The sequence below is a fragment of the Dorea sp. AGR2135 genome, assembly GCF_000420885.1.
GTDB lineage: Bacteria > Bacillota > Clostridia > Lachnospirales > Lachnospiraceae > Dorea > Dorea formicigenerans.
Genome location: NZ_ATVU01000010.1, coordinates 57,672 through 110,499 on the forward strand (window position 1 = coordinate 57,672; position 52,828 = coordinate 110,499).

Sequence of the window (52,828 nt, forward strand, 5' to 3'; positions counted from 1 at the left end):
CATTTAAAAGACTTAAGACAATCGTATTCTCACCCACAAGTGCGCAGATATCATCCATAATCTCAGGAAGTGCAGTCTGCTTCGTCGCAACCAATACCAGATCTACTTTTCCCGCTTCCTGCGCTGTTTTCAGATTCAGTGGACATCTCGCACCGTTAATATAGATTCCTTCTTTTTCCAGACGTTCTTTCCGCTTTCCAGAAGCAATTACACAAAAGCGGTCTCCTAACTTAGCTGGAAGCCCATACGCAAAATATGAGCCTACCGCACCAACACCAATCAAAGCCGCTGACTTAATCTCCATATCATTCCTCACTCCTTCACAATTTATAAATTTTCCTGCAAAATCTATAAAACTCTGTCATTTTAGTTTTTTACCAGACCATGAGTCCTGTTCTGCAGTGTTTGCGAGCATAGTCTGGCTTTCATGGCACTGTCTGAACCTGTTTTTTAGGTGAGTTTGCCATGAAAGTCAGAAATAAGCGGCGCAGCAAACACCAGAAACAGGATTCGGTCTGTAGAAACTATAATGGCAGAGTTCTTAAAGATTATACAGCAATGCATTGCAGATACATGCTGCAATATTACTTCCACCTTTTCTTCCCCGCGCTACGATATAAGGTGTATCCGACAATTCCAAAATTAATTCTTTTGACTGAATGACATTAACAAATCCAACCGGCACTCCGATTACCAGCTCTGGCCGGATTTTTCCGGCACGTATCAGCTCATACAGATGAATGAGTGCTGTCGGTGCATTTCCGATTGCAAAAATTAATTTTTCATCTAATTCACAAGCTTTTTCCATGCTTGCTACCGCACGAGTTGTACCGTCGCGCTTTGCTTTTTCTGCCACATCTTCATCAGACATAAAGCAGTGCACCTGTCCCCCGTACTGAGCCAGTCTTTTTTTATTAATTCCGGAACGTCCCATCTGGGTATCTGTTACAATGGATGCTCCATTACGGATTGCTTCTTTTGCACGTGGAATTGCATTTTCCGAAAATACAAGGTTCTGCGCATAATCAAAATCTGCACTAGTATGGATACAGCGCTTGATAACCGGTGCTTTTTCCGGATCCAATACAATCCCACTCTGTGTAAGTTCTTCGGTTATAATCTCAAAACTCCTCTTCTCAATCTCAGAAGGAAGTACATTTTCCAATTCGATCGCCATTACTTTTCCTCCACATTTTCCTTCATAATCTCATAAATCCGCTCCATGTCCAGATGTGAACGAATACCATCAGCAAGTTTATCATATTGTTCTTCCTTAAATGACTTCAGATCCATACCAGATGCTTTTTCCAGTGTAATCCCTTTTTTCTTTGCCAGTGCTTTAACAATTACGTCGGTAACACCTTCCATATCAAAAATGCCATGGATATAAGTACCATATACATTTCCATCTGAGATACCATCCTCACTGATCTTACCGCTGACTGTATCCTGAATCCGGCTCATATGCTCCTTGGAAATAACTTCTTCCACGTATGTTGTCTCACCCATATGAATTTCATATCCTTCAAATGCTACATTAGAAAGCTCCGAAAAGATTCCTTCTACATGTGCAAATGTTCCATTTACTCTTGTCCGAGTTTTCTGTCCGGTAAATACAGTCTCCGAAGGCAGCAGTCCCATGCCCTGCATCGTTCCGCCGTCCTCAACCTGATCCGGGTCACATAAAACTTCTCCCAGCATCTGGTATCCACCACAGATTCCCCAAACCGGAGTTCCGCTCGCTGATGCTTTTAAAATACATGCTTCCAAGCCACTTTCACGGATCCATTTTAAATCGCCCATTGTATTTTTAGTTCCCGGAAGAATAATCATATCCGGGGTTCCGAATTCAGACACATTTTTCACATAGCGAAGGGATACTTCCGGAATATTTTCCAATGCCATAAAATCCGTAAAATTAGAAATTCTTGGCGTACGTATGACTGCGATATCCAATAATCCGCCACTTTTCTTTGAAGTGAAACGCTCTGTCAGACTGTCCTCATCTTCAATCTCCACATAAAGATACGGCGTTACTCCTATAACCGGAACATTCCCTTTTTCCTCCAGCATCTCGATTCCGGGATCCAGAATCGTCTTATCCCCGCGAAATTTATTGATGATCAGCCCTTTTACACGTTCTTTTTCATCCTCCTCTAATAGAAGCAATGTGCCAAGAAGCTGTGCAAATACTCCTCCCCGGTCAATATCTCCGACAAGGAGAACCGGAGCATCTACCATCTTTGCAAGCCCCATATTGACAATATCATTTTCTTTCAAATTAATCTCCGCCGGACTTCCCGCACCTTCAATTACAATGATGTCATAATTTTCTTCCAGTTTATGAAAAGCCTTCATCACATCTGGAATCAATTCTTTTTTGTATTTAAAATAATCACGGGCACTCATATTTCCCAAAACTTCACCATTTACAATTACCTGAGATCCAACATCGTTGGTCGGCTTAAGTAAGATTGGATTCATGGATACTTCCGGCTCGATTCCTGCCGCTTCTGCCTGTACAACCTGGGCGCGTCCCATTTCCAGACCTTTGTCTGTGATAAATGAATTCAATGCCATATTCTGCGATTTAAACGGTGCAACTTTGTAGCCATCCTGCTTAAATATCCTACATAGTCCCGCACAGAGAAGACTCTTTCCTGCATTAGACATTGTTCCCTGTATCATAATCTTCCAAGCCATGTGATCAACCTCTCATTTTCTTCTTTTGTCCGCACTGCGATCCGGTAAAAACCTTCTGACAACCCTTCATAATTCTGACAATCGCGGATCAGAAATCCTGCTTCCAGTGCCTCTTTTTCAAGTCCTGGTCTTCCTTTGAAAAACAGATAATTGGCTTTTGATGCAAATACCACATATCCCATCATCTTCATGATATTTCTCATATACTCCCGCTGACCAGATACATATTCTCTTGTCTGTCTGATATATTCTTTTGGCTTTTCAAGTGCTGCCACTCCCGCCATCTGTGCCGGAACGGACACATTCCACTGTTGAAGCTTCCAGGACATTTCTTCCAGAATATCCTGATTACTGCTGATTGCATAACCAAGACGCAGTCCCGGCATACTGAATATTTTTGTAAATGCTTTGATGATTAGTAAGTTTGGATATTCTCCCCTTAGATCTGACATCTCATATCTGTTTGGTTCATCCAGGAATTCTAAGAAACACTCATCCAATATGACAACTATATTCTGCTTTTTACAACGATCCAGAATCTTAATCAACATATCCCGGTCAATGGTCTGTCCGGTTGGATTATTCGGATTACACAAAAATATCATATCTATTTCTTCCGAAAGCTTATCCACATAATCTTCCCGAATCTGAAAGTTATCTTCCTCACACAGATAATAATATTCTACTTCTGCGCCAACACTTCTTAGAGCTTCTTCATATTCTGAAAATGAAGGTGCTATCACCAGCGCTTTTTGTGGCCAAACTGCCTGCACTGCCGCGAAAAAAAGCTCTGCCGCACCATTTCCACAGAGGATTTCTTCCATATTCACTTGTTCAAATCTGCTGATTGCTTCTCTGAGGGCTTCGCATCTTACGTCCGGATAATGCTCAATCTTTGCTACGCTCTCCTGTACCGCACGTTTCACCGATTCCGGTGTTCCTAACGGATTCGTATTTACCGAAAAATCAATCACGTCCGGGTGACGGTAAATATCTCCGCCATGGAGTTTCCTTGGTTTCTTTTGCACTTGATTCTCTCCTTGATTCTCAATTCATTCTTGCCTTATTATACGGCTACAATTACATTGACAATTCCATGCATTGTGCCTGTTCTTTTATACTTGTACAGTAAAATACCACAAACATACCAGCACTTTCACAACTTCAAATACCACTAACGCAAGTACTGCTGTCATATACAGTAATGTGTGAGATCTGCGGATATCCTCAGGTTCAATCTCCCGGATTGCATCTCCGATCGTAGGCTTCTTGCAAAGCTTTCCAAAATACCAGGCGTCTCCGGCAAGCTGCACATCTAATGCTCCTGCCATAACGGATTCTGTCTGTGCAGAGTTGGGACTTTTATGATTATATCGATCCCTCAGGAATACTTTCTTTGCATTTTTCCAGTCCATGTGCGTAATTGCAGATGCCAGGATCATAAGCCAGGCAGATAATCTTGCCGGGATATAATTCACTACGTCATCAAATTTTGCTGCTGCCGAGCCAAAATACTGATATTTTTCATTCTTATATCCTACCATGGAATCCATGGTATTAACTGCTTTATAACCAAATCCAAGCAAAGCTCCGCCGATTACCATATAAAAAAGAGGTGCAATAACACCATCTGACGTATTTTCTGCAACAGTTTCCACCGCAGCCTTTGTCACTCCTTCGATCGTCAGATTCTGTGTATCCCGTCCCACGATCATGGAAACTGCTTTTCTTGCCCTCGCAATATCTCCTGTCTGAATTTCCTGATAGACACGGTCACTCTCCACCTTCAGTGACTTTGTTGCAAGGATCTGATAACACATAAAGCTTTCCACTGCCAGTCCAAGATAAAAGGAAATGTGATATGCAAGATACAGAATTCCTCCTGGAACTGCCATACTGACTGCCACCACGATTACGACTAATAATCCTCCTCCGATCCGCTCCCCCGTTTTTCCACTAGGAAATAAGCTTCTTATAATTTTTTCCACTCCTGAGATCAAATGACCGATCATTCTCACCGGATGATACAGCCACACCGGATCTCCAAATATCAGATCCAGCACAAATCCTGCCATCACCGGAAGAAACATCTGCAATAATAAGTTCATATCCTTCTCCGTTCTTCACTTGATAATCATAATAACTGCCGTCCGGCTGACCATTCTCATCTCTGGCATATCGATCCATGATACTCATGATCGTTCCACCATGCGCCACAACTGCGACGCTCTTGATCTGATCATGTCTGCACTCCTTTATGACCTTTTCAAAACCGCGCACACATCTTTTTCTGAATTCTTCCGGATCCTCTCCTCCCGGAAATGTCATGGTCCCCCCACTGTCAATCCATGCCTGATATTCTGGGCAATCCGACAATTCTTTATAATTCTTATTTTCAAATATACCAAAATCACATTCCCTGAGTTCTTCTACTTCATAAAAGTTTTCTTTGAAAATCAATTTTGCTGTTTCCATGCAGCGCTTCATGGGACTTACATATACCCTCTGGACTTCCGGATATATATTTTTCTGAATATAACTTTCCAGTAATACAATTCCCTCCGGACAAAGTGATTCATCCGTCCGTCCAATATATCGTTTTTTCAAATTGCCTGCCGTCATAGAATGACGAATTAAATATAGTTGTATCATTCCATTTATTTCCTCATATAAATCTGCTTCCATTTATCATAATTTGGGCTTTTGCTCCTAACATCATCATACTTCTAGTACCAAAGATAAACTATTTGACCTGCGCCTTAATTACCGTCGGAATTCCACAGACAACTCTTATCACACTCTTTGCATCTTTCGCCAGCTCTGTACAGATGCGCCCTGTAGTTTCCCGTACTTCTCTGAGAAATGGGTCCATCGGCACGATTCCATATCCAATCTCGTCCGTCACTAAAATCAAATCTGGATTTTTCTCCTTCAACTGCTTCGCCAGTTCGGAAATATCTTCTCCTTCCGAGAGCAATCGTTCTATATATTTATGAAAATGAAAAATTCCCCTGTACTGAAAGATTGCTTCTTTTTCGCACTGCTCTCCGTCTGTCCAGCGCACATCCGGAAACGTCTCCTTTGCATAGGCAAGTTTTCCCTGATATGCTCCTCCTATAATCATGATCATCTCTTTTCACATGCCTCGTCTTTCTCTGCGTATATCCTATTGACCTCGCAGCTACTTTAATAACAATAAAATCTGTTCCATCACTACAACTGCCAACGCCATCAGAATTTCACACATTTGTAGGAAATACCCTGCCAGATCTCCAGTGACCCCGCCGAATTTGCTGATACACATGTGATGATAATACCAGAATACAAGAAGTGCCATAATCACCGCTGCTGCTCCGGACCATTTTCCCACCACAATCATGAGTGAGCTAAGTACGATCAAATATATCATGAGCGTTCTTCGATTCACTCTTTTTTCCGCACTTTCTGAAAATGTTGCCACAAGCCCCTGTCCTTTTTTTCTCGCCTGTGGAAAACAGATAACCGAAAGTCCACTCAATGTACGCGACAGCATAAAGCTAATGGCGATTACTTTCGCTGCATGAGCTGTAAGCATAGAATAAATCCCCGTGTACGCGAAAAAATATACGCTGCAGGAAATAATTGCAAATGCTCCGGCATGAGAATCTTTTAAAATCTCCAGTCTGCGTTCCATCGGCTGATAGGAACTTAAAGCATCCTGTGTATCCAAAAAACCATCCAGATGAATTCCGCCAGTAATAAAGATGGGAATCAGCACTAATAACATCGTCAAAAAAAGATTACTACTGCCTGGTATTCCAGAAGATAAAGTTTCCTGCCTGTCAGCCAGCCAGCCTCCTGCCTGATAGACAACCCATGACGCCAGACCGATAACAGCACCCACCCACGGAAAAAAACACATCGCAAGCGACATATTTTCATCTGTCCATTCACTTTGTGGCATGGGAATCTTGCTGTACATAGAAAATGCAATTTTAAAACTATTCCACATTTTTTTCATACTACTTTGTAACCTTCCTATTTCTATATCCCATCATAGTTGGGGCTTTTGACTCCAACATCATTTTACTATTTGCTCATTTTATCTTAATCGGGATTCCATAGACAACTTCTGTTACCTGATCTGCCATTTTTCCAAGCTCCTGATTGATCTTTCCGAGAAGTCCGATATATTTTTTTGTTTCTTCTGAATAATCCTGCAGATCACTATGCACTTCGTTTGTCACAATCGCCAAGTGCTCCGTCTGTGTGTTCAAATAACGGATTCCTTCTACAATCGTCTCCAGAACCGCTTCATCCTCTGCAAGACTTCCATCTTCCTGATATAGCACATCCGCCAGTAAATTGGAAACGCACTCTAACAGAATTCCTCCTGTTTTAGCATTCTCCTGATTTTTTTCGTTCCTACAAGTTTTATTGATATCTAAGATACTTTTACTTCTCTTCCACCTTTGGATAGAATCATCAAGCGTCCTCAAATCTCCATAACACTCCAGCGTCTGAAATCCTTTTCCGGCGCGCATCTGCCTGTGGCGTTCAATCTTCTTTTGTGTCTCTGCACCAAATGGACGCATGGTCGCAATATACAGATATGGGCATATCGCTTTTTTTTCTTCGCTTTTCTCCGGTTTTCCGGTCAGCCACATTTCCGCATAGGCAGATTTTCCACTTCCACTGCCCCCGGTTATTACATGCATCATCATTTTATCCCCAGACTTTCTTTGAATATTCTATTTATCTCCTAATTCTTCATAATCATCAATGTGAATATCGGAAAATGTACTCATTTTCTCATATACAGCCAACGCCATATCCAGTACCGGGAGAAATGCAACAGCTCCTGTCCCTTCTCCAAGACACATATCACAAGTCATAGATGCTTCCCTCCCAAGTGCCTTAAGAAGAATATGCATTCCCGGCTCTTTGGACACATGAGACACAATGATATATTCTCTGACTTTATTGCACATTTGCACTGCTGCAAGTGCCGCTGCCGCTGAGATGAAACCATCCATAATTACCGGAACGTGGTAATACGCTCCGCCCAGATAAATTCCAACAAGTCCGGCAAGATCAAATCCTCCTACCTTTGAAAGTACATCTACCGGATCATCTGCATTTGGCTCATTTTTTGCAATGGCTGTTTTGATAGCATGTATCTTTCTTCTAAGACCAGCGCTGTCAAGTCCGGCTCCTCTCCCGGTCATTGTCTCCACTGATTCATCTAAAAGGACACTCGCCACTGCACTGCTGGTCGTTGTATTACCGATTCCCATCTCTCCGGTCGCAAGTATCTGATATCCTGCTTCTTTTTTCTCTTTCACAAGATGCACTCCTGTCAGGATTGCCTGAAGCGCCTCTTCTCTTGTCATTGCAGGCTCTTTCACCATATCCTTTGTTCCATAAGCGACTTTATAATTCGGTACTCTTGTATCACGAACCATACCAATGTCTATCGGAAACAGATCTACCTCTGCACTCTGACACATAATCGCGGCGCTGGTAGCTCCTTCCAGAAAATTCTCTGCTACAATTGCAGTTACTTCCTGTCCGGTCTGTGTCACACCTTCTTCCACGACACCATTATCTGCACACATAGCTATCAGTGCACGATTCTTAAGTTCTACCTCGGCATTTCCAGTAATTCCGGCAATCCGGATAATATGCTCTTCCAGCTTTCCAAGGCTATGTAATGGCTTTGCGATAGAATTCCATTTCTCCCGGGCAGTTTCCATAGCCACATTGTCCAGATTTTCGATTCCATCTATAATAATTCCAAGTTCCTCTTCCCTTGTCATCTATTAATAACCTCCTGCTTCTTAGCTTCTTATCCCTCTTGTCTATCCTGACATCATGCCTGTTAATCTTTTTCTTTATATCTTCTGCACGCACCCGCAAATGCTTCTGCAACTTGTGGATTTCCCATATAATGAATATGTGGATATCCTGCCAATATTGTATCTGTACTAATCATACATTCCCATCCCCTCGTGGACATCGGTTTTTTCGCTGTAAATGCATGACCACATTCTTCTGATTCATAATAATGAAATTCATGTGCTGTAATGTTTCCAACATTATGACCAAAAACTGTCCCTTTGGATAATATAATATATCCAAACCTTCTCAGTTTTTCTGTCTTATAGCTTTTTCCAAAAAGTGCTCCGGCCATATCATATATATTCCCGTCAGAACCTTCCAGCCGTTCCTGTAGATACATAAATCCTCCACATTCAGCAATACATGGTACTCCCAACGTTACTGCATGGCAGATACTTTCACGCATAGAATCATTTTCACTTAATTCTTTCGCATACAGCTCCGGATACCCTCCATAAAGAACCATTCCCTGTATATTCTCAGGCAGGCTTCTGTCGTGTATTGGTGAAAATGTGACAATTTCTGCTCCCAATTTTTTTAAAATCTCCAGATTATCCGGATAGATAAAACAAAATGCTTCATCATGTGCAACTGCAATTCGAATCCCTTTTTGCAAAGTGTCTGATAAGTTCAAAAGATGCTCTTTGACTTGTGTATCTTCCTGCATTGCTGATACATTCCGGGCAAGTTCTAATATTCCGTCCAAATCTACGGTATCTTCCATCACTCTTGCCAGATGTTCCAGCTTTTCATCGATTTTCTCCACTTCTTCCGGAATCTGCAAACCCAGATATCTGCTTTCCAAAACACATTCTGATACAACCGGAACATATCCATATACGCGGACTTTTAACTGTTCTTCTATCATCTGCTTCATCCTTGCATACATCATCGGGGAGATACGGTTTAAAATCACGCCCTTGATATGATGTTCTGTTTCATATTCCAAAAATCCTTTTACAACTGCAACTGCAGAGACAGAGACTCCTTTGCAATCTAAAATCAATATAGCTGGTGTATCTGTTGTATCTGCCACATCCCATGCGCTGGCTTCTTTTGAAATTCCGGCAATTCCATCATAATATCCCATCACACCTTCCAGAACACAGATATCTCTGTTCTTTCCATGAGAAAGAAGTGATTGTCTCACTCCTGTTCTTTTGCACATAAAGGTATCCAGATTGTAACTGTCGATTCCAATCACTTTCCGGTGGAACATCGGGTCGATATAATCTGGCCCACATTTAAATGCAGCACAATTAAGACCACGATTTTTCAGAGCCTTTAATATTCCACATGTAATCATCGTTTTTCCGCTTCCACTAGATGCGGCTGTCAATAATAATCTTGGAATTGCATTACTATTTCTGTTATTGTCTTTATCATCTATGGGCTGCATATTTTTTCTGTTTAACTCCTTGTTCAAAGTCCGGCCGTATCATTAATCTAATTCAAAACTTACAACATAAATCGGATTCTGTCCTGTCATCATATGATAACTTCCAACTACTTTAGATTTTGCAATATTGACCTGCACGATTTCATCATTTTTAATCGGATATTTTCTGCAATATTCCAGAGTCTGCGCCAATGTCTCCAGTGAAATAGCATTTAATACCACTCTTGCCTGTGGATTCTTTTTCCTGATAAGCTCCAGAATCTCTTCCAGTCGTCCTTTACTTCCTCCGATAAATACACAGTCTGGTGCCGGAAGATCTTTTAATATTTCCGGCGCACTGCCTTCAATAACTTTTATGTTGCTCACTGCAAATTTTCTGGCATTTTCCTCAATAAGACCAGCTGCCTCCGGATTGATTTCCACTGCATAAACCTGTCCGTCTTCTGCCTGAATTGCAGATTCCACAGATACAGATCCGGTTCCCGCCCCGATATCATATATAATATCCGACTTTCTGATCTTCATTTTTGAAAGACTGATGGATCGCACTTCCTCTTTTGTCATTGGAACATCTCCGCGGATAAATTCTTCATCATTCATTCCATGAGTCACCGCATTTTCTCCACCATATGGATTGGCAATGAGCACCGCTGCAAGATTGTCTCCATCATAATCCAGGAATTCTGACACATTTCCTTTTAAAATCTGCTCTCCCTCATAAGTAAGCTCTGCCCCGACTGCCATGTTACAATCTCCAAGTCTGGCATCGATCAAAGTTTTTGCAAGCTTACGGACATCTGCTGCAGAACCTGTCAGTGTAAATGTATACTTATTATTTTTCACAGCTGCAAGAAGATTTTCCTCTCGTCCATGGAGGCTGACAAGTTTTATGTCTTCCCATGGAATCTGAAGTTTTGCACACAAACTGGAAACTGTAGAAATTCCCGGTAAAATCTCTGTCTTTACACGATCAGGCTCACCACTTTTTTTCATCCTGTCACGGATCGTTAAAATCAATTTCTTTGCACCACTGTAAAAGCCAGGATCTCCTGACAGTACAACTACTATATTTTCATCTTGTGGATGACTGAAAATATAATCCGTAATTTCCTCCGGTTTGTAAGCTGCAAATGTCTGCTGTCCTTCTTTTACAACAGATTTTAACATACGTGATGCACCAATCAGTACATCGGCTTCCTCACATGCCTTTTTAACTTCCACAGTCATTGAACCTTCTGTTCCCATTCCGATTCCTGCAAGCGTCACTTTTTGCATTGTTTTGAAATGATACTCTTCTTTTAACAGATCAATGATTTCTTCGTAAGTATATCCGGACTCTTCTTTCTGACGGCCCAGAACGATGATTTTCACACCAGCCTTTTTCGCTGCATTATATTTTTGCAGGAACCCGCCAATATTTCCCGAATCCTTTGTCACCATATAAGAAATGTCATAGCTCTTCATAATTGCATAATTCATTTCCACCGAAAATGGTCCCTGCATGCAGAGCAGATTCTTTCCGGTAAAACCAAGCTGCTCACACTTATGTGCCACTTTCGCTGTTGAAAGCACTCTCGCATAAACACGTTTTTTGTAATCTGTGAGATTCTGAAAAGCTGCCAGTTCTTTACTTCCTGTCGTTGCCAGAATATTTCCTGTCGTCTGCTCCAGATATTCAATTGCCTCTTCCATGCTATCCACATAGATGCAATCTGACTTTTCAGCTCCTGTATCCCTTAAAATCCTCAAATATGGAACTCCGGCTTTTTCACATGCATTTTGCAGGTTTTCTGTCACTTCTATCGCATAAGGGTGCGTCGCATCCACTACATATGAAGGATGATATTCATTGATAAATTCTATCATCTGCTTTTCATCCATCCGTTCATGTGTTGTTGTAATATTACTTCCCTCTGGCAGCAGACTCTCTCCATATTCTGTTGCCACGCAGACATGAACACTGACTTCCCTTTTTACTAAAAATTCTGCCAGCCGTCTTCCTTCTGTTGTTCCTGCATATATTAAAATTTTATTTTCTGCCATATCGATATCCCCTTGGTGTAACCATTTTATGTTTAATTATTTTTGTCATTTTATTCCCTATATAAACGGTAGAAAACATATCTACCTCGGTATTTCGAAGCTCTTTCAGTGTCAGTATGTTCATACTTTCTTCTTCTCTTGCAATATTTCTCACAATACCGCATATAATACTTTCTTCTTTGTACTCAAGCAAAATATCACAAGCCCTTGCAAGATAATCTTTTCTCTTTTTGCTGGAAGGATTATATAAAGCAATCAGAAAATCCGCCTGTGTTGCCGCCCGAAGTCTCTTTTCAATCAGTTCCCACGGCGTCAGAAGATCGCTTAAACTGATCAGACAGCAATCGTGTCCAAGCGGTGCACCAAGCACTGCTGCTCCCCCCATTGCTGCTGTCACACCCGGAAGAACCTCGATCTCGACTTCCGGATATTCTTCTCCGATTTCATACATGAGTCCTGCCATTCCGTAAATCCCGGAATCACCACTGCACACCATAGCTGTCACACGCCCTTTTTTTGCCTCTTCAAATGCCAGCCGGCATCGCTCCGGCTCCTTTCTCATAGGCGTTGTCATAAATTCCTTTTCCGGAAAATATTTTTTCATAAGATCTACATATACTGTATACCCGACAATCACATCACAGCCCTTTAGCGCTTCCACCGCTGCAACCGTCATCTGCTCATAAGCACCAGGTCCCATTCCAATCACATATACTTTATTCAAAATCCACACTCCATTTCTCCACTGCCACAGCAACTGTCACTCCTTCGTGCGCTGTCTTGTGTACCAGAATTTTCTTCCCTCCGGCACACATAGCACTTCTTTCACACACATTATCAACACCTGTGGTCTGTTTTACAAATTCAGATCCTGTAAATGTCCCTTCTGCCTGTTCCAGCTCTTCTTTCGAAAATGTCTGAAACGGTATGTCATATTTTTCACAGTATGTACATAGTCCAGGTTCTTCCTTCTTTAAATCAATGCTTGCTGCAAGTTTCACTGATTCCGGAAAAATTCCATACTCTTCAAGCACCTGTGTTACATGCTTTTCAATCTTTTCAGCAGCAGTTCCCTTCTTACAGCCAATCCCTAAAACCACAGCTTTAGGAATCAAATACAACACCTGTGTTCCGCTTCCTGCAGGTACATCGTTTTTACAGATTCCTATGTGGATCTTTAAAGCCCTTGAATCACATCTGTCTGACTCATGTATGAATTTTAATTCTTTTGGAATCTGTCCTCTGACAGAGCATTCTGGTTCTGTCTCTGCTAAAACTTGTTTGCCAGCCAAAATATCTGCAGATACGAGTTTTGCCAGTTTCATATCTTCTATATATAATCTATTTTTCTTTGCAAATATATCAACCGCCCACTTCTGATTCAAATCTGTTGCTGTTGTGATCACGGCCTCCATGGAAAGCATTTGACTGAGTTTTTCTGCAAGTTCATTGGCACCTCCAATGTGTCCGGACAAGATTGGAATACAGTATTTTCCAAGCTCGTCTATAACCAGTACAGCCGGGTCTTCTTTTTTGGACACTACAAATGATGCAACTGCCCGAACTGCAATTCCTGCTGCACCTACATAGATCAAAACATCAGATACTTTCCAATGTTCTCCGGTCCATTCTTTCAGGCTTCCCTCATAAGAATCTGCCTCTTCTTTACATTTGACATTCTCTGCTACAAGCCAGTCTTCTGCCGACAAAGCTTTCCTGACTTTTCCAGCCGTCTTTCTTCCGTTTGCAGTAAAGCTCAGAATTGCAGCTTTCATCTAAGAATCCCTTCCTTTCCGGAATTCAGTTGTGAATCCCGGATCATACAACTTTGACCGTTCATAATGGCTGTGAGTCACTACATTTCCCACAAGGATCAATGCAGTCTTTGTAATCTGATGTTTCCTTGCTGTCTCCACAAGTGTATCTATCGTACATACATATGCCTCTTCCTCCGGCCATGTTGCTTTGTACACAATTGCTGCCGGCGTATCTGATGCATATCCTCCGGCAAGCAGTTCTTTTACCAGCTTTTCCAAAAGTCCTGTACTTAAGAAAAGAACCATCGTTGCACCATGTGCAGCAAAACTCATGATCTTTTCCCGCTCAGGAACCGGAGTTCTTCCTTCCGTTCGTGTAATAATAACACTCTGTGACACCTCCGGAAGAGTATATTCCAGATTCAGTGCTGCCGCCGCTCCACAAAATGAGCTGACTCCAGGGCAGGAATCATAATCAATTCCTTTTTCATCAAGAATGTCCATCTGCTCACGGATTGCACCGTAAAGACAAGGATCACCCGTATGAAGTCGTACGGTCATCTTATCTTCTTTTTCTGACTTTATCATAACCTCTATGACTTCTTCCAGTGTCATATAGGCACTATTATAAACTTCGCAGCCTTCCTTTGCATATTCCAGCAGTCCTTTATTGACCAGTGATCCAGCATAAATGATTACATCTGCTTCTTTAAGATATCGTTGTCCTCTTACCGTAATCAGATCAACCGCTCCCGGTCCTGCTCCTACAAAATGTATCATTAATTTTCTTCCTCCCACAAATGCATCAAAGTATCTACCTTACTTGTTTTTCCCAAAATTCCATACACATTTGAATATAAAATTGCCCCAACAGGCATCTGATCTGCCATGCGGTATTCCATATATTTTTCAATGGATCTCATAATTTGCCTGATTGTAGCTTCTCGCTCTTCTTCGCTTAAAAGTGCAAGCGCATCATCGGTCGTCACGCAATCCAGAACCGCTCTGGCGCGATCTGCGGAAAATCCAGCCCGTAGCATTGCCGTTGCAAAAAGATCCATACGGCAGTCTGCCCATCTGGAATGCGTATTCATCACTCCACCTGATACTTTGATCAGCTTTCCGATATGTCCGGCAAGTACAAGCCCTTGAAACTTACAATCTGCTGCCATATCCATGCTCTGCCCTATATAATTACTGCATTTTACTACATCTTTATCCTGAATTCCATATGCTTCCCGCAGAAAATCCAGACCATAATTCCCTGGCGCCATAATGAGATAGTTCTTTCCCCCTGCACGCCTGACCTTCATCTCTAATTCAATCGTATCAAGCAGAGCCTGTTCACTCATCGGCTCCACGATTCCACTTGTTCCCAAAACAGAAATACCGCCTTCAATTCCAAGTCTCGGATTAAATGTTTTCTTTGCCAGTTCTACTCCCTGCGGAATGGATATCTCTATTTTAATTCCGCCGTCGTACCCATACATTTCACACGCCTCTTCGACTTCTCTTAAAATCATCTGTCTCGGCACTCGATTAATTGCGGCATTTCCTACAGGCTGATCCAATCCGGGCTTCGTCACCCTGCCGACTCCAATGCCTCCGTCCAGGACTATGCCAGATTTTATTCTGCTTACTTTACTGTATACTAAAATTCCATTTGTAATATCCGGATCATCTCCACTGTCTTTTCGTACTGCGCAGGAAACAGATTCTATCTCCGGATTACTTTTATTATATTTATTAAATTCTTTTTGAGCCTCAGCGATCTTCAGTGTCAACACTTCTTTTCCTGGTAAAGACACTGTGACCTGATCTACGCTGACATTTCCAAGAAGCATTGTGACCGCGGCCTTTGTTGCTGCCTGTGCACACGTTCCTGTGGTATATCCTCTTCGGAGTTTTTTCGTCATAGTTTTTACCTTTCCAGTCTGAAATTTTCGAATTCAACATTGTTCGCTCTCTTCATTCTACCTATCTGTGTGAAGGTTGTCAAATCATTTGCCACTTCCATCTATTGTCTTTTTCTTTCAAGATTTTATTGATGCCAGACTTTTCAATATCTGCGTGCCGAAATCTACATTCTGTGATACAATAAAGCAAGCAAAGAAAGGAGCCATTTTTTATGTCAGAACAAAAACAGCGCGTCTATGACGCCTTAAACAAGCTCGGAATTAAATATGAAGTCGTAGAACACGAACCCGTACACACCATGGAAGACATGGACCGCCTCGGTCTTCCTGAGAAAGGAACTCTGTGCAAGAACCTGTTTCTCAGAGATGCAAAAGGAAAACGTCATTTTCTCATTACCTGTGATGAAAATGCTAAAGTAGACTTAAAGTCTCTTGGCAGACAGCTCGGTGCCGGAAACTTAAGCTTTGCCTCAGAAGAACGTCTCGAAAAATATCTCGGGCTCAAACAGGGAAGCGTATCTCCATTCGGTCTCATGAATGATACCGACCATGCAGTCGAATTTTTTATTGATAAAAACTTAAGCAAATGCAAAAGTCTGGGAATTCATCCGCTTGAGAACACAGCAACTGTATTCCTCTCCTTTAAAGATCTGGATAAGTTCCTGTGGAATCTTGATGTGGATGTGATGAAAATACGGTTATAACAGGCAAAGAGAAGCAATGTATCCATGTGGACACGGAGCAAAAACCCCGGAGCGGCAACTCCGGGGTTTTCTATTCCTACTTTTGGCATGGGAAGGCTTAACCCCATAGGCTGATTATATAATCAGCATTGCATCTCCAAAGGAAAAGAAACGATATCTTTCCTGTACTGCTTCTTCATATGCCGCCAATACGTGTTCTCTTCCTGCCAGTGCTGATACTAACATAATCAATGTTGACTCCGGCAGATGGAAGTTCGTGATCAATCCATCTAAAATCTTAAATTTATATCCCGGATAGATAAATATCTCAGTCCAGCCACTTGTCGGTTTCAAATGTCCTGTTTCATCTGCTGCTGACTCGATAGTTCTGCAGCTTGTTGTTCCAACACAGATAACTCTGTGACCGGAATCTTTTGCGCGGTTGATCTTCTTGGCTGCTTCTTCGTCAACCTGATAGAACTCAGAATGCATATGATGATCTGTAATCTCATCTACCTTTACAGGACGGAATGTTCCAAGTCCTACATGAAGTGTCACTCTCGCAATGTCAATGCCTTTTTCTTCTATCTCTTTTAATAATTCCGGTGTAAAATGAAGTCCCGCTGTCGGTGCCGCTGCGGATCCGGTATGCTTTGCATAAACAGTCTGATAACGATTCTTATCTTCCAACTGATGTGTAATATACGGAGGCAGCGGCATCTGTCCGAGCTGGTCTAAAATCTCTTCAAAAATTCCTTCATATTCAAACTTCACCAGACGATTTCCTTCTTCTACGATTCCAACGACCTCTCCAACAAGAAGACCTTCTCCAAATACGATTCTTGTTCCAACTTTTGCCTTCTTACCAGGTTTTACTAATGTCTCCCAGATATTATTCTCTTTCCTTTTTAATAATAAAACTTCAATCTTTGCTCCGGTTCCTTCCTTCGCTCCAATCAGTCTTGCCGGAATAACCTTGGTATCATTGATGACCAGGCAATCTCCTTCTTTCAGATATCCTGTAATTTCTTTAAATATATGATGTGAAGTAGCTCCCGTCTCCTTGTCAAGGACAAGAAGTCTGGAACTGGAACGATCCTCAAGCGGATCCTGCGCGATTAATTCCTCTGGCAGGTCATAATAAAAGTCCTGACGTTTCATGATTATAAATCTCCTTCCTGTATGTTTTCTTCTATACTATCTTCTACTTCTTCTCTGTTTTCTTTTATTTTTGTTACATTTTCACCTGTTGACCCGGTTGCTTTTTCAGATTCAGCTTGTGTAAACTCCTTTTTCACTTGCCCGGCATCACTCACGAAACTATATCCTCCATCTGGCACAGCCCTATACGGTTGTCCTGGCTGTGACTGACTCTGCATTTGCACATTTTTCTGTACATAATTCTGTGTCTGCACTGGTTCTCGCGGCTGTCCAGACATCTGCGGTCCTGCCGCACTCAGATACTCTGGATACATTTTCACTTTTTTCTCATAGACAACTCTTGTGTCGCAGAGCATATCGTGAAAGCCCCGTTTTTCCTTATCAATTCCCACAATAATATATCCAATCCAGATAGATATTCCACATAAGAATCTTCCGACAGTCTCCCGGTATAACACATCCACAAATGAAAGCTTTTCATTTCTGTCAGCAGGTACTACTCTAAGATTCATCAGTCGTTTTCCAATCGTCGTTCCAGTACACCATGTCAATAAAGCAAAATACATGATTTTGAAAATATACAACACAATATCTTTTAATGAATAATGAAACAATACATTTTCATCCAATATTGTACCACTGATCAGCGCTCCGATTCCGATCCATGCAAGACGCACAACGAGAAGTCCAATTGCCACAATGACGCTGTCTATCACATATGCTGCTAAACGCACCCAGAACCCGGCATAATTCTCATTACTGTAACTGTTCTGCATAATACATCAGCACCCCGCTTTCCTTCTCTTCGGCAGTTTCCTTTAATATCTGTGCCTCAGATTTTGGAACAAGCTTTTCTGCTTTACTAAATATTGCTGCCAATATGCTTTCCTCACTGCTCGGTGTATAGAACTCGTCTACTCCAAGCTCCGAAGCCATCTGATTCATTACATCCTGGTAAGTTGCGATCTCATCAATAAGCCCATTCGCTTTTGCCTGTTTTGCGGTGTAAGTGCGTCCATCTGCCAGTGCTTTTACCTGGTCTGCCGACATATCTCTTCCGTCCGCAACAATATTTACAAACTCCTGATAACACTCATCGACCTGTGATTGGTAAATTGCGACCTGCTCGTCTGTCAGCTTGGAACTGTCCTTGTTCACACCACTCGTAATACTGACATAACGAATTCCAAGTTTCTCATAAAGTCCGCTCATATCATACCCTGACATAATGACGCCGATAGATCCTGTAACCGTATTCTTATTCGCATAAATCTTATCTCCGGTTACAGACGTCATGTACCCGCCAGAAGCTGCATAATGCGCCATATAAGTCCAGATTGGACGGCCTGTCGTCTCTTTATATTCTATCAGCTTGTCATGAAGTTCTTCCGACTCATAGACCGCTCCGCCTGGAGAATCCACATACAGCAGAATCCCTTTATTATCTGAATCGTCCATAAGATTGTCAATATAATCCATCGTTGTATTGTGCTGATATCCAGACGATGTATCCAGTACACTGCTCTGCGTCTGCTCCTGAATCGTCCCCACTACATTCACAACTCCAATATAATCATCTGCCGGCGGATCAAATTCCAGTTCTCCAGTCAGCATCGTTGTCACATCTTCTGCCATTGTATTTGCAGATAAAGTATTCGTCAATACGCTTGTAACACCTGTCACAATAAATACAGCCCCAGCCACAATCAGACCGATTATCTGTTTGTTCTTCATCTTTTTTCTCCTTTAAGTTCTAAATCTCCATAGCTTTTTTATTGTAACATATGAAGGATTGTTTTTCAAAAAATAATACATTTAACGCGTAGTAAACCTCGAATTTACTACGCGTCCTGCTATTTTGCTAACTTTATTAATTCTTCGACTCTTTTATTACATTCTCCCACCGGCACATCTGTTACAATGACTCTCTTACACTTTTTCATCACTTCAACTGCTCTTGCAAATGTCTCATCACTGATCTGCCGGAATGGTTCTTCTGTAATCACTTCCACTGCCAGAAGTCTTGCAAGCTGATAGTCAATATCATTCTTGTAGAGGATTCCTGCTGCAAATGGAATGTGTTCTTTCTGTAACTGTCGATAAATCGGGATTCCGCTTCCTCCGGACGAAATTACAAATACCTCTGGTTCTCCTTCTATCTTCGGAAGCTCTATGCTTCCAAATGCCGGATCAAAAGAACCATTGTCAATTTCATAAAGACTGCGGATTGTATCTTCCTTAAATACCTCTTCTGGCTTTCCATAATGTGCAATGGTATCTCCCTTCACACAGATAATCTTATCCGACACTTTCTGTGCAAGATCAATCTCGTGCAGCGACATAATGACTGTAATATGCTTTTTTCTTGCCATACGTTCCAATATTGCAAGTAATTCTAATTTATATCGTACATCTAAAAAAGATGTCGGCTCATCCAGCACAATAATCTCCGGCTCCTGACAGATTGCTCTTGCAAGAAGAACTCTCTGTTTTTGTCCATCACTAATAGCGTTAAAATCGCGGTTTCCCAGATCTTCTGCATGAACTGCCTTCATTGCCTCATCTACAATTTGTTCATCTTCCGGCGTCAGTATTCCAAGCCGCCCTGTATATGGGTAACGTCCTGTTGCCACAATTTCATGACAGGTCATAAGCTCCGTTTTGATACGTTCTGTCAAAACAACAGCCATATTGGAAGAAAGTTCTTTGTAAGACATTTCCTGAAGCGACGTGTCATCGAAGAACACCTTTCCTCCAATTAATTTCAATTGTTTTGTAATGCTCTTTAAAATTGTAGATTTACCGGATCCATTTGGTCCAATGAGCGTTACAATTTCACCTTTATCAATACCAATATTAATGTCATGGATCAGTGTCTTTCCCTGGTATCCAACAGCCATATCATCCATTTTAAAATAATAATCTGCCATGTTACATTCTTCCTTTCTCGCGCTTCACCATCATATAGATGACAATCGGTGCACCAAGTATCGATGTGACTGTACTGATATTCAGCTCCACCGGTGCCAGTGCCATACGAGCGATCAGATCACAGATCATACAGAATACAGCCCCTATAAAAAATGTACCTGGTATCACCACAATCGGTTTTGATGTTCCGAACGCTTTTCTCGTAAGAAATGGAACTGCAATTCCCACAAAAGAAATTGGTCCGGCAAATGCAGTCACACACGCGGAAAGAATACTTGACAGTAATATAATAACAACTCGGAATACTTTAATATTCACTCCCATACTCTGTGCATATGCTTCTCCAAGCTGATATGCACTGATTGGTTTTGACAGTAAAAATGTACACACTGCCGCAATTCCAACTACAACTACAGCTACTTTTATATTTCCCCAGCTCATACCGGAAAAACTTCCCTGTGACCAGCCATGAAGATTTACAATATCAGAATCATCTGCAAATGTCACCACAAAATCTGTAATTGCGGAACAGATATATCCAATCATGATTCCTCCTACCAAAAGGGATGCCATATGATGAATCTTCTTTGACATCAAAAGAATGAATCCCGTCGATATCAACGAACCAATGAATGCTGCCACTACTAATGTGTAAGATGAAAAATGTCCTACATATTTTAAAAATACAATCATAGTCAGTGCGACAGCCATCTTCGCTCCGGAAGAAATTCCAAGTACAAACGGTCCTGCGATCGGATTTGAGAAAAATGTCTGTAATAAGAAACCGGACAGAGACAATGCTCCGCCCAGTAATGCTGCCATGAGGATACGCGGCAGACGTATCTTCCATATGATACTGTACTCTACCGCCTCTCCATCATGTAAAAATAATATTCTCAAAATCTTCGGCACAGAAATATGTACATTTCCCGTATTAATATTTAGCACTGTAATGACAAAAAATGCTGCGATCATACACACAAATACAAATGTATATCTGAATCTTTTTCTGAAATTTTCAGTATGAAAACTTAACTGTTCCTGCTTTGTTTCCTTATTTTGCATATTTCTCCACCAGTTTCTTTTATTTTTTGACTTTTATTTCATCTTTTCAAGAAATGTCATCTGACTGGCATCACCATCTGTCAGCATCAGATGAATATCTGAAATCAGTTCTCCGACTGTGTCTGTCGCCTGATATAAGTTTTTACCAGTATACCATACATTTCCATCTTTGACAGCTTTAAACTCTGCAAACAGATTGCTCTTGGCTTCCAGATCACCAAGACTACTCACCTGTCCGTCAATGGTTCCGTTGTAAATAAGATAATCTGCATCTACTGCCGTTGCATAAAATTCTTCCATCGTCAGTTTTACAGATGGCGCATTCCCCTCAGAATTCTTCAGATCCTTGAACACATATCTTCCACCGGCAATCTTAATCATAGTCGGAATGTAGTCATCGGATTTGCGGACAACCACAGAACCGTCTGTATTGATGTAAAAATATGCCACTGTCTTCTCTGTATTCTTAAAATCCTTCAGATCTTCGATTACCTTTGCCTGGTCATCAAAAAATGCTTCTGCCTCTTTTTCTTTATTCAACATTGCTCCATAGACTTTAATCCACTCTGTTCTTCCAAGTGGATGTGACTCATAACTGGAATAATCTACAAATACTGGGATATCAAGGTCTTCAATCATCTCCTGCACCTTCGGTGAATGAAGGATCATCGTAGATTCTACTGCCAGTTTGCAATCTCCATCTACAATCTTCTCATAATCCGGTTCACTGTATTTTCCTGCAAATGTCATGGCTCCGGATTCCATTGCTTTCTTCGCACTTTCTATATACCAGCCGGAAGCCTCTAAACCAGAAAATTTCACAGTATCAATTGCATCTAATGCATCAAATAATGACATGATTGCTGTAGCAGCCATATAAATATTCTGAACCGGCTGATGGATGACAACAATATCACTGTCCAGTCCCTCCGGAGCCTCTTTGCCTTCCGGAACGATCAGATACTGCCGTCCCTCATGAACATCAATCAGCTTATATCCATCTTTGTAATAAAATACATCGAATTCCTGCGCATACGTCAGATCCATGGTGGATTCATACGTCAGCCCGTCAATTTGAGGGGCTTCTGCGGTCTTGAAGGTATCATCACTCTTCTCAGAGGTTGTCTGCGTTGTCGCGCTCGCACTGTCCTGGCTGCTCTTTGCAGAACCACAGCCCCCTAAAAAGAGAGCCATAGTCAACAATATTGCAGTTATCTTATATATTCTTTTCTTCATTTTACATTTCCTCATATAATACTTTTAGATACTTTGATATATATCTATTTTTCTGTCTGAACTTTTGCCTGAGACACTGCATCATCTCCTGCATCTTTCACTGCCTGGTCAAATAAGTTGTTCATCTGATCTTCACATCCAAAAAGTACTCCGTATACCTTAATCCACTCATATTTAGCCAGATCTGTCTGCTCATCTTCAGAACGGTCAACAATTACTGGTATTCCAAGTAATGCAAACTTTTCTGTCATTTGCTGATAGCGCTCTGTCTGTTCTTCCACTGTCAATTTTTCTTGATCTTCTGATTTCTTCTCAGCCTTTTCATCTGATTTCTTAGCAGATTTTTTCTTGGACTTATCGTCTGATTTTTTAGTAGATTTTTTCTCGGTCTTCTCTTCTTTATCTGTGTCTTCAGATACATCCTGTTTTTCCTGAATATCTGTGATATCCGCTTCTTTTGGAAGAATATTGGATGAAAGTACTGCAAGGTTTGTTTCCTGTTTTACAAGCGTCTTATAATCTGGTTCTTCTTCAGCGCCACCATATACAACCTGTGTGTGGTCTTCTCCATCCTTTTTCTCCATCTTTTCTGCAATAGAATCAATCTTGCAGTCTTTTTTCTTATCTCCAATTGCAACAATATTATCTGTAAGTCCAAGTTCATCCATTTTTTCCAGAATAGCCTCTGTAGATGTGTAGGCTTTGTCTGCTGGTAATTGTACTACAATCATGTCCTGATCTAAGCCAACCGGAACTTCTACTCCTTCCGGCACAAGGAGATATTTGACAATATTTCCTTTATAAAGCTCTGCTGCAAGTTCCGCTTCACTGACACCGTTCAGATTTTCTTCTCCATCTTCAGCAGTCGTAACTGCAGATGTCTCTTCCTCATCTACGCTTGATTTTGCATTTTTAGACTCTGTAGCCTGCTGTTTGTCTTGATCAGTCTGTGCTTCACCAGAAGTATCTGCTGTTTCAGCATCTATATTTTCTGCATTAATCGCTTCTGCAGCAAGCTTTTCCGGATCATTCGCAGTTCCTTTTGTCATGTCAATTTCAAGAAGGGTAATTCCCTGATCATAATGATAAATCTTAAAGTATTCCGCATAATCCAGTTGTGTCTCAGACTGATATTGTAATCCCATAATTTCAGGAGCTTTCTCATCTAGCTTCTTATTCGCATTTGCTCCTCCTAGTGTAGTTCCGTTTCCTGCTGCTGCCAGATAAACAAATATTGTATATTCTATCTCATGAGCGACTGACATCTTATCTGTCATACCAAGAATTTTATTATTCTGATTTAATGCAACTGGGATTGTAACTGTCGCTGTTCCGCCGCTTTTTGACGTATAATAAGTATTTCCATTTGCTTTTACATACTGATAATGGTCACTGTCAAACACCAGTGTTGCATATGCCTGACCATTTTTTATCGTAATCTTGTTACAATATATCTTAACCTTACCAGTTCCTCCGGACCATGTAAATCTGTCTGGTGTATACACTCCATCAGCTAAAGTCGTAGAACTGTTGACACGACCTGTAGCGCCTGATGTATCTGCCTCATATTTTGATTCATTTTCAGCTTTACCATCGTTTGGTTTTAAAACAGAACCCGAACCGCCAGTTCCTCCTGAAGGATTGGTGTTGCCGCCAGTAGTTCCACTATTGCCACCAGTTCCACCATTACCAGAATCTATGTCACTAATTTTTTTCACTGTCTCAGATTTGAATGTAAGTATTCTGTCATACCAGATTTTATTTTTTGTAGAGTATGCTGCTACATTAATTTCTTTATCTAATGCTTCTACCGGAACGGTATATGTATATTTTCCATTATTATCTGTTACAAACGGAATCCAGGATGATGAATCAGCTTTTGCTGCCTCTTCCTTTGTTCCCATATACAGATAGCCATATCCTGTACCGCTTAATGTCAACACTGCACTCATCTTACCATTTTTAGAAGTCAGTTTACAATCTACCACATTAAACATGGAAGAACTTGATGTTACATTATTTACTTTATATATTCCATTTTCCGGAACTACCACACCTGGATTCGGATCTGGTGTCGGGTCTGGATCCGGTGTCGGAAGTTCTCCTGTTTTCTCCAAAATACCATTGATATATGCTCTGGCATCACTAGTTGTCCATGTACCATCTTTTATATCTCGCACAGAATAGCTAAATTCTTTTCCAAGTTCTGTTACTGGAAGGGTAAATGTAAAACTTTTATATCCACTGGCAATATCAGAACGATCTTTTGCTTCAATAGCATTTGCCTCTTTTACTTCATTCGAATCCTGTGGATTTCCTATATAAAGTTTATCATATCTTGCTGCCTGTGTAACCCACGTAATCGTTGCCTGATCTCCATTAATTGAGACACTACTTTCTCTTTCAAAATTCAAGCCAATCATGTTTGTAGTCGGATAGGCAGAACCATATAAATTATATACTCCATTTTCTGTCGTATTTGCTTTATTTTCCAGATTTGGAATATTAATAAACAAGTCTCTTGCATAAGAGAACCATGTGTCATTTCCTGGTGTAACCGCAATATTCATTCCTTGTTTCTCTGCTGATACATCAAATGAAAATGTTGTCACATTTTTTTCTGAATTGTACGTTCCTTTATAAACAGGAGTTTTGTTAGTGTCAGCCTGTACACCAAGATAAAGCCTTGTCCACTTGCTTCCTTTCACATCTAAGGTCATATTAACCTTATCTCCTCGCAGTACAGCTTTGGATGATACAATTTCAAAATCACTATATGCAACACCAGTTCCTCCAACAATTGTTTTTACCTCATCTGAAACTGTTGGAAGACTCTCTATTCCTTCATTTGGAATATAAATCCAAAGATCCTGTCCATTATACCAAGTGCCATCTGATTTTCCTAATGAAATTGGAAGAACTTTTCCTTTGTCTGATGCCGGTACTTGAAATGTAAATGTATATCCACCATTCTCTAATACTGTTCCATCAGTCACAGGAGTCTTAATTACATCTTCTTTTTCACCCAAATAAATCTTATCGAATGATACATTCTGAGTTGAAATTGTAACTTTTAAATTTTCTCCATCCTCCTGAACTTTTGACTCTTTTACCGTAAACATTTTGAATGTGCTGCCATCACTTTTTACAACCTGTACCTGACTACTGGTCACTGCCGGTGCCGATGGATTTTCCACCTTTGCAATATTAGATGTTGCAGTTGTTCCATTAGAATCAGTAATTACACAACGATACTGTCCAACCTTGTCTGATGCCATCTCGAATGTATAAGTGGCATTCTTGGCACTGATGCCCTCGCAATCTATCCAACTTGTTCCATCCGCACTGTACTGCCACTGATAACTCAACTTTGCACTTTCTTCTCCATTGGCAATAACAGAAAGAGAAACCTGTGTATCATTCTTCGCAGCTACATCTTTCGGTTGTGACTGGATTACAATTTCTGTCTGCTTTTTAAAAGCATCTAAAGAAGGAATTGTTAATGCTAGTGCACTACTTGTACTAAATTTCTGCGTTCTTCCATTTCTTGGTACATAATGCACTTCTTTTCCTGCCATTGAGAGTGGTACTTCAAATGAAAATTTTTCTAAATTCTTTTCTGTATCTACTTCGCCCAATACCAATGGTTCCTTTGGCTCATCATTTTTATCACCAATATAGATAGCATCATATGAAAAGTTTCCACTGCTTGCAGGTTCTACCCAGATAGATATCTGAATCTTTTCTCCTACTACTTTTGCTTCGGATGCCCCAATGCTAAACATCGTATACGGCTGTCCTGGTTTCTTCGTATCATCACTGGCGTAGATAGCAGTAATCCCATTACTTGCGACATATCCTTCTTTTTCACTTACCTTTTGGAAAGTTATCTCTGATATGTCTGAAATTATTTCGGTACCAGTATTATCCTTTACGATGCAACGATATTTTCCGGCAAGTTTTTCTTCCATTGTAAATGTATAGTTATCTGTACCAGCACTTAATTCTTTACAATTTGTCCAACTTTCTCCATCATCACTATACTGCCATTGGTATGACAACGTAGTCCCTTCTTCACCAAGTGCATCTATAAATAAAGAAATCTTGTCTCCTGCCTTTGCAACCATCTTTGCTATTGGCTGTGACTGAATTGTTATAACCGTCTGTTTCTTAAAATCAGACAATGCTGGAAGTTTTAACGCAAGAGAACTAGTTGTGCTAAATTTCTGCGTTCTTCCATTTCTCGGTACATAATGCACTTCTTTTCCTGCCATTGAAAGTGGTACCTCGAAAGTAAATCTTTCTAACTTTTTCCCCTCAATCTTTTTTGTATCTTCTTCCCCGATAATTAGTGGTTCTTTTTCCTTATCATTTCCATTACCAATATAAATTGCATCATATGAAAAGTTTCCACTGCTTGCTGGTTCTACCCAAATGGATACCTGTATTTTATCTCCTACAACTTTTGCCTCAGATGCTCCAATTTTAAACATCGTATATGGCTGTCCTGGTTTCTTCGTATCATCACTGGCATAGATAGAAGTAATCCCATCACTTGCTACATAACCTTCCTGTGCAGTTGTGCCGCTTCCAGTATTATCTCCAGAATTGTCACTGTCTGTTTTTCCATCGTCCTTCTTATCATCATCTACAAATGTAATTGTTGCAGTATTAGAGGTTTCCTTTATATATGACTTATTGACAATGCAACGATACTTTCCTTCTGAGCTTTTTTTCATTGTAAAGCTATAATTAGCTGTTGTTGCATTTTCACCATCACAGTCTGTCCAGTTTGTTCCATCTGCGCTATACTGCCATTGATATGAAACATCTTCTTCAGAAGCACTTACAGATAATTTAACATTTTCTCCTTCTTTTGCTTTCACATCGTTCGGCTGTCCCGTAATAACTTCTACGTTTGGAACACTCATCCACAGATAATTTTCTGACCATGTTCCTTTATCAGAACGTCCTGCGGCTACCGGAATCCAACTATTCTGTTTTGACAACGGAACAGTAATAGAAAACTTGCATGTACCATTTGCTTTTTCACCTTTTGTATAACCTGTTTTTTCACTATCTGTTACAGGTCCCAAATATAACCAATCAAATACAGATTTTTCACCTGTATTAAAATCAATCGTTACCTGATTATCTTTCACTTCCATCTTTTCAACAACGATTGGAAACATCCCGTACTCGTTTCCATCGTTTTTTAACACCTTGACACCAGAAATCGCCTCTGTAGGCTGCACAGGCACTATAGAGTCCTGTGGCGCTGCTTCCTGCGTTACAGACTCATTTTTTTGCTCTGTCTGCACCGGTTCATTTTCCACATTTGATTTATCTACAGATTCTGCATTCTTATTTTCTTGTTGTGCCGGTATTGCACTTTCTGATTTTTCTGTATTTTCTTTTTCACTAACATTTTCTGACACATTATCTGTATTATCAGAAACTACGTCAGATTCTGACTCTGTTTGTGCCGCATCGGCTTCTACTACATCTTGTTCTTGTGCATATACATTCGTATACGACAAAGGTGTAGCCACCATCGATGCAACAAGCACACCTGCTAAAAAGCTTGCACTTTTTCTTTTCATCCTTTTCTTCTCCTTTATTATGTTTTACCTTGTTGTCTGGGAATTATCATGAAAATAGTCGTACGAAAAAAAAGAAAAAACTTTTACTGACATAAGTAAAAATATTTTCGTTTTATAAAACTTTCGGTACAATCAATTACTCGTGACCTGGAATTCTCATTCCATGTACCAACGACCGGCAGGTTTCCTGACTTATAGAGTTCACATAAAATCTCCTTCCCAGTTTTCCAGTGGATGAGCTGCCTTGTCAGATTATCCGCAGCCTATGATTCTACATATCTATTTACAGTGACGAGTTCGTACAGGCTTCTCACCTGTTTCCCTTTTACCTGTTCTCACAATGAAACAGCACCGAACGTTCTTCATAATTTTCCATAACAAATATAACATTTAGACTTAAGAAAGTCAATGAAACTGGGGCTTTATTACAATTCATTATACTTCAGTGATATGCTTAAAAAGCTTCCACAGGATTTCTCCCATAGAAGCTTCTTTTTTCAATTTATACGCCAAATTCCTCATACAATTTCTTACGATATTCCAAATCCTCCAACGCCTTAATACTATCTTCCTGACGATTCTGCTTTGAAAGCTTCATTAATAAATTGGCAAGCCGTTCTTCCCCTATACGTTCTCCTTCTTTTCTTCCTTCCTCTCTTCCTCGTATTCTCCCTTCTCTTAAACCTCGCTCTATTGCCTCTTCTTTTACCAGTCTTTCTCTTTCTTCCATCTTCATATACTCGACCTCCACACTTGTACTTGTTTTTATCTCCTGTATACTCTCATGCAGACGGCGAAGTCTTTCATCACATTCCTCTGGAAGTCCATGTTCATTACTCTCAGTAATATAATGAAGAAAATCCACTAATTCTTTCGATACTTCATCTTCATTTTCCCCTTTTGTACTGAGAAATAATTTTGTAACCTCATCTCCAAGTAATAAATCCGGCTGTTCCTTGCAGCGACTTTCAAACGTATAGCAATACTTCTTCATTCCATATGGATCATAGTCACAGATTACAATAATAAACAGCGGTTTTAGCTTATCAAAACCTTTTTCACCGCTTTTCAACATTGGTGCGTCCATCAATGCCTGATAGAATCTGGTTCGTTTTGGAATATTTCCTTCCTTCCGATTCTGCATCTCTACATCAAAAACGCGACCATCTTCAGATTCTGCGACAAAATCCATTCGGATTCCACGTTTTCCCGGAATATTGTGAATAACCTTCTGACCTTCTTTCCACTTGAGGCTTTTTAATCGCAAACCAGTAGATAATTCGATAATTGTCTTGCAATTTTCCAGTTCCGCGGTTGCCACATCAAATAGAAAATCGTCCGTGAGATTCATCTCCTTTAATGGCTTCCATCTGTCTTCCTGCATGATTAAGTTTTCGGTTCTCTCCATACACTTTTCTCCTGATATTATACCATTTATAGTTATTTTTTCAAACATGGAATATCGGGCGAATCTGTCCGTATGATCAGAGCAGAACTGCTCTTAAATTAACTTGATCTTTTTCGAATGTTTGAAGTGAGTATATCATAACATATTCAACATCTTCTATACAATCAATTATTACTTAAACTTTTCTTAAATCTGTAGAACTTTTGATAAATGTAATTTTTACATGCTATCTCGTTTCATTAGTTCAAGAATGCCTCGGCATTCTTGCTGCGAGGTGCGCGTCATGCAATTGCATGACATACTTCTACTGCGCACCTCTGCAAGTCTACACTCCGTTTCGGTCGGCGCAAAACCATTGTCCACCGGACAATGTGCGCCCTGCCGGAGGCTATATCAGCTGAGGGATTGACTCCCACCACTGATACCAGCTTGTTTCTCACCACCTATAAGACGCCATTGAAAAACTGTTTTTACATACAATATATAGTAGTGCAAAACATATAAATATACTTTATATTGTGCTACTTTGCGCAAAATAAGGACTTTTTCAGTGGCATCCCTATAAAGGTGGGGGTCATCTCCCAGCTGATATACAGACGTAAGTAGCTTTATAAATTCGTCTAATTTACCAAGAAAGGACAGCCATGTGTTTTTTCACATCGGCTGTCCTTTTGACATTTCATAAATATGCTGTTAAACAAAATCCACTAACTACAATAACTTTACTTCTTTAAAAATCCCCTGATTCAGCTGATAGCCAACATTCTTAATACACATCTGTCCGGCAAAATGTGCTTTTCCGATCATATGAATGCAGGCCTGTGCATATCCGATTGGCTCTTCTAACTGATAATCCACAAACTTCGCTTTTTCTGTTCCAATAAGAGCGAGTGTCGTTTTCGGGCAGAGCAAAATCATAGTCTTATCATCGGCAAGCTGCTCTACTTTCTTCAAGAATGGGTACGTAAAATTCACCGTAACAGCTTCCATCATCTTCGGTCCCAGAATATTCACTCCGCCAGAAGAATCTGCATAGCTGATCAAATCTCCCCCGTACTCTTTCACCAGTTCCATATATTTCAAAATCTGACCTCCCAGTTTCCAGAAGACCTTTTCCATCACTTCCGGTTTTTTTCGCATTCCCTTGAACACATATCTTGCATCGATCAGTACATTGAGAATTGTAAATGGTCCTGCCACTTCGAATACAACATGTTCTCCTTCTTCACGAAGTTTTTTACATGCAAGAAGAGTCTCTTGAATCCGATTTTTCGTGAAATCCATGTCCGGCAGATTTAATATTTCTTCTACATCTGTACAGACATATCCTCCAGCTCTCGGACCGGCAATCTCATTTCCAAGATTTATAATTCCTCCCATAGCCTCTGCCTCTAATGTATGGCAAAATGGAAGTTCACATATAACTGCTTTATCTTTCTCTTTCAACACTTTTGAAAGAGTCACCATTGTATCACAGTGTGTGTATGCATCCGGAAATGTTAGTCCCAGTCCTTCTGTCACTTCTGAACGAATTCCTGCTGAATTATCATATGTACAATTAAAATCTTTTATATCTCCCATATTTTTAACATTACCTCTTCGCATAACCAAGATTGGATTTTCTCGCTTTATTCGGGTACTTCCTATCTCATTCGTTTCTTCAATTTTTAGTGAACTTCCGGAAACATAAGGCAATCGGCAAATAATCTCTCATAGCCTTCTGTTGCACCAAGTTCCATATAATCCATATGATGAGCCAGTTCTTCCATCTCTCGCTTCACCTGACCGGATAAGAGCGCCATATAAGCTCCGGTCTTGGAAGAGTTACCGACATAGACAAGTTTATCTTTCACTTCTGCCGGAAGAATTCCTGTTCCAATGAGGCTGTCTGCCGGAAGATGTGCTCCAAATTGTCCTGCGATCATAACCTTGTCAAGCTCACTCATCTCTTTTCCTGCCTTCTTAAGAAGTGCATAGAAGCCAGACAGAATGGCTCCTTTTGCAAGCTGTACCTGTCGGACATCTCCCTGAGTGATCTTAAGGTCTTCCGTCATCTTAAACTGACGTTTCATACCATCCATCTCAATCATTGGGTAACGATAATCTGTCTCTTCCAGATTCTTCAACTTGATAAATGCGCCGTCTTTTCTTACAAGTCCGGTTCTTACCAATTCTTTTACCACTGCCAGAATACCGCTTCCACAGACACCGATTGGATCGGCATTGCCGATAATTTTCAGCTTTACGCCATCTTCCTTAATTTCAACATCTTCAATAGCTCCCTCTGCCGCACGCATACCTGAGCTGATGTTCATACCTTCCAGTGCCGGACCTGCGGCACAGGAACAGGAAAGTAATCTTCCATGAGCTGAAAATACAATCTCTCCATTCGTTCCGATATCAATAAACAGAACATTTTCATCTGCCTTATGAAGCTCACAGACATAAACTCCTGCCACAATATCTGCTCCGATATAAGATGATACTGACGGCAGACAATAAAGTCTTGCCCCTCTGGATGCATGAATACCAATCTCCTCTGCTTCAATATCCTTTGCCTTTACAAACATTGGTGCATACGGTGATTTTCCAATGGACAGTGCATCTACACCAAGAAGCATATGCATCATCGTACAGTTCGCTCCTACAGAGACCTCGTAAATCTGTTCTTTCTTCACTCCGGTCTGTCCACAGACATCTGCGATCATCTCATTGATGGAAGCAACGATTGCTTCCTTAAGTGCCTGTACCCCCTCCTTGGGATGCTCCATCTCATAAGTAATACGAGTCAGGACATCCAGCCCAAAATGCTTCTGTGCATTGATCATAGAGGAATCCGCCAGTTCTTTTCCGGTCAGCATATCAATCAGTGCTGTAACAACGGTTGTTGTTCCGATATCTATTGCGATTCCATACATAGAATCTGTAGTATCCCCCTCTTCCAGATTCATCAGCACTTTTTTGCCGTCTTTTTCACGATGGATAACTGCCGTGTAACTTCCTTCTTTGAAACAGAATCCACGCAATACAGAAAATGGAAATTCCACATCCGAAAGTTGTTCTTTAATCTGATCTTCAAATGGTGTCTGGTCTGTCAAAAGCGGCTTATGTATATTCACAATCTGTTTGACAATATCCAGGTCTTTTTCGAATTTTGGCACATATCCTTTTGATAGAACTTCATGCTTGCGCTCTTTCTGCATCAGCTCTACTTCCAGATCACACTGTGGATGAACCATACAGGAAAGACGCACACCACTTTTTACTTCTTCTGGTTTTAAAAAACGTAATTCTGTAGAAGATACTTCCCCTGCTTCTCCTGATACGATGCGTACTTTACACTTTCCACATACTCCTTTTCCATTACACGGATTATCAATAAATATGTTCTGCGCCAGCAAGATTTCCAGAAGGCTTGCTCCCGGTTCATAATCGTATTCCTTGCCAGACTGAACGATACGTAATTTATACATTAGCTGCTTCCTCCATAATTCCATGACGGATTGCCTGAATATTGGTCAGTGGTGACTTCGTTCCAAGTCCGCATGCCGGAGAAATGATATTAGAACCGTCTCTCCAACATTTTACTGCAAGCTGCTCTACCTTCTCAGGCTGTCCAAACTCCAGCGTCCATGTACTGACATTTCCCATCAGAGCGTGCTTTTTTAAATGTTCGCGTGCCTCACGCATAGATACGCAGGAATCGAAACTAAGTACGTCAGAATGTATCAGTTCTGCCTGCGGATATACATTTTTCATCTGTCCGCAAATATGCATGATTTTTCCCATGGTTTCTTTCTGAAGAGCATCCCAGATCATATTATTATATTTGACCGTATACTCCTCAAAAAGCTTCGGTCCCAAAATTTCTCCTGTTCCACTTGGATCGGAAATGGCAATGATATCTGCGCCGGCATCAATCTGTGCTCTTGCAAACTTTATGATCTCATCAGTCACAAACTGCATGTAACGGTGTGCTTCTTCTTTTTTCTTGCGAAGCTCTTTATAAAAAATAACCGGCTCCATAACGGAACTTGCTGTGCTGACCGGTCCCGTAATATTTCCGATAATCGGTACATCTAAGTTTCTGGATTTCAGAATACGGATTGCATCCAGCACAACCTTTGCTCTTCCTTCCTCCATACTCATCGGTGTAATAGTCTCCCACTCTGTGACCGAATTGATCGCATATCCCGTTACATGCGGCTCATAAATCTTACTGCCCATAGTCACCTGAGCCCCCATAGCTTCTGCCTCAATCGTCATGCAGAATGGAACACCTACATTTTCAAAGCAGCCTTTTTCATAATTAGCTTCTGCCAGATCTGCCATCATTCTGGCATTCAGATGTGCCTCCGGCCAACTTACATTTGCCTCATCCATCAGATCTGTCGTTATCATATTCATCATTCCACCGGGACAGATACATGGCGGTCTGTCTGTCGGCTCCTGATGCATGGCTTTCCTAATTCGTTCTTTTGCATCCATAAATCCCCAGCTCCTTTTTCGAATTCTTATTCGGATTCTTTTATATTTAGCCTGGCCTATACCTTTTCAGACCGTTTCCAGTACAGCTTTTGTCTTTTCTATCTAGGCAATTCCTGTCAGCTCTTTCGCAACTTTTACAGCTTCAACCGCATTCACAGAATATCCCTCTGCTCCGATATCGTCCGCAAATTTTTTGGAAATCGGGCTTCCTCCGACCATAACTTTGAACTTATCACGGATTCCCTGGTCTTTTAATTTCTCTATAACTGTCTGCATTCCACCCATAGTTGTCGTCATCAGTGTGGACATACAGATCAGATCTGCATCTACCTCCTTTGCCTTCTCAATAAACTGGTCAAGCGGAACATCTCGTCCAAGATCATACATCTCGAATCCTGCTGTCTCCATCATAATCTTTACCAGGTTTTTACCGATGTCATGAGTATCTCCTTCCACAACACCAATAACTGCTTTTTTCTTTGTCTGATCATCTGTATTTTCCAGATGCGGACGAAGTACATCCAGTCCCGCATACATCGCATCAGAGCAAAGAAGTACATCTGTTACAAAATACTCTTCTGCATCGTAAAGCTCACTGGCCTTGTTCATACCATCTACAAGACCTTCCATAATTCCGTCAAACGCCGGATATCCGTCCTCAATATATTCTTTCGCAACGTCTACGACTTCCTCATCTTCCATCTCTACTACACACTCTGATAATTTTGCTAATAATTCTTCTTTAGATGCCATACTATGAATCCTCCATAATCTAAATTTTTATTTTGTTAGAAAATACCTCATAGCCCGCAAGCTGTTTTTTCCTGACATTCTCATCTCTTGACGTATTTTATCTTGATACATTTTAACATTAATTACACGTATCTTCAAATTGAGTACTTCCATATATTCGTACAGACATTTATCCTTTCTATATGTCATCCATCAGATAACGAATCGCCCAGGCCGGCACTTCCGGAATCTTATCCAAAACTTCACTATCATATATAAATGCCACTGGATACTCTGGTTTTTTTCTCGGATAAACACCCATTCCATCTGTAAAATACAGCATTCCATTCAAGTTCGTAAGTTCTCCGTTTTTTCGAAGTTCTTCTATATACTCAAATGCCGGTCTGAAATCAGTTCCTCCCCGGCCATAAAGTGTCAAGTCTTCCATCACCTGCTCCAGTTCTTTCTCTGATGTAATCTTCACATCCTTCTGAACCAACGCATCACACTGGATCAGATGGAAATTCACTCTGTCTTCGCTTTTCTGCCCACTTTTCAATATCTGGTATGTTTTTTCCAGAAATCTCCGAAGTTTTTCTTCCTCCACTGACCCTGAAGTATCAATCACAGTCACAAATGTTTTCACTACCCGGACATCCTTGTACTCCAACGGCTCGATCAGCGGCATATTTCCATACAGTTGCATTCCATAAGTATAGAAATTATAATCAAATTCCTCATCATTGATCTTCATACGTTCCCCAAGCCTGTTGAACTTTCTTAAGAATGCACTATAGTCCTGCTTCTTTCTGTTCGCAAGCTTTAAATTCACCAAAAAATCACCGGTTTCACCACTCCGGCTTTTCATAAATGTCTCAAGATCCACCTGAATCTTTTTCGCAGCCTGCTTCCACAGCTCTTCCAATTTTTGATTTGAGAACATGACCTCCCGGTTCTGATTCACCTGCCCTGATTTCACCTGGATTACATCATTCCTGTTTTTTGTTTCGGGATACCAGAAGCTATGGTCATCCCGACGGAAAATTTTCTCCAGCCAGTCTATTTCTGACTCTTTCGTCTTTTTCAGATATCCATAAATCTTTTCCGCATTCATAAGTCCCACATTTTTCCGGATGCGGTCAAGTTCCCGCTTTTCATCTGCCCCGGCACTAATGTCTGCAAAGTCCAGTTTCCAGCTTTCGATGATATATTCTGTTGCCATATCGCATGCAAGATCCCATTTTCTTTGCTCGATCTGTGGATTTACAAAGAAATGTCTGAATATTCCATGCACAACTAAATGCAAATACATTCTGCTGACGAAACCTTTCTCTTTTTGATATGCTCTCAGTACGTATTCTGGATTATAGTAAAGATTTTTTCCATCTGTTCCCATACCATATGAACGATTACGCATACATTTAGAGGGACTCTCCGTCAGCATCCGAATTGCCGGTTCCAGAAACCTCATATTGACCAACGTTCTCTGTCTGCTAAAGTTCAGAACTTCTGAAGCCACTTTTATTATTTCCACACACATAAATATTACACCTGATCAAGCCCCAGATTTTGAATCTGATCCATAAGATTTTTCTGTCTCTCGTAGAACATCAAATTCTTATTATGTTTAAAATACTCCCGACATCCATACTGACTGATAAATCTGGCCGTATATTCATTTTCCGTAAGTTCTGTCACAAATACAAGAATCTCCTGTCCTTCTTCAAACACATCTTCGCAAAAGTAAAATGAGTTGGACAGACACCCCGATGCTTTTCTTGTCTGCTCTTGAAAGCTTTCTGTCAACTGGGCAAAATAATCTCTGAGAATTACAAAATCTCTTTCATCCGGAGTCCGTATGCCTGCTTTTTCCCGGCATTCTTCCAGATAAACAAGCACACGGTCATCTTCCCACACCTGGGCACGGGATAAATTACCGGCACGTTTTTTCTGTTTTTCTTGTTCCATTAAACATTCTTTTTGTTGTTCGATACAAGAAACAAGGTCTCGGCCTTTTTCCACATCTGCTTTTATCTTTTTCAGGCAATCCCCAAATACAAACAATGCATTTTGCATCTCCATTGTCTCTTTAACAGTATCCGTAATTCCATCCATCAAAAGACCAAGGAAAGAAATCCTCTCATCAAAAGATGCTTTCATCGCCCTCTGTCTTACTTGCTCTGATGGAATGCCGAATAAGATACGGTCCACCTGATAATCATTTTTATATTTTTTGAACAAATCATAATAAATTGTAAAGTCACGGGCAATCTGCTCGTCCTGCACGTACTGGCTGATCAGATTCAGATCCACAGGCAGATTCTTCTTTTCACTCAGACACATGATCTGACTTAAATCTTCCCAGCCTCTTGCTGTCACAAAATGCTTTCCATCCACTGTATTTTCCACGGAATAAAATGCATCTTTCTTCAGATCCAGATAAGTCAGGATTGCCGGGTGCATCCCCTGCTCATAAGCATATGTTTTCCAGACACTATAATCAGGCTCTACATCCATTCTCTTTACGCGGTCCCAGGACGCAATATCGAATTCCCTCACAGAATGATTGTATTCTGGCGGATTCCCTGCTGTTACGATAATCCAGCCCTCAGGCACTTTGTGCTGTCCAAATGTCTTGTACTGTAAGAACTGAAGCATCGCCGGCGCCAAAGTCTCAGATACACAATTAATCTCATCCAGAAAAAGGATTCCTTCACGTATCCCCGTGTCCTCCATCACTTCATAAACCGCTGCAATAATCTCACTCATCGTATACTCAGATACCTGAAATTTTTCTCCACCATACTCCTTTTCTACAATGTATGGAAGTCCCAGTGCACTCTGCCTTGTGTGATGTGTCATCGTGTAAGACACAAGTGCTACTCCAAGTTCCTGCGCAACCTGCTCCATAATTGCAGTTTTACCGATTCCCGGCGCTCCCATCAAAAATACCGGACGCTGCTTTTCTGTCGGAATTATATATCTGCCTTTTTCATCCTTTTCCAGATACAATTTTACCGCATGTTCAATCTGCTCTTTTGCTTCCCTAATATTCATAAATATTATGACAACGCTGCCAGAAGCTGATCAAGCTGGCTGCCCGTCTCCTCCTTCTTATCCTCATTTTGGATTTCATTCTGATAATTCAACAGCATGCTACGGATCTCCATGTCAGATTTTTGCAGTGACTGATCCAGAAGTCTGTTCACTGCCTGTTCCGCCAATAAATTGTAATGAATGAAAAACTGTAATAACTTTTTATTTTCTAATAAAAGGACTTCATAGGAACTCCGGTTTTCTTTCAGATCCTTCACATAAGAATCAAGGATTTCACTTCTTACATCTCCCTGTTCTACCAGGTAATCTGCAAGTCCTGCTGCCGCCCACATTCTCCATTCTTTTGCAAATCTCGTAATCCTCATATTCGGTGCAATGATTTCTTCCATGTCATAGCAAGTTGTCCACATATCCCAGTCCTGAAACACTTCTTCATCCACCGGGTTTCCTTCTATATACACTCGTTTTAATGCAGAACATTGTGAAAAAATGCCTTTGCCAAACTCTGTCACCCGTTTTGGGAAATGAAGTTCTTTTAAATTCGTACACCGGTAAAACACCTTGCGTTCTACCACTTCCAGTCCTTTTGGCAAATGTACTTTCTCCAGACTGACACAAGTCACAAAAGCACCTTCTTCCATTCGCTTCACACTCTCCGGTAAATCCACCTGTTCCAGAGCCGCGCACCCGGAAAATGCATGAGCCCCAATCACTTCTGTATCATGCGGCAGTATTACTTCCCGCAGTTTTCCACAATCATTGAATGTATCATGTGGAATCTCCACCAAATGTTCTGGAAACTTCGCTTTTTTTAACATCCTGCAATAACGGAATGCACTGTGCCCAAGTTTCTGCAAATTCTCCGGTAATTCCATATATTCCAGAGGTGTTCCGCTGAAAGCATAAATGTCGATTGTTTTTATGCTTTCCGGTAAATGTATCTTTTTGATTCCACTCCCCTGAAAGGCATGCTTTCCGATTCGTTCCACTGAATCTGGCAAATGCACTTCCTGCACTTCCATGCAATACTCAAAAGCACTGTCTGCGATGATCCGGATACCATCCGGCACTTCTACAAATGCGTCAGCTCCAAGATATTTTATAAGCGTATCTCCTTCTATCTGAAGATTTTGATCTACGTTTCCGGATTCCATTACACTTTTTAATACTTCCCGTGCATCTTCACTTTTCAACGCTTTCGTATTCAGTCGTTCCAGCGCTTTCCAGCCTTCTTCTATTTCCTCCGGTTCCACATCGTCTGAATCAATATTATTGACCAGAATCACATCTGCATGTTCAATCTGGTCTACATAAAATTCTCCCAGTCCGGAGGCATATGCCTCCACCATGCCAATGTCTACAACTGTAACATTCGGTCCAATCACCATCTCAAGATGTTCCTTCTCTTTTAGCTGCGTACATACTTTCACGACATCAGACAGTTTTCCAAATCCAGATGCTTCTATAAAAATTCTGTCCGGGCAATCTTCCATGGCAATCCGGCGCATCTTTTCTTCAAACTCAAGTGCCATCCCACAGCAAATACAGCCCTCACCGATTTCTTCATAGATCAAGCTGCCTTCTGCATTTTCCCGGTCAACTGCCTGTGCACCAAAATCATTTTGAATTACCGCAGTCTTTCCCTTTACCTGTTCTATCCATTGATTTAAGAATGTTGTTTTTCCGGATCCTCGAAATCCAGATATGATCTGAACAACCATGTCCTTTTTATCTACCTCCATCAGATTAGTTTTCTGATTTTATATCTTTTTATTCAAATTTGGCAGATTATCTTTCCGACACATTTTACTCAAAGTTCTTAGGATCTAATGGCCATTTCCCATACTTTCTTGCTTCATTCATAAACGCTTCAATATTCTCCAATTTTACCTGACCGGAAAGATCACATCCAGAGGCAAGAATATAACCATTCGGTGAATCCCATGCTTTCTGCAAACACCTCTTTACAGCTGCATCCATTTCTTCCTTTGTTCCCTGAATAAAATAGTCGACCGGTGCCACATTTCCAAGAATCGGCATCTTCTGCCCTGCTGTATTTTTTACATGCTCCAAATCAACGACATTGTCCACACTGATCATATCACTTCCTGCATCTGCCATGTCATCAATTGTTTTGGTCGTATCCCCACATATATGATAGCAGACCATTCCTCCTGCATCATGAATTGCCTGATTTACTTTTTTTGCATACGGAAGCACAAACTCCTGATACTGACTCTTTCTCAAGATTGTGCCAGAAGCGAGTGGATCACATTGTAAGATCAATACCCCTTCTTGAATGAACTCTTTATAAATATCGATAAGACAATCTGTTGTAAACTGCACAAGTCTGTGAACCTTTTCTGGTGATTTCCTCATGGCACGGAACAGCTTCTCTGCTGGATAACAGCTTGTGGCAGCTGTATATGGCCCAGTAATCAGAACCCCGACCGGTACTTCATCACCAATTTCTTCTTTTACAATGTGGCATGCCTCCAGACAATGTCTTAGGTGCGGATCATTTTCTTTTTTCAGACATTCCGGATCCAGCTTGTCAATATCATCCAAACTTTCAAGCGGATACGTTGCGATTGCAGGTGTCTGAAACTCCGGATCATTGGTCGTTCCCCCAAGCCCAACTCCTACCATGTGAAGCCCGTATTCAATGACTGCAAGGTCATTACCAAATCTTTTGTACGCTTCAATCTGACACTTTGCCTCATTCTCCGGTGAGCTTCTTTTCTCGCGATGAGTCATCCCACATACATCGCCTGACATAGATACTATGACCGGCATTGCAAGCATTCGATCCATCGATTGTCCTGTCATAAAAGCATTCAGTCTTTGATTCGGTGTCATCTGGTCTAATTCGTGCATAAATCTCCTCCTCGTATTATACATGCAAACAATAAGTTTCTCAATATTCCCCCTGGATTTTATACACTATAACTTCTATCACTGTCATGAACGATCAGTATAAAATATTTTTCCACTAAAAAAGGCAGGGAAAATAAAACGAAGTGTCTGTTCTTTTCCCTACCGAAAATCCCAATTCCTATATAGCAGGTTTCCTGGCTTGATTTCATCCTCTGCTTTCCTCTTCCCGGCTTATATTACTGCTGTTCTGTTGCAGATATAAATACCAGTGACTCCGTTGAAGCTTCGTCCATCTTACAGTAGAATAGGCTGCCCTGGATTCTCACCAGATTCCCTTTTAAATGTCAAATCCATCACTAATATAGTCTTCTGCATCCAGTATAATTATTAAGCACGCTTATTTCAAATAAATAATATTGATATATCTACCCAATTATCGTTTTTCCAAATAAAATACACTCAGTCTTCATGGAATTCCTAAAAAGAATAAACTCATAAAAACCAAGTGTACATCATTAAGAATGGCTCTACATTCCTACTTGCGAAACTACATACTTATTTTTTTCTTAATGCTTTCTTTTTCTCAAGATTTGTGACAACCATGCAGCAGCTTGCATCACCTGTGATGTTTACTGTTGTACGTCCCATATCAAAGATACGATCCACTCCGGCTACAAGAGCGATTCCATCTACTGGAAGTCCTACAGATGTAAGTACCATTGCCAGCATAACCATTCCAGATCCCGGCACACCTGCTGTTCCGATAGATGCCAGTGTTGCAGTCAGAATAATCGTCAGCATCTGTGGAAGTGTCAGGTTGATTCCATAACAGGACGCGATAAAGATTGCACATACTCCCTGATAAATTGCAGTTCCATCCATGTTAATTGTTGCTCCAAGCGGAAGCACAAATGAAGTCACTTCTTTTGATGCTCCCATGTTCTCTACACACTCCATATTGATTGGAAGTGTTCCTACGGAAGAAGCACTGGAAAATGCAAACATCATTGCCGGAAGCATTCCTTTAAAGAATGCGATCGGACTCATACCGCCCATTGTCTTTACTGCTAATGAATATACAACAACTGCATGTATAATGTAGCAGACATACGCTGCTAAGAGCACCATTGCCAGTGAACCGATGATCATCGGACCATTTACTGCAATAACCGGGCACAACAGACAGAATACTCCGATTGGAGATAATCTTAAGATCATCTCCATACATTTCATAAACATATCATTCAGATCATTACACCCCTGGATCAAACGTGGATTTTTCTCCGGTCCAATCAGAATAATCGCAAATCCGAACAATACTGACATCACAATTACCTGAAGCATATTGGACTCAGACATCGGTGCAATAAAATTGGATGGGAAAATATTCACAATTGTATCCATAAATGATACCGACTCTGTTGCTTCATAAGTCAAGTCTGTTGTTGCAACGACCGGGAACATTCCTTTGAACAGATTTCCTCCAATCAATCCAAATGTGATTGCAAATGCGGTTGTACACATATAGTATACAACGGTCTTTAAACCAATTGCTCCCACTTTTTTAATATCCTGCATGGAGATAATCCCACACATAATGGAGAATAATACGATTGGAACTACGATGAACTTTACAAGGTTCAGAAAAATTGTTCCAAACGGCTTAATGTAACTCTCTGCAAATTCTGCATGACTCTGCATCAGAAGTCCTACTACAATTGCAAGAACCAATGCGATAAAAATCTGCATTGCCAAAGACATTTTTTTCTTTTGTTTCATGATTTTAACCTCTCTTTACTTGATTTCATTTCCCCGTTATATTTTACCCCAAAAAAGCACTGTCATAAGACAATGCCTTTTCTCTGATATAAAATTATATCATACCTTATTCTGATTCATCAACCAGTTTTTTGCAAGTTCATGTGGAAAATTATGCATTTTTTGATTAGTTGGGGACGTAGCAAACTTTCAAAATACTACGTCCCCAACTGCGAAACACGGTGTCCCTTTTTTGCCTCAAAATATCATTTTTGTCGCTTCATTTGCACAAATTACATATTTTAATCTTCCAGAATACCTTTCGGAAGCTTTCCTAACTGCGCACCACGACCGTATTTTCTTGCCGCATAGATAAATGCCTCTACATTTCTTTTCGGTGTACCAATCGGGAGCTGACATCCTGTATTCAAAATGTAACCTTTTGGATTATCTCCACATTTTCTCAGGCAGTCTTTACATGCCTCAATGACATCATCAATCGATCCATCTTTCATCACTTCGATTGGCGGAACATTTCCGGATTCTTTCTCGTATGGCGAAGAACCTTTTCAACTGGCCTGACTGCTATAGCTGTTGAAATCGGACCTGCCACACTCGTTCTCATACTTTTCGTACCTCTTCTACTTATTATCACATATATGATAGTTGAGTGTTTCCGGCTACAACATTATCTTACTGTACAAAATAATATTCAACACGACTGCTTATAACTCTGTAATACCTCTTGGCATATAACCTTTTCTTGCACCACGTCCATACTTTGCAGCTGCATTCATAAATGCAATCATGTTTTCCTTCGTCGTATCTACCGGAGTGGTACATCCAGGACAGAGATTATATCCTCTCGGATTGTCTCCAGCTTCAATAATACATTTCTTAATTGCCTGGTCAATTTCTTCAAATGTTCCATTTTTCAATACATCTACAGGTGGCACATTTCCACTGATTGCAACCTTATCGCCATAGCATTCCTTCAATTCCTGAATACTCTCACAGTTATCTACCCAAAATCCACTGACTCCTGTGCCAATAACTTCTTCCCAGCGATCCCTGGTATGTCCACAGATATGAATTCCAGTTGAACCCTGAAATTTGTTCATACGCTCTACTGCCTGTTTTATATAAGGGACAAAAAATTCTTTAAACTGTCGTTTACTAAGTAAATCTCTGGAGCCCATTGGTTCAGAAAGTGTAAACCCAATTCCTAGTTTACGATGAAGATCTTCACAACATTTTACAACACAGTCTGTACTATACTGCAATAATTTGTGGGCCTGTTCTTTATGTTTGACCGTACCCTTTAAGAATGTTTCAGTTCCAATCAAACTTGCAGCTGTTGTAAATGGTCCTGCAAGTCCACTACCAATTCCGCGTTCTTTTCCATATTTTTCCTGAAGTCTTTCAAATGCTTCTATTATGATAGGAAATCTTCCATCTTTTTCAACATTAATAAGCTCCATATGGTCCAGGTCATCAAAGGTTTCCAGTGCCGGCTTTTCAATATAAGAAACGCTGTGCTCCGGATACTCGAGCTTTGTTCCGAGTGCTTCTACCAGCGTCCGAAGTCCCAGTCCCATCCCCATATTATCTGCCTGAAAATCTTCTGCCAGACGGCTTTCTACTTCCACCATGGCATCTGCTGAAAAATAATAATCACGAATGGGAATCCCATATAACGGAGGAGCTGTCTCTCCTGCACTTAAAGACGTCGGAATACGGTCCACCTCTTCTCCTCTTGCGTAAGCTATCTTCCTTTCTTTTGGCGTCATCTCAAGTTTTACTAATTCCATCTTTTCTTACCTCTTTCTTCTAACAGAACAACATAGAAAATGGTACTGTTATCTACATAGGCAGTCATATAAAAAACTCCTTGTGCCTCAAAAATCCCCTGTGCCATCGGTATTCCGATAAATCCACAATTAGAATACATCAATGCAACTAATTCCACAACTGCATAATCTTTATCCAATTTTCGAACGACCCATTTGCAGATACACCAGATCAGGAAAAAAGCAATAGCTGATAACAGAATCCCCCGACAATCGCAAGTATCGTCATCACAAGAGTTTTGTACATCGTCATTCCGGCTAATTCCATAGAACTATCTTCTTACTCCCAGCAAGGAATCTGTGTTCCCTGTTTCTCTGTCTTAAAGTACTCTGCAAGTTCATCACACTGAACAGCTTCTGCAATGTCTTTGATCCACTGTGCATCTTTGTCCTCTGCACGAACTGCAAATCCTACAGCATATGTGTCATTGTCATCAGACTGGCAAAGATATCCATCTGCAGAAAGTCCTGCATTTACCATATGTCCTGCTGCAAGGCAAATTGCATCAACGTCTTTGATAGACTGTGGTAATACAGACATCTCAGCTTCGATGAATTTGAAGTTATGTGGATTCTCTTTTACGTCATACATTGTCGGACTCTCTACAGAATCATCTAATGTGATCAGTCCCTGAGACTCTAACAGATGCAGTCCTCTTGCCTGGTTTGTTGCATCGTTGCAAAGTCCGATTGTAGCTCCATCTGGAAGCTCATCTACTGAATCCCATTTATCAGAATACATTGCGAATAATGGATAAAATGTCTTTGGCTCTACCATAACCAGATTGGTTCCATTCTTTTCGTTGTAACTCTTAAGGTATGGCTCATGCTGATACCAGTTACAGTCAATGCTTCCTTCTGCTAATGCTACATCTGGCTGTACACTGTCATCAAATACTTTTGACTGAACATTGTATCCAAGTTCTTTCAGTTTATCCTCTACTGCAGCATACTGATTTACCATATCAGCACGAACTCCGATTGTGATATCTTTTTTCTCTGTGCTGCTGTCAGCCTCACTCTTTGTGTCATCTGCTTTTGAGTTTCCACAGCCAGCTAACATTGTTCCAGCTACTGCTAATGTAAGTAATACACTAATTAACTTTTTCTTCATTTTTCTTTTTCTCCTTAATAATTCTCCTGTTTGTTTTTTAGTTTTTATATAAAAACAGGCGTCCCCGTTTTTATTTTAATTTCTTATAAATCCAATCACCAAAGTACTGAATAATCGCAACAAGAATAATCAGAACAACACAAATCGTGTACATAATCTGCTTATTAAAGTTCTGGTAACCATATGTAAGAGCTACTGCTCCAAGACCCCCCGCTCCAACTGCTCCTGCCATTGCTGTACAGCCAAGCAGATTAATAATCGCAAGACAAAGTCCTGAAATAATAGATGGAACTGCTTCTTTTAACATGACCTTGAATACAATCTGACTTTTTGATGCTCCAAAAGACTGTGCAGCTTCAATTAAAGCTGGATCTACTTCTTTAAAACTGTTCTGGAAAATTCTCGCCATAAACGGAGTACATGCTACAGTCAGCGGTACGAGCGCTGCTGTTTCTCCGATTGATGTTCCAACAATTAATCTTGTAAATGGAATGATAGAAATCATCAAAATAATAAATGGAAATGAACGTATCGTATTTACAAGAAAATCCAGAATACGATTAATCACAACATTCTGACAAAGCCCGCCTTTTTCAGTCAGAATCAAAATAACTCCAAACACAAATCCGAAAATCGTAGATAAAACTCCTGAAATCAACAGCATTTTAAGTGTTGCAAAAAACGCCGGAACTACTAACATCTGACAAATCTGTGTAAAAGTATAATTAGTGAAAGACATTATTCATTCACCTCCGTCTCTCCCTGCTCACCTGAAAGTTCGCGCCATTTAATTCCTTTTTGATTCAGGTAATCTGTAACTACACCTAAATGTTCATCATCAATATTGATTACAAATATTCCCATCTGATCTCCCTGATAATCCTGAATCAAACCATTCACAATCGGAAATACATACTGAAGTTCTGATGTCATCGTACTGAACAATTCTCCATCTTTCATGTCCTTTACCAGATATGAAATCTGAATATTGTGTCCTGTATCCGGAAGTTTTTCTTCTTCTTCGCCCAATAACCTTCTCAGTGACTGTGGCTGTTTAATAAAGATTTCTTTTACAGTACCTTCATCTGCAATCTTGCCATTTTCCAGAATGCATGCTTTATTACACGCTTTTCTTACAACTTCCATCTGATGTGTTACAATGATAACTGTGATTCCAAGTTTCTGATTAATTTCCATCAACAGATCCAGAATTGAATTCGTCGTCTTCGGATCCAGTGCTGAAGTAGCCTCATCACAAAGCAAAATCTTCGGATCCATAGTCAATGCTCTTGCAACTGCAACACGTTGCTTTTGTCCACCACTTAAATTTCTCGGTTTTGCATTCATCTTATCTCCAAGACCAACCAGTTCCAGAAGTTCTCTTACTTTTTTATCAATCTGGTCTTTCGGATATTTCCAGCACTGCATTGGAAGAGCGACATTCTTATATACCGTCTCTCGTTCAAGTAGTGAAAACTGCTGAAAAATCATTCCAACATGCCGTCTGAATTCTCGTAATTCTTTATCTTTCAAATCTTTGATCTCACATCCGTCAACCTTCAGGCTTCCTTCCTGATAAGATGTCAGACCGTTGATGCAGCGAAGAAGTGTAGATTTTCCTGCGCCACTTCGACCTACTAACGCATAAATATCTCCGTCTTCAATTGTCAGGTTGATACCTTCCAGAACGGAGCTTCCATCGTCTTCCCATAACTTTTTCAGATTTTTTATCTCAATCAACGTTTTTTCCTCCTTCTAAATTACTTTTCCTATTTTATACAATTTTCTCAATAATTTCTTCATTTATAATTCCAATCTTTCTTGTTTTAATTGTGCATCATGCACAATTTATCCCATTCGTTTTTGTATATTTTATTGATTGTATCTATATAATCGTTCTTTTATTGTTTATATCTATATTTATCTTTATAGACATATGTTATATCTGCACAAAAACAGGGTGCATCTATCTATATTTGATAAATGCACCCTTGTCAATTGTAATTATTTACGAATCATTTCTACAAATGCTGCCAGTCGTGTATTTAATTGTCCTACATCACCTTTCGAATAGTCTGTCACTACAGCCAGATATGGCAAGTGCTTTTCTTCATTCACGAAATTCTTCACACTGATGGATTCCATTTCCACAGAATGACAGCCCGATAATATCATCTCAACTACCCCATCTGCATGATAGTCATCAATCATTTCTCCAAGAAGATGGATACGATTATTGTTCGGTGTCATAATTGCACAGCCTATGCTAAAATACTTTCTTGCAATTGCACCATAAACATCCGGATCATCTTCATCTACCATACGCTCTACTGCATTCGCTCCAGTACAGTTTTCAAAACCGACTACAACTCCGCCGTTATTCTCAATTGCCTCTACGATTTTATTTGTATCTTCGCCCATAGGGCAGCCGGTAATCAGGATTCTCGGTCTCTTTTCTAGCTGACGACCTTTCTCATATTCTTCCAGAATACGATCTGACAATTCATTTAACTCCTTTGTCATCTCTTCCTGACCAAATTGATATTTCGAACCATAAAGCACCTTACCAAGTTCCAGTCCTGACATTGGAACTGGTTCCAGCTTCATCAGTCCATAAAATCTCTTCAATGCTTCTCTTCGCTTATTCTGTGATACAATTGCACGTCGAATATCATTCTCTGTAATTACTACCTGAAAATATTCTTCCAGAAATTCTTTAAACCGGATAATCTCTTCCCGCCAGAATCTAAGTCCGCCTTCTGACTGTGTATTCGGCAATTCCATAACATAAACTTCTTTAAACTCAGACATCAATTCGTACATTTTTTTCTTGCCGTCACATGTTGTTTCTCCCACAACCAAATCCGCAAAATGAAAATAAGGACACCGATCAGATATGGCATAACCATAGCTAGATTTGATTAATGGACATACATTCTTTGGCAATACCGTTTCAGCGAGCTCTACTGTTTCATTCGCTGAAGAACATAGCCCCACAGGAATTGCTCCCATGGCAACTGCAATTTCTCTTGGAAAAAACGAACAATATGCACCGATTATCGGAATCTGCTTTTCTTTATATTCTTTTACCTTCAAAAATGACTGTTTTTTCTTGTCTTCAAACTCATCGAAGATTTCCGGCAAATCCTTGATAATCTCCATTCTCTACTTCTCCTCTTTCTCCTGTTCCCGCAGGAGTATACTAATTAAAATCTTATGAGCAATTCCCGGCTCATTAATATCCACTCCCAAAATCTCATTAATTTTGGAAAGTCTATAAATCATTGTATTCCTATGTATAAACATTTTCTTTGCTGCCATACTTACATTATTACCCACAAGCAAGTATTGCTTTAATGTCTCATAGAATTTTGTTTCCTTTGCCTCATCTTCGCTGGCTAGTTCAGTAAGTTCACGCTCCAGATATCTCGCATGTCCAATATAAGGCAATGCACAAGAACAGACTATCTGGACATAATAATCTTCTTCACGAAAACTTCTTTTATCCGGTTCCTGTTCATGCGCAATCTCCAGTGCTTTCTGACACATAAATCGTTTCTTATCAATCAATTCAATCTCATTAAAGCTCCCGCTTAGACAACATAACAGCTTATATTTTTCACACATGTTATCCATAACTTTACAAATCTTGTCTCTGCATTCTTCTGTATGTATATCTGTGAAAAGAAGACAAGCATACTGCTCCTCTATATAAACAAACACATTTTCATATACATCACTTACATAATTAGCCGCCTTTTGAAGTTGCAGACTATTATAAACTTCTGTACGTACAACTGCTACTCGAAATGGGGCAACAACATATTCGTTATATATATCATTCGTTCCATTCAGAAGCTGCTTCCCCTCACCTTCAAATAATAACCGGGCAATCACACGACGTATTGTCGATATATGAGAATGAGAATGTTGTTCCTGACGCTCCATTAACATTCCAAGTCCCTGACAGACAATATCATTCATCTGAATCCATGTTTCCTCTGCATCTTTTGCATTATAAATTCCTGCATCCAGAATAGATATAACGAAACCTTCTGCATCTCCTTTAACTACAATTTCATTCACAGCATAATATTCTTCCGATACATGAATGAGCATGGATTTGCCCCTTGACTCTTTCGAGCGATATTCGATCATCTGTGAAATCAATTCTACTCTTCGTTTGCTGTCCATACCTTCCGGCAACAGTGTTTCATTATATTCTCCTTTATGAGACATTGCAAGTATCTTGCCTCCAATGTCCAGAACAATCAAAACAACCGGCGCATATTCTGTAATATAATCTGTAAATTTCTGCACAGAACCAGTACTCCCTAATGCTTCAAATGCTTTTCTGTAACAGACATTCAGATTTATTTTTTCTTCCATCTCTTCTCCCTCCCGGCATCTACTATCTCCTTTTATGATACCACCAGGAAAATTTTGCGTAAAATCAGTTCTTTTCATATATCTATAGGTTTTTTCTATAGGATTAATTTTTTTACGCCTTTCGTTATACTATCCTGTTATCTTTCCTCACTCTCATCAATCTTCTCTCCGAACATCACATTCAGCTCTCCGCCGATCAAAATGCAATACATGCAGAAATACATCCACATCATGATCAACATGATCGTTGTCAGACTTCCGTACATACTGGAAAATCCCTGGAACACATCCACATATACAGAAAACACCCAGGAAATGACCATCCACCCCAGCGTAGAAAATACTGCTCCCGGAAGTTGCCTTTTATATGTGTCTCTTCTATTAGGAAGGAATTTATATATCAACAGTAAAAATACAATCATTACAATCGGTGTAATAATATTCCTTGCCCGGATCAGCCAGTCGGCCATATTTCTTAAAAATGGTACATGCTTAGCAATAAAAATATTCAGGCTGTTACCAAATACCGACAACACAAGTAAAAATATAATAACGAGTATAAACATTACTGTATAAACAGTTGCTCTTATCCTAAGGAAAAAATAGTTACGTGTCTCACGGCAATTATACACACAGTTCAGTCCTGAACTCATGGCAAGTACACCTTTTCCTGCCGACCAAAGTGCTACCACGATCGTAATCGGGATAATACCAGATGACTGATTATAGACCTGATTGACAATGGATGTAATCAATGAATCTACCGATGATGGAAATACCTGAATCACAGCCGTCATGACATCAGCCTTTGTGACGGGCGTATATTGCACCATAGTCAGTAACAACAATATAATCGGGATCATGCAGAGCATAAAGAAAAATGCTGTCTGTGCAGCGTATGCCCCAACATGGTCTTTCGTTATCTCTCCAGTCAGCTCCATGATGTCATCATATAATTCTTTTATCTTTTTCATCACTTTTACCTAGCTTTGTTTATGTTCCGGCGTTCCACTTTTCCCAGTGATACCGCCTGTTCTGAACAGTTACATAATTTTATATTTTATCCGATTTTATACATTTTGTCTACGAACAATTATCCAATGGTGACGCCTTGATAAAAAAAAGTCAATATTTCCTGATAGTTTTTTCCACATTTTGCCATTTCATTCGCACCGGTCTGACTCATGCCAATCCCATGTCCGAACCCGCCGCCCTTTATGACAAATGTATCTCCGGACTTGTTGATTGTGAAAAATGCACTTGGAAGAAGCTTGCTGCTTTTGACTTTTGTACCGTCCTGCTTTATAATTGTGTATCCTTTTCCTCCAAGAGCACGCCGGATTTTATTTTCCGTTGAGACTCTTACACTACCTTTGTCACCGACAGCCTCTATTGTTAATACTACACCACCCGGTCCATTTTCCAAAATATTGATATTCTGCAACGTTCCAATATCTTTGCCGGTATTTAGCCCAATCAAATTTGATAAAGTCTTTGCCGGAATCTTCGCTTCCCAACGATACCATGGCAGATTTCTCTCATAATCACCGTTCTCATCTTTTACTTCTACAGACTGAAGATATCGGTTTCCTTCATTCTCCTCATTCCCCCATGCTTTCATACTGGTCGTCTTTCCGCAAGAAGTGGAATAATAATAAGTCGTCACAATCTCTCCGTCCAGACGCACGACTTGTCCTGCCGTCTCCTGAACAGCCAGATCTGCGCTGTCTGCCGGTGCACTGTTGCCGTAGACCTGATAATTCGTACTGTCATCCACATGAGCTTCATATTCTGGATATCCATATTCTGCCATCTGCCTGTAGGCGTAACTTCTGGCACAGACTGCCTGCGCTTTCAGCGCTTCTATTTCATAACCGGACGGCATTTCGCTGGGCACGACCCGGCACAGATAATTCTCAACAGGGAGTTCATTGATAATCGCAATTCCTTCCGCTGTTGTCCGAAGCTCCAGTATGCCTTGGTAAGAAGGAATCCCGTATCCACGCTTCAGGCTATTTACCGTAATCTCCCCTTCTTTTGCCTGGATCCGGATGTTCCCACTTTGAAAACGGCTGTCATCTGGCATAAATGTCACTTCCATCCCCGCTTCGCATTCTTCTACTGTCTCCCCATACGTAATAGAAAGTCCAGATGTTGAGCTGACTGTCACAGACGGATGAATGGTATTCTTATATCCATCCGTCATAAGAAGAACCCGGATATTCGGATTAGACACTACCTGCGTCTCTTCTCCCTGATTTTCCTGTTCCGTTTGTACTTCTTCCGGCTTCTGGTCAAATGCTTCTTTTTCCTGGCGGTTTCCACGGACTCCGCCTTCGAGATTACTTGTTAGTCCTGCAATAATAAACACCAGAACCAGCACTGTCATACCATAATAAAATCTCTTTTCTCCTCGTAAATGTTTCAAACTCTATTCTCTCCCTAAACTCCCATGCCCGCACACTTGGCACCACCATAAATGAAACTATGCAGACTATTGGGTATTGAATTTGTTGTTACTACCGCTTATATTTAAAATAACGGCAAAGATCGTGTTTATTTTGGGCCTGTAGCCCGTTCCCTAAACTGATTTCAGGTACTCTCATTTGCACCACCACCTGTCCAGCCACTTGAAGAATTTTCATTTATGGCAAAAGGACGTATAGTAAAATGATAACAGACAGAGTACCGTGCCGTAAATTCATCCAGGAGGTGCCAGTATGGATAAAATTTACGACAAATGTTGTGGTATTGATGTGCACAAAAAGCTTATCGTTG

The 52,828-nt window shown here is 40.4% G+C and carries 43 protein-coding genes, 1 pseudogene and 2 riboswitches (1 of these 46 running past the window's edge); of the genes and pseudogenes, 1 reads left to right on the forward strand and 43 read right to left on the reverse strand.

What is annotated here, in order from left to right; genetic code table 11:
• The 16 genes from G593_RS0108185 to cbiD all read right to left on the reverse strand — a co-directional run.
• Positions 1–304: the start of a ketopantoate reductase family protein gene (locus G593_RS0108185; RefSeq protein WP_022279853.1), read on the reverse strand. The gene continues 614 nt to the left of window position 1, outside the view; only the first 304 of its 918 coding nucleotides appear in the window; it begins with the start codon at positions 302–304; the stop codon falls past the left edge of the window.
• Between the two features lie 237 nt (positions 305–541).
• Positions 542–1,177, reverse strand: a complete 636-nt coding sequence (locus G593_RS0108190) for a precorrin-8X methylmutase (protein WP_029731357.1) — start codon at positions 1,175–1,177, stop codon at positions 542–544.
• The gene (locus G593_RS0108195; protein ID WP_029731358.1) at positions 1,177–2,703 is read right to left on the reverse strand and encodes a cobyric acid synthase; all 1,527 of its coding nucleotides are present in this window, start codon (positions 2,701–2,703) and stop codon (positions 1,177–1,179) included. Before G593_RS0108195 ends, G593_RS0108190 begins: the two co-directional genes overlap by 1 nt.
• Positions 2,685–3,731: a pyridoxal phosphate-dependent aminotransferase gene (locus G593_RS0108200; protein WP_029731359.1), complete on the reverse strand. Its 1,047-nt coding sequence runs from the start codon at positions 3,729–3,731 to the stop codon at positions 2,685–2,687. Before G593_RS0108200 ends, G593_RS0108195 begins: the two co-directional genes overlap by 19 nt.
• A gap of 87 nt (positions 3,732–3,818) precedes the next feature.
• On the reverse strand, positions 3,819–4,778 hold the full coding sequence (gene cbiB, locus G593_RS0108205; RefSeq protein ID WP_242827069.1) for an adenosylcobinamide-phosphate synthase CbiB: 960 nt from the start codon (positions 4,776–4,778) through the stop codon (positions 3,819–3,821).
• Positions 4,660–5,355, reverse strand: a complete 696-nt coding sequence (locus G593_RS0108210; protein WP_242827067.1) for a histidine phosphatase family protein — start codon at positions 5,353–5,355, stop codon at positions 4,660–4,662. The genes cbiB and G593_RS0108210 overlap by 119 nt, the downstream gene beginning before the upstream one ends.
• 91 nt (positions 5,356–5,446) lie before the next feature.
• The gene (locus tag G593_RS0108215; protein WP_005334127.1) at positions 5,447–5,833 is read right to left on the reverse strand and encodes a bifunctional adenosylcobinamide kinase/adenosylcobinamide-phosphate guanylyltransferase; all 387 of its coding nucleotides are present in this window, start codon (positions 5,831–5,833) and stop codon (positions 5,447–5,449) included.
• A gap of 51 nt (positions 5,834–5,884) precedes the next feature.
• Positions 5,885–6,703, reverse strand: a complete 819-nt coding sequence (locus tag G593_RS0108220) for an adenosylcobinamide-GDP ribazoletransferase (protein WP_029731362.1) — start codon at positions 6,701–6,703, stop codon at positions 5,885–5,887.
• Between the two features lie 76 nt (positions 6,704–6,779).
• The gene (locus tag G593_RS0108225; protein WP_330360824.1) at positions 6,780–7,406 is read right to left on the reverse strand and encodes a bifunctional adenosylcobinamide kinase/adenosylcobinamide-phosphate guanylyltransferase; all 627 of its coding nucleotides are present in this window, start codon (positions 7,404–7,406) and stop codon (positions 6,780–6,782) included.
• Positions 7,407–7,433: 27 nt separating this feature from the next.
• Positions 7,434–8,501 carry a nicotinate-nucleotide--dimethylbenzimidazole phosphoribosyltransferase gene (gene cobT / locus G593_RS0108230; protein ID WP_029731364.1) on the reverse strand — a complete coding sequence of 356 codons (1,068 nt, stop codon included), beginning with the start codon at positions 8,499–8,501 and terminating at the stop codon, positions 7,434–7,436.
• 62 nt (positions 8,502–8,563) lie between these two features.
• Complete coding sequence (locus G593_RS0108235; protein ID WP_044994273.1) at positions 8,564–9,982, reverse strand: cobyrinate a,c-diamide synthase; 1,419 nt, start codon at positions 9,980–9,982, stop codon at positions 8,564–8,566.
• Between the two features lie 42 nt (positions 9,983–10,024).
• Positions 10,025–12,025: a bifunctional cobalt-precorrin-7 (C(5))-methyltransferase/cobalt-precorrin-6B (C(15))-methyltransferase gene (locus tag G593_RS0108240; protein ID WP_029731366.1), complete on the reverse strand. Its 2,001-nt coding sequence runs from the start codon at positions 12,023–12,025 to the stop codon at positions 10,025–10,027.
• Positions 12,012–12,749 carry a precorrin-3B C(17)-methyltransferase gene (gene cobJ / locus G593_RS0108245; protein ID WP_029731368.1) on the reverse strand — a complete coding sequence of 246 codons (738 nt, stop codon included), beginning with the start codon at positions 12,747–12,749 and terminating at the stop codon, positions 12,012–12,014. Before cobJ ends, G593_RS0108240 begins: the two co-directional genes overlap by 14 nt.
• Positions 12,742–13,800, reverse strand: a complete 1,059-nt coding sequence (locus G593_RS0108250; RefSeq protein WP_029731369.1) for a cobalt-precorrin 5A hydrolase — start codon at positions 13,798–13,800, stop codon at positions 12,742–12,744. The genes cobJ and G593_RS0108250 overlap by 8 nt, the downstream gene beginning before the upstream one ends.
• Entirely contained in the window at positions 13,801–14,562 is a 762-nt protein-coding gene (gene cobM, locus G593_RS0108255; protein WP_029731370.1) for a precorrin-4 C(11)-methyltransferase, read from the reverse strand.
• A complete protein-coding gene (gene cbiD, locus G593_RS0108260) occupies positions 14,562–15,698 on the reverse strand; it encodes a cobalt-precorrin-5B (C(1))-methyltransferase CbiD (protein WP_029731371.1) in 1,137 nt (378 codons plus the stop codon). The genes cobM and cbiD overlap by 1 nt, the downstream gene beginning before the upstream one ends.
• Positions 15,699–15,910: 212 nt before the next feature.
• On the opposite strand from cbiD, the gene G593_RS0108265 reads away from it, so the two are divergent.
• The gene (locus G593_RS0108265) at positions 15,911–16,402 is read left to right on the forward strand and encodes a prolyl-tRNA synthetase associated domain-containing protein (protein WP_005338736.1); all 492 of its coding nucleotides are present in this window, start codon (positions 15,911–15,913) and stop codon (positions 16,400–16,402) included.
• A 114-nt stretch (positions 16,403–16,516) separates the two neighbouring features.
• Here the strand turns inward: G593_RS0108265 and queA are convergent, their stop codons facing one another.
• From queA to G593_RS0108410, 27 genes and pseudogenes are all read right to left on the reverse strand, one after another.
• Positions 16,517–17,542, reverse strand: a complete 1,026-nt coding sequence (queA, locus tag G593_RS0108270) for a tRNA preQ1(34) S-adenosylmethionine ribosyltransferase-isomerase QueA (protein WP_005338735.1) — start codon at positions 17,540–17,542, stop codon at positions 16,517–16,519.
• 2 nt (positions 17,543–17,544) lie between these two features.
• Positions 17,545–18,318, reverse strand: coding sequence for an RDD family protein (locus tag G593_RS0108275; RefSeq protein WP_029731372.1), 774 nt, complete (start codon positions 18,316–18,318; stop codon positions 17,545–17,547).
• Positions 18,299–19,276 carry a signal peptide peptidase SppA gene (gene sppA, locus G593_RS0108280; protein ID WP_029731373.1) on the reverse strand — a complete coding sequence of 326 codons (978 nt, stop codon included), beginning with the start codon at positions 19,274–19,276 and terminating at the stop codon, positions 18,299–18,301. Before sppA ends, G593_RS0108275 begins: the two co-directional genes overlap by 20 nt.
• Positions 19,277–19,395: 119 nt before the next feature.
• Positions 19,396–20,472: an ABC transporter ATP-binding protein gene (locus tag G593_RS0108285; RefSeq protein ID WP_022279869.1), complete on the reverse strand. Its 1,077-nt coding sequence runs from the start codon at positions 20,470–20,472 to the stop codon at positions 19,396–19,398.
• 1 nt (position 20,473) lies between these two features.
• Complete coding sequence (locus G593_RS0108290; protein WP_005334153.1) at positions 20,474–21,538, reverse strand: FecCD family ABC transporter permease; 1,065 nt, start codon at positions 21,536–21,538, stop codon at positions 20,474–20,476.
• Positions 21,539–21,571: 33 nt separating this feature from the next.
• Positions 21,572–22,774, reverse strand: coding sequence for an ABC transporter substrate-binding protein (locus G593_RS0108295; protein ID WP_029731374.1), 1,203 nt, complete (start codon positions 22,772–22,774; stop codon positions 21,572–21,574).
• Between the two features lie 44 nt (positions 22,775–22,818).
• The gene (locus G593_RS19030) at positions 22,819–28,377 is read right to left on the reverse strand and encodes an immunoglobulin domain-containing protein (protein WP_029731375.1); all 5,559 of its coding nucleotides are present in this window, start codon (positions 28,375–28,377) and stop codon (positions 22,819–22,821) included.
• 160 nt (positions 28,378–28,537) lie between these two features.
• Positions 28,538–28,748, reverse strand: a riboswitch (cobalamin riboswitch).
• A gap of 131 nt (positions 28,749–28,879) precedes the next feature.
• Positions 28,880–29,785 carry an Rpn family recombination-promoting nuclease/putative transposase gene (locus G593_RS0108305; RefSeq protein ID WP_044994276.1) on the reverse strand — a complete coding sequence of 302 codons (906 nt, stop codon included), beginning with the start codon at positions 29,783–29,785 and terminating at the stop codon, positions 28,880–28,882.
• Between the two features lie 711 nt (positions 29,786–30,496).
• Complete coding sequence (locus G593_RS0108310) at positions 30,497–31,366, reverse strand: methylcobamide--CoM methyltransferase (protein WP_029731377.1); 870 nt, start codon at positions 31,364–31,366, stop codon at positions 30,497–30,499.
• A gap of 86 nt (positions 31,367–31,452) precedes the next feature.
• Positions 31,453–33,258, reverse strand: coding sequence for an ASKHA domain-containing protein (locus G593_RS0108315; protein ID WP_029731378.1), 1,806 nt, complete (start codon positions 33,256–33,258; stop codon positions 31,453–31,455).
• Positions 33,251–34,273, reverse strand: coding sequence for a methylcobamide--CoM methyltransferase (locus G593_RS0108320; RefSeq protein WP_005334161.1), 1,023 nt, complete (start codon positions 34,271–34,273; stop codon positions 33,251–33,253). The genes G593_RS0108315 and G593_RS0108320 overlap by 8 nt, the downstream gene beginning before the upstream one ends.
• Before the next feature lie 102 nt (positions 34,274–34,375).
• On the reverse strand, positions 34,376–35,026 hold the full coding sequence (locus tag G593_RS0108325; RefSeq protein WP_029731380.1) for a corrinoid protein: 651 nt from the start codon (positions 35,024–35,026) through the stop codon (positions 34,376–34,378).
• Between the two features lie 178 nt (positions 35,027–35,204).
• Positions 35,205–36,524: a vWA domain-containing protein gene (locus G593_RS0108330; protein ID WP_242827068.1), complete on the reverse strand. Its 1,320-nt coding sequence runs from the start codon at positions 36,522–36,524 to the stop codon at positions 35,205–35,207.
• A gap of 26 nt (positions 36,525–36,550) precedes the next feature.
• Positions 36,551–38,062: an ATP-binding protein gene (locus G593_RS0108335; RefSeq protein WP_029731382.1), complete on the reverse strand. Its 1,512-nt coding sequence runs from the start codon at positions 38,060–38,062 to the stop codon at positions 36,551–36,553.
• A 5-nt stretch (positions 38,063–38,067) separates the two neighbouring features.
• Positions 38,068–39,804, reverse strand: coding sequence for a leucine-rich repeat protein (locus tag G593_RS0108340; protein WP_029731383.1), 1,737 nt, complete (start codon positions 39,802–39,804; stop codon positions 38,068–38,070).
• A gap of 64 nt (positions 39,805–39,868) precedes the next feature.
• A complete protein-coding gene (locus tag G593_RS0108345; RefSeq protein WP_029731384.1) occupies positions 39,869–40,939 on the reverse strand; it encodes a uroporphyrinogen decarboxylase family protein in 1,071 nt (356 codons plus the stop codon).
• 167 nt (positions 40,940–41,106) lie between these two features.
• Positions 41,107–41,316, reverse strand: a riboswitch (cobalamin riboswitch).
• Positions 41,317–41,494: 178 nt separating this feature from the next.
• Complete coding sequence (locus G593_RS0108350) at positions 41,495–42,718, reverse strand: dicarboxylate/amino acid:cation symporter (RefSeq protein ID WP_029731385.1); 1,224 nt, start codon at positions 42,716–42,718, stop codon at positions 41,495–41,497.
• A gap of 281 nt (positions 42,719–42,999) precedes the next feature.
• Positions 43,000–43,224 (reverse strand): annotated as a pseudogene (locus tag G593_RS0108355) (uroporphyrinogen decarboxylase family protein); the annotation flags it as partial.
• 198 nt (positions 43,225–43,422) lie between these two features.
• Complete coding sequence (locus tag G593_RS0108365) at positions 43,423–44,508, reverse strand: uroporphyrinogen decarboxylase family protein (RefSeq protein ID WP_029731386.1); 1,086 nt, start codon at positions 44,506–44,508, stop codon at positions 43,423–43,425.
• Entirely contained in the window at positions 44,499–44,687 is a 189-nt protein-coding gene (locus G593_RS20795) for a hypothetical protein (RefSeq protein ID WP_029731388.1), read from the reverse strand. Before G593_RS20795 ends, G593_RS0108365 begins: the two co-directional genes overlap by 10 nt.
• 140 nt (positions 44,688–44,827) lie before the next feature.
• Complete coding sequence (locus tag G593_RS0108380) at positions 44,828–45,661, reverse strand: MetQ/NlpA family ABC transporter substrate-binding protein (RefSeq protein ID WP_029731389.1); 834 nt, start codon at positions 45,659–45,661, stop codon at positions 44,828–44,830.
• A gap of 70 nt (positions 45,662–45,731) precedes the next feature.
• Positions 45,732–46,400, reverse strand: a complete 669-nt coding sequence (locus G593_RS0108385; RefSeq protein ID WP_005338701.1) for a methionine ABC transporter permease — start codon at positions 46,398–46,400, stop codon at positions 45,732–45,734.
• Positions 46,400–47,401, reverse strand: coding sequence for a methionine ABC transporter ATP-binding protein (locus G593_RS0108390; protein ID WP_005338700.1), 1,002 nt, complete (start codon positions 47,399–47,401; stop codon positions 46,400–46,402). Before G593_RS0108390 ends, G593_RS0108385 begins: the two co-directional genes overlap by 1 nt.
• 264 nt (positions 47,402–47,665) lie before the next feature.
• Positions 47,666–48,823: a double-cubane-cluster-containing anaerobic reductase gene (locus G593_RS0108395; protein ID WP_029731390.1), complete on the reverse strand. Its 1,158-nt coding sequence runs from the start codon at positions 48,821–48,823 to the stop codon at positions 47,666–47,668.
• Between the two features lie 3 nt (positions 48,824–48,826).
• Entirely contained in the window at positions 48,827–50,050 is a 1,224-nt protein-coding gene (locus G593_RS0108400) for a helix-turn-helix domain-containing protein (protein WP_022278473.1), read from the reverse strand.
• Between the two features lie 137 nt (positions 50,051–50,187).
• Positions 50,188–51,024: a YihY/virulence factor BrkB family protein gene (locus tag G593_RS0108405; protein WP_029731391.1), complete on the reverse strand. Its 837-nt coding sequence runs from the start codon at positions 51,022–51,024 to the stop codon at positions 50,188–50,190.
• A gap of 119 nt (positions 51,025–51,143) precedes the next feature.
• Positions 51,144–52,439 carry a SpoIID/LytB domain-containing protein gene (locus G593_RS0108410; RefSeq protein WP_044994286.1) on the reverse strand — a complete coding sequence of 432 codons (1,296 nt, stop codon included), beginning with the start codon at positions 52,437–52,439 and terminating at the stop codon, positions 51,144–51,146.
• Positions 52,440–52,828 lie beyond the last annotated feature (389 nt).

What these genes read in the sequence shown, in the direction of transcription:
- G593_RS0108240 (WP_029731366.1), bottom strand. Translation starts at nt 12,025, where the DNA reads ATGGCAGAAAATAAAATTTTAATATATGCAGGAACAACAGAAGGAAGA.
- G593_RS19030 (WP_029731375.1), bottom strand. Translation starts at nt 28,377, where the DNA reads ATGAAAAGAAAAAGTGCAAGCTTTTTAGCAGGTGTGCTTGTTGCATCG.
- G593_RS0108310 (WP_029731377.1), bottom strand. Translation starts at nt 31,366, where the DNA reads ATGGGAGATATAAAAGATTTTAATTGTACATATGATAATTCAGCAGGA.
- G593_RS0108275 (WP_029731372.1), bottom strand. Translation starts at nt 18,318, where the DNA reads ATGCAGAACAGTTACAGTAATGAGAATTATGCCGGGTTCTGGGTGCGT.
- cobT (WP_029731364.1), bottom strand. Translation starts at nt 8,501, where the DNA reads ATGACAAGGGAAGAGGAACTTGGAATTATTATAGATGGAATCGAAAAT.
- cbiD (WP_029731371.1), bottom strand. Translation starts at nt 15,698, where the DNA reads ATGACGAAAAAACTCCGAAGAGGATATACCACAGGAACGTGTGCACAG.
- G593_RS0108265 (WP_005338736.1), top strand. Translation starts at nt 15,911, where the DNA reads ATGTCAGAACAAAAACAGCGCGTCTATGACGCCTTAAACAAGCTCGGA.
- G593_RS0108335 (WP_029731382.1), bottom strand. Translation starts at nt 38,062, where the DNA reads ATGAATATTAGGGAAGCAAAAGAGCAGATTGAACATGCGGTAAAATTG.
- G593_RS0108325 (WP_029731380.1), bottom strand. Translation starts at nt 35,026, where the DNA reads ATGGCATCTAAAGAAGAATTATTAGCAAAATTATCAGAGTGTGTAGTA.
- G593_RS0108400 (WP_022278473.1), bottom strand. Translation starts at nt 50,050, where the DNA reads ATGGAAGAAAAAATAAATCTGAATGTCTGTTACAGAAAAGCATTTGAA.
- G593_RS0108215 (WP_005334127.1), bottom strand. Translation starts at nt 5,833, where the DNA reads ATGATCATGATTATAGGAGGAGCATATCAGGGAAAACTTGCCTATGCA.
- sppA (WP_029731373.1), bottom strand. Translation starts at nt 19,276, where the DNA reads ATGAAGAACAAACAGATAATCGGTCTGATTGTGGCTGGGGCTGTATTT.
- G593_RS0108350 (WP_029731385.1), bottom strand. Translation starts at nt 42,718, where the DNA reads ATGAAACAAAAGAAAAAAATGTCTTTGGCAATGCAGATTTTTATCGCA.
- G593_RS0108320 (WP_005334161.1), bottom strand. Translation starts at nt 34,273, where the DNA reads ATGGATGCAAAAGAACGAATTAGGAAAGCCATGCATCAGGAGCCGACA.
- G593_RS0108220 (WP_029731362.1), bottom strand. Translation starts at nt 6,703, where the DNA reads ATGAAAAAAATGTGGAATAGTTTTAAAATTGCATTTTCTATGTACAGC.
- G593_RS0108225 (WP_330360824.1), bottom strand. Translation starts at nt 7,406, where the DNA reads ATGATGATGCATGTAATAACCGGGGGCAGTGGAAGTGGAAAATCTGCC.
- G593_RS0108210 (WP_242827067.1), bottom strand. Translation starts at nt 5,355, where the DNA reads ATGATACAACTATATTTAATTCGTCATTCTATGACGGCAGGCAATTTG.
- cobM (WP_029731370.1), bottom strand. Translation starts at nt 14,562, where the DNA reads ATGATACATTTTGTAGGAGCAGGACCGGGAGCGGTTGATCTGATTACG.
- G593_RS0108290 (WP_005334153.1), bottom strand. Translation starts at nt 21,538, where the DNA reads ATGCAAAATAAGGAAACAAAGCAGGAACAGTTAAGTTTTCATACTGAA.
- G593_RS0108385 (WP_005338701.1), bottom strand. Translation starts at nt 46,400, where the DNA reads ATGTCTTTCACTAATTATACTTTTACACAGATTTGTCAGATGTTAGTA.
- G593_RS0108315 (WP_029731378.1), bottom strand. Translation starts at nt 33,258, where the DNA reads ATGTATAAATTACGTATCGTTCAGTCTGGCAAGGAATACGATTATGAA.
- G593_RS0108195 (WP_029731358.1), bottom strand. Translation starts at nt 2,703, where the DNA reads ATGGCTTGGAAGATTATGATACAGGGAACAATGTCTAATGCAGGAAAG.
- G593_RS0108340 (WP_029731383.1), bottom strand. Translation starts at nt 39,804, where the DNA reads ATGGAGGTAGATAAAAAGGACATGGTTGTTCAGATCATATCTGGATTT.
- G593_RS0108235 (WP_044994273.1), bottom strand. Translation starts at nt 9,982, where the DNA reads ATGCAGCCCATAGATGATAAAGACAATAACAGAAATAGTAATGCAATT.
- G593_RS0108380 (WP_029731389.1), bottom strand. Translation starts at nt 45,661, where the DNA reads ATGAAGAAAAAGTTAATTAGTGTATTACTTACATTAGCAGTAGCTGGA.
- G593_RS0108405 (WP_029731391.1), bottom strand. Translation starts at nt 51,024, where the DNA reads ATGAAAAAGATAAAAGAATTATATGATGACATCATGGAGCTGACTGGA.
- G593_RS0108190 (WP_029731357.1), bottom strand. Translation starts at nt 1,177, where the DNA reads ATGGCGATCGAATTGGAAAATGTACTTCCTTCTGAGATTGAGAAGAGG.
- G593_RS0108365 (WP_029731386.1), bottom strand. Translation starts at nt 44,508, where the DNA reads ATGGAATTAGTAAAACTTGAGATGACGCCAAAAGAAAGGAAGATAGCT.
- G593_RS0108345 (WP_029731384.1), bottom strand. Translation starts at nt 40,939, where the DNA reads ATGCACGAATTAGACCAGATGACACCGAATCAAAGACTGAATGCTTTT.
- G593_RS0108395 (WP_029731390.1), bottom strand. Translation starts at nt 48,823, where the DNA reads ATGGAGATTATCAAGGATTTGCCGGAAATCTTCGATGAGTTTGAAGAC.
- G593_RS0108295 (WP_029731374.1), bottom strand. Translation starts at nt 22,774, where the DNA reads ATGAAGAAAAGAATATATAAGATAACTGCAATATTGTTGACTATGGCT.
- G593_RS0108305 (WP_044994276.1), bottom strand. Translation starts at nt 29,785, where the DNA reads ATGGAGAGAACCGAAAACTTAATCATGCAGGAAGACAGATGGAAGCCA.
- G593_RS0108250 (WP_029731369.1), bottom strand. Translation starts at nt 13,800, where the DNA reads ATGAAAGCTGCAATTCTGAGCTTTACTGCAAACGGAAGAAAGACGGCT.
- G593_RS0108285 (WP_022279869.1), bottom strand. Translation starts at nt 20,472, where the DNA reads ATGGCAGATTATTATTTTAAAATGGATGATATGGCTGTTGGATACCAG.
- queA (WP_005338735.1), bottom strand. Translation starts at nt 17,542, where the DNA reads ATGAAACGTCAGGACTTTTATTATGACCTGCCAGAGGAATTAATCGCG.
- cbiB (WP_242827069.1), bottom strand. Translation starts at nt 4,778, where the DNA reads ATGGCAGGATTTGTGCTGGATCTGATATTTGGAGATCCGGTGTGGCTG.
- G593_RS0108410 (WP_044994286.1), bottom strand. Translation starts at nt 52,439, where the DNA reads ATGACAGTGCTGGTTCTGGTGTTTATTATTGCAGGACTAACAAGTAAT.